The 57394-nt window shown below is 52.7% G+C and carries 54 protein-coding genes, 2 tRNA genes and 3 rRNA genes (2 of these 59 cut by a window edge); 26 read left to right on the top strand and 33 right to left on the bottom strand.

Features of this window, described 5'->3' with window-relative positions:
- The 10 genes from cheA to KF947_RS12140 form a co-directional block, all read right to left on the bottom strand.
- Positions 1-257, bottom strand: the 5' end (the start) of a protein-coding gene (gene cheA / locus KF947_RS12185; RefSeq protein WP_227404071.1) for a chemotaxis protein CheA. 1837 nt of this gene lie to the left of the window's left edge; only the first 257 of its 2094 coding nucleotides appear in the window; the start codon lies at positions 255-257; its stop codon lies beyond the left edge, outside the window.
- Positions 258-299: 42 nt separating this feature from the next.
- Positions 300-1247, bottom strand: coding sequence for a flagellar motor protein MotB (motB, locus tag KF947_RS12180; protein ID WP_133733442.1), 948 nt, complete (start codon positions 1245-1247; stop codon positions 300-302).
- Complete coding sequence (gene motA, locus KF947_RS12175; RefSeq protein ID WP_133733478.1) at positions 1244-2113, bottom strand: flagellar motor stator protein MotA; 870 nt, start codon at positions 2111-2113, stop codon at positions 1244-1246. The genes motB and motA overlap by 4 nt, the downstream gene beginning before the upstream one ends.
- A 254-nt stretch (positions 2114-2367) precedes the next feature.
- The gene (gene flhC, locus KF947_RS12170; protein WP_133733441.1) at positions 2368-2910 is read right to left on the bottom strand and encodes a flagellar transcriptional regulator FlhC; all 543 of its coding nucleotides are present in this window, start codon (positions 2908-2910) and stop codon (positions 2368-2370) included.
- Complete coding sequence (flhD, locus tag KF947_RS12165; protein ID WP_133733440.1) at positions 2907-3239, bottom strand: flagellar transcriptional regulator FlhD; 333 nt, start codon at positions 3237-3239, stop codon at positions 2907-2909. The genes flhC and flhD overlap by 4 nt, the downstream gene beginning before the upstream one ends.
- Before the next feature lie 107 nt (positions 3240-3346).
- Positions 3347-3640 carry an EscU/YscU/HrcU family type III secretion system export apparatus switch protein gene (locus KF947_RS12160; protein ID WP_133733439.1) on the bottom strand — a complete coding sequence of 98 codons (294 nt, stop codon included), beginning with the start codon at positions 3638-3640 and terminating at the stop codon, positions 3347-3349.
- Positions 3624-4988, bottom strand: a complete 1365-nt coding sequence (locus KF947_RS12155) for a flagellar hook-length control protein FliK (RefSeq protein WP_166650431.1) — start codon at positions 4986-4988, stop codon at positions 3624-3626. Before KF947_RS12155 ends, KF947_RS12160 begins: the two co-directional genes overlap by 17 nt.
- Complete coding sequence (gene fliT, locus KF947_RS12150; RefSeq protein ID WP_133733438.1) at positions 4985-5386, bottom strand: flagellar protein FliT; 402 nt, start codon at positions 5384-5386, stop codon at positions 4985-4987. The genes KF947_RS12155 and fliT overlap by 4 nt, the downstream gene beginning before the upstream one ends.
- 7 nt (positions 5387-5393) lie before the next feature.
- Positions 5394-5810 (bottom strand): flagellar export chaperone FliS, encoded by a 417-nt coding sequence (fliS, locus tag KF947_RS12145; protein ID WP_133733437.1) that lies wholly within the window; start codon positions 5808-5810, stop codon positions 5394-5396.
- A 213-nt stretch (positions 5811-6023) separates the two neighbouring features.
- Positions 6024-7712 (bottom strand): HD domain-containing phosphohydrolase, encoded by a 1689-nt coding sequence (locus tag KF947_RS12140; RefSeq protein ID WP_133733436.1) that lies wholly within the window; start codon positions 7710-7712, stop codon positions 6024-6026.
- A gap of 330 nt (positions 7713-8042) precedes the next feature.
- On the opposite strand from KF947_RS12140, the gene KF947_RS12135 reads away from it, so the two are divergent.
- Positions 8043-8408: a flagellar protein FlaG gene (locus KF947_RS12135; RefSeq protein ID WP_133733435.1), complete on the top strand. Its 366-nt coding sequence runs from the start codon at positions 8043-8045 to the stop codon at positions 8406-8408.
- A 17-nt stretch (positions 8409-8425) separates the two neighbouring features.
- Here the strand turns inward: KF947_RS12135 and fliE are convergent, their stop codons facing one another.
- Entirely contained in the window at positions 8426-8758 is a 333-nt protein-coding gene (gene fliE / locus KF947_RS12130; protein ID WP_133733434.1) for a flagellar hook-basal body complex protein FliE, read from the bottom strand.
- 255 nt (positions 8759-9013) lie between these two features.
- On the opposite strand from fliE, the gene fliF reads away from it, so the two are divergent.
- The 13 genes from fliF (at position 9014) to fliR (ending at position 20581) form a co-directional block, all read left to right on the top strand.
- Positions 9014-10804, top strand: a complete 1791-nt coding sequence (gene fliF, locus KF947_RS12125; protein WP_223289163.1) for a flagellar basal-body MS-ring/collar protein FliF — start codon at positions 9014-9016, stop codon at positions 10802-10804.
- Entirely contained in the window at positions 10797-11804 is a 1008-nt protein-coding gene (fliG, locus tag KF947_RS12120; RefSeq protein ID WP_223289162.1) for a flagellar motor switch protein FliG, read from the top strand. Before fliF ends, fliG begins: the two co-directional genes overlap by 8 nt.
- Entirely contained in the window at positions 11797-12570 is a 774-nt protein-coding gene (locus tag KF947_RS12115; RefSeq protein ID WP_133733432.1) for a flagellar assembly protein FliH, read from the top strand. Before fliG ends, KF947_RS12115 begins: the two co-directional genes overlap by 8 nt.
- An 11-nt stretch (positions 12571-12581) precedes the next feature.
- Positions 12582-13976, top strand: a complete 1395-nt coding sequence (fliI, locus tag KF947_RS12110) for a flagellar protein export ATPase FliI (RefSeq protein ID WP_133733431.1) — start codon at positions 12582-12584, stop codon at positions 13974-13976.
- Positions 13973-14425 carry a flagellar export protein FliJ gene (gene fliJ, locus KF947_RS12105; protein WP_133733430.1) on the top strand — a complete coding sequence of 151 codons (453 nt, stop codon included), beginning with the start codon at positions 13973-13975 and terminating at the stop codon, positions 14423-14425. The genes fliI and fliJ overlap by 4 nt, the downstream gene beginning before the upstream one ends.
- Positions 14426-14444: 19 nt before the next feature.
- A complete protein-coding gene (locus tag KF947_RS12100; RefSeq protein ID WP_227404070.1) occupies positions 14445-15923 on the top strand; it encodes a flagellar hook-length control protein FliK in 1479 nt (492 codons plus the stop codon).
- A gap of 173 nt (positions 15924-16096) precedes the next feature.
- The gene (gene fliL / locus KF947_RS12095) at positions 16097-16573 is read left to right on the top strand and encodes a flagellar basal body-associated protein FliL (RefSeq protein WP_133733428.1); all 477 of its coding nucleotides are present in this window, start codon (positions 16097-16099) and stop codon (positions 16571-16573) included.
- Positions 16574-16594: 21 nt separating this feature from the next.
- Positions 16595-17650, top strand: a complete 1056-nt coding sequence (fliM, locus tag KF947_RS12090) for a flagellar motor switch protein FliM (RefSeq protein WP_133733427.1) — start codon at positions 16595-16597, stop codon at positions 17648-17650.
- A complete protein-coding gene (gene fliN, locus KF947_RS12085; RefSeq protein WP_133733426.1) occupies positions 17647-18174 on the top strand; it encodes a flagellar motor switch protein FliN in 528 nt (175 codons plus the stop codon). Before fliM ends, fliN begins: the two co-directional genes overlap by 4 nt.
- Positions 18171-18611 carry a flagellar biosynthetic protein FliO gene (gene fliO, locus KF947_RS12080; protein WP_223289160.1) on the top strand — a complete coding sequence of 147 codons (441 nt, stop codon included), beginning with the start codon at positions 18171-18173 and terminating at the stop codon, positions 18609-18611. Before fliN ends, fliO begins: the two co-directional genes overlap by 4 nt.
- Before the next feature lie 134 nt (positions 18612-18745).
- On the top strand, positions 18746-19447 hold the full coding sequence (fliP, locus tag KF947_RS12075; protein WP_273195367.1) for a flagellar type III secretion system pore protein FliP: 702 nt from the start codon (positions 18746-18748) through the stop codon (positions 19445-19447).
- 68 nt (positions 19448-19515) lie between these two features.
- Positions 19516-19785 carry a flagellar biosynthesis protein FliQ gene (gene fliQ / locus KF947_RS12070; RefSeq protein ID WP_227404069.1) on the top strand — a complete coding sequence of 90 codons (270 nt, stop codon included), beginning with the start codon at positions 19516-19518 and terminating at the stop codon, positions 19783-19785.
- A 4-nt stretch (positions 19786-19789) separates the two neighbouring features.
- Positions 19790-20581: a flagellar biosynthetic protein FliR gene (fliR, locus tag KF947_RS12065; protein ID WP_227404068.1), complete on the top strand. Its 792-nt coding sequence runs from the start codon at positions 19790-19792 to the stop codon at positions 20579-20581.
- Between the two features lie 86 nt (positions 20582-20667).
- Here the strand turns inward: fliR and flgL are convergent, their stop codons facing one another.
- The 11 genes from flgL to flgB form a co-directional block, all read right to left on the bottom strand.
- On the bottom strand, positions 20668-21930 hold the full coding sequence (gene flgL, locus KF947_RS12060; RefSeq protein WP_133733422.1) for a flagellar hook-associated protein FlgL: 1263 nt from the start codon (positions 21928-21930) through the stop codon (positions 20668-20670).
- A 19-nt stretch (positions 21931-21949) separates the two neighbouring features.
- Positions 21950-23863 (bottom strand): flagellar hook-associated protein FlgK, encoded by a 1914-nt coding sequence (flgK, locus tag KF947_RS12055; protein ID WP_133733421.1) that lies wholly within the window; start codon positions 23861-23863, stop codon positions 21950-21952.
- A gap of 62 nt (positions 23864-23925) precedes the next feature.
- Entirely contained in the window at positions 23926-24951 is a 1026-nt protein-coding gene (gene flgJ, locus KF947_RS12050) for a flagellar assembly peptidoglycan hydrolase FlgJ (RefSeq protein WP_133733420.1), read from the bottom strand.
- Positions 24951-26027 carry a flagellar basal body P-ring protein FlgI gene (locus KF947_RS12045; protein WP_413614131.1) on the bottom strand — a complete coding sequence of 359 codons (1077 nt, stop codon included), beginning with the start codon at positions 26025-26027 and terminating at the stop codon, positions 24951-24953. Before KF947_RS12045 ends, flgJ begins: the two co-directional genes overlap by 1 nt.
- A gap of 144 nt (positions 26028-26171) precedes the next feature.
- A complete protein-coding gene (locus tag KF947_RS12040; RefSeq protein ID WP_133733418.1) occupies positions 26172-26861 on the bottom strand; it encodes a flagellar basal body L-ring protein FlgH in 690 nt (229 codons plus the stop codon).
- A 37-nt stretch (positions 26862-26898) separates the two neighbouring features.
- Positions 26899-27681 (bottom strand): flagellar basal-body rod protein FlgG, encoded by a 783-nt coding sequence (gene flgG, locus KF947_RS12035; RefSeq protein WP_133733417.1) that lies wholly within the window; start codon positions 27679-27681, stop codon positions 26899-26901.
- A 52-nt stretch (positions 27682-27733) separates the two neighbouring features.
- Positions 27734-28492, bottom strand: coding sequence for a flagellar basal body rod protein FlgF (locus KF947_RS12030; RefSeq protein ID WP_133733416.1), 759 nt, complete (start codon positions 28490-28492; stop codon positions 27734-27736).
- Positions 28493-28523: 31 nt separating this feature from the next.
- Entirely contained in the window at positions 28524-30023 is a 1500-nt protein-coding gene (gene flgE, locus KF947_RS12025) for a flagellar hook protein FlgE (RefSeq protein ID WP_133733415.1), read from the bottom strand.
- Between the two features lie 33 nt (positions 30024-30056).
- Positions 30057-30746: a flagellar hook assembly protein FlgD gene (locus tag KF947_RS12020; RefSeq protein WP_133733414.1), complete on the bottom strand. Its 690-nt coding sequence runs from the start codon at positions 30744-30746 to the stop codon at positions 30057-30059.
- 6 nt (positions 30747-30752) lie between these two features.
- The gene (flgC, locus tag KF947_RS12015) at positions 30753-31163 is read right to left on the bottom strand and encodes a flagellar basal body rod protein FlgC (RefSeq protein WP_133733413.1); all 411 of its coding nucleotides are present in this window, start codon (positions 31161-31163) and stop codon (positions 30753-30755) included.
- 32 nt (positions 31164-31195) lie between these two features.
- Positions 31196-31630 carry a flagellar basal body rod protein FlgB gene (gene flgB / locus KF947_RS12010; RefSeq protein ID WP_223289159.1) on the bottom strand — a complete coding sequence of 145 codons (435 nt, stop codon included), beginning with the start codon at positions 31628-31630 and terminating at the stop codon, positions 31196-31198.
- A gap of 206 nt (positions 31631-31836) precedes the next feature.
- Between flgB and flgA the strand changes: the two genes are divergently transcribed.
- From flgA to KF947_RS11990, 4 genes are all read left to right on the top strand, one after another.
- Positions 31837-32553: a flagellar basal body P-ring formation chaperone FlgA gene (flgA, locus tag KF947_RS12005; RefSeq protein ID WP_133733411.1), complete on the top strand. Its 717-nt coding sequence runs from the start codon at positions 31837-31839 to the stop codon at positions 32551-32553.
- Between the two features lie 98 nt (positions 32554-32651).
- Positions 32652-32918: a flagellar biosynthesis anti-sigma factor FlgM gene (flgM, locus tag KF947_RS12000; protein WP_227404067.1), complete on the top strand. Its 267-nt coding sequence runs from the start codon at positions 32652-32654 to the stop codon at positions 32916-32918.
- Positions 32919-32931: 13 nt separating this feature from the next.
- A complete protein-coding gene (locus KF947_RS11995; RefSeq protein ID WP_133733409.1) occupies positions 32932-33381 on the top strand; it encodes a flagella synthesis protein FlgN in 450 nt (149 codons plus the stop codon).
- Between the two features lie 70 nt (positions 33382-33451).
- Positions 33452-34192 (top strand): SDR family NAD(P)-dependent oxidoreductase, encoded by a 741-nt coding sequence (locus KF947_RS11990; protein WP_133733408.1) that lies wholly within the window; start codon positions 33452-33454, stop codon positions 34190-34192.
- Positions 34193-34292: 100 nt separating this feature from the next.
- On the opposite strand, the gene rrf is transcribed toward KF947_RS11990, so the two are convergent.
- From rrf to lldD, 6 genes are all read right to left on the bottom strand, one after another.
- Positions 34293-34408, bottom strand: a 5S ribosomal RNA gene (rrf, locus tag KF947_RS11985).
- Between the two features lie 151 nt (positions 34409-34559).
- Positions 34560-37457 (bottom strand): 23S ribosomal RNA (locus tag KF947_RS11980).
- A 251-nt stretch (positions 37458-37708) separates the two neighbouring features.
- Positions 37709-37784, bottom strand: a tRNA-Ala gene (locus KF947_RS11975).
- Positions 37785-37903: 119 nt separating this feature from the next.
- Positions 37904-37980: transfer RNA gene (locus KF947_RS11970), tRNA-Ile, on the bottom strand.
- A gap of 83 nt (positions 37981-38063) precedes the next feature.
- Positions 38064-39596: ribosomal RNA gene (locus KF947_RS11965) — 16S ribosomal RNA — on the bottom strand.
- Together the 16S, 23S and 5S rRNA genes with 2 tRNA genes alongside form the textbook arrangement of a ribosomal RNA operon.
- Positions 39597-40113: 517 nt before the next feature.
- Positions 40114-41268 (bottom strand): FMN-dependent L-lactate dehydrogenase LldD, encoded by a 1155-nt coding sequence (lldD, locus tag KF947_RS11960; protein ID WP_133733598.1) that lies wholly within the window; start codon positions 41266-41268, stop codon positions 40114-40116.
- A gap of 297 nt (positions 41269-41565) precedes the next feature.
- Here lldD and KF947_RS11955 point away from each other — a divergent pair, with 297 nt between their 5' ends.
- Genes KF947_RS11955 through KF947_RS11945 form a run of 3 tightly spaced genes read left to right on the top strand, consistent with a single transcriptional unit; the run spans position 41566 to position 45630 of the window.
- Positions 41566-42339 (top strand): GntR family transcriptional regulator, encoded by a 774-nt coding sequence (locus KF947_RS11955; RefSeq protein WP_041159566.1) that lies wholly within the window; start codon positions 41566-41568, stop codon positions 42337-42339.
- On the top strand, positions 42336-44255 hold the full coding sequence (locus KF947_RS11950) for a sensor histidine kinase (RefSeq protein WP_041159565.1): 1920 nt from the start codon (positions 42336-42338) through the stop codon (positions 44253-44255). Before KF947_RS11955 ends, KF947_RS11950 begins: the two co-directional genes overlap by 4 nt.
- On the top strand, positions 44248-45630 hold the full coding sequence (locus tag KF947_RS11945; RefSeq protein WP_041159564.1) for a sigma-54-dependent transcriptional regulator: 1383 nt from the start codon (positions 44248-44250) through the stop codon (positions 45628-45630). Before KF947_RS11950 ends, KF947_RS11945 begins: the two co-directional genes overlap by 8 nt.
- On the opposite strand, the gene KF947_RS11940 is transcribed toward KF947_RS11945, so the two are convergent.
- From KF947_RS11940 to KF947_RS11930, 3 genes are all read right to left on the bottom strand, one after another.
- Positions 45606-46277 (bottom strand): metal-dependent hydrolase, encoded by a 672-nt coding sequence (locus KF947_RS11940; protein WP_133733597.1) that lies wholly within the window; start codon positions 46275-46277, stop codon positions 45606-45608. The two genes, KF947_RS11945 and KF947_RS11940, sit on opposite strands and share 25 nt — an antisense overlap.
- A gap of 128 nt (positions 46278-46405) precedes the next feature.
- Positions 46406-46951 carry a gamma carbonic anhydrase family protein gene (locus tag KF947_RS11935; RefSeq protein WP_223289209.1) on the bottom strand — a complete coding sequence of 182 codons (546 nt, stop codon included), beginning with the start codon at positions 46949-46951 and terminating at the stop codon, positions 46406-46408.
- Positions 46952-46999: 48 nt separating this feature from the next.
- Positions 47000-48340: a sodium-dependent transporter gene (locus tag KF947_RS11930; RefSeq protein ID WP_223289208.1), complete on the bottom strand. Its 1341-nt coding sequence runs from the start codon at positions 48338-48340 to the stop codon at positions 47000-47002.
- A 238-nt stretch (positions 48341-48578) separates the two neighbouring features.
- On the opposite strand from KF947_RS11930, the gene prlC reads away from it, so the two are divergent.
- The 4 genes from prlC to KF947_RS11910 all read left to right on the top strand — a co-directional run bounded on the left by prlC (position 48579) and on the right by KF947_RS11910 (position 54551).
- The gene (gene prlC, locus KF947_RS11925) at positions 48579-50627 is read left to right on the top strand and encodes an oligopeptidase A (protein ID WP_223289211.1); all 2049 of its coding nucleotides are present in this window, start codon (positions 48579-48581) and stop codon (positions 50625-50627) included.
- 56 nt (positions 50628-50683) lie between these two features.
- Positions 50684-50935, top strand: coding sequence for a YheV family putative zinc ribbon protein (locus KF947_RS11920; protein ID WP_133733594.1), 252 nt, complete (start codon positions 50684-50686; stop codon positions 50933-50935).
- Positions 50936-51256: 321 nt separating this feature from the next.
- Positions 51257-52249 carry a TAXI family TRAP transporter solute-binding subunit gene (locus KF947_RS11915; RefSeq protein WP_133733593.1) on the top strand — a complete coding sequence of 331 codons (993 nt, stop codon included), beginning with the start codon at positions 51257-51259 and terminating at the stop codon, positions 52247-52249.
- A gap of 103 nt (positions 52250-52352) precedes the next feature.
- Positions 52353-54551, top strand: coding sequence for a TRAP transporter permease (locus KF947_RS11910; RefSeq protein ID WP_227404066.1), 2199 nt, complete (start codon positions 52353-52355; stop codon positions 54549-54551).
- A 101-nt stretch (positions 54552-54652) separates the two neighbouring features.
- Here KF947_RS11910 and metF read toward each other — a convergent pair whose 3' ends face one another.
- On the bottom strand, positions 54653-55495 hold the full coding sequence (metF, locus tag KF947_RS11905; RefSeq protein ID WP_133733591.1) for a methylenetetrahydrofolate reductase [NAD(P)H]: 843 nt from the start codon (positions 55493-55495) through the stop codon (positions 54653-54655).
- Between the two features lie 142 nt (positions 55496-55637).
- Between metF and KF947_RS11900 the strand changes: the two genes are divergently transcribed.
- Entirely contained in the window at positions 55638-56573 is a 936-nt protein-coding gene (locus KF947_RS11900) for an AEC family transporter (RefSeq protein WP_223289206.1), read from the top strand.
- A gap of 3 nt (positions 56574-56576) precedes the next feature.
- Here the strand turns inward: KF947_RS11900 and ligB are convergent, their stop codons facing one another.
- Positions 56577-57394: the 3' portion of an NAD-dependent DNA ligase LigB gene (gene ligB, locus KF947_RS11895; RefSeq protein ID WP_413614104.1), read on the bottom strand. Its footprint extends 853 nt past the window's final position; 818 of the gene's 1671 nt are visible here — the last part of the coding sequence; its start codon lies beyond the right edge, outside the window; it ends in the stop codon at positions 56577-56579.

Genomic DNA, 57394 nt, shown 5'->3' with positions numbered 1-57394 from the left:
ACGAGGTCGGCTCGCAGCGTCAGTTCGCCTTTACGTGCGTAATCGAGGAGGTTTTCCAAAATATGCGTGGTTTTCTGTAGCACGGTAAAACCAAAGGTACCCGCTCCCCCCTTGATCGAGTGGGCGGCACGGAAAATAGCATTGAGCTGCTCACTGTCTGGATCATCAACATCCAGTTCCAATAAATGCTGTTCCATATCCGACAGCAGCTCTTCAGCCTCTTCAAAAAAGGTGTCAAAAAAATCCGCTATATCCATACACCGCTCCACCTTAACGTCGTATTTTATGACAGGCTCAGGTCACTCTTGCGGTTGCACCTGAGGCTCGTCTTGTTGTGTTGATTCAATTGGCGCTTCGGTTGAAGCTTCCAGCGCCTCGATTGAAGCTTCGGGCGATGCAGCTCCCGATTCCATTACAGTAGGGTTGCGAATCGCATCAGCAATCTCAGGAAAGAGCACCACCAGCTCTATGCGTCGGTTGATAGGGTCAGTAGGTTCAGTCTCAGGTAACAACACCCGATCCGCAAAGCCCGAGACGCGTAGCAATTGACCTGGGTCAAAGCCACCCGCAATAAGCTCGCGACGCGACGCGTTAGCGCGGTCATTGGAAAGCTCCCAGTTACTATAGCCGCGATAGCCGCCCGCATAGGGAACGCTATCGGTATGCCCACTGATACTTAGCTCATTGGGAAGCTCGTTTAACAGCGGTGCAATAGTGCGTAACAGGCTACGCATATAAGGAGCGACTTGGTCGCTGCCTAACTCAAACATGGGTCGCTGGTCGGTATCGAGTAGCTGTATACGCAGACCTTCGCGAGTTAGGTCAAAACGCATCTGATTACGCAACTGGCGTAGCTCAGGATCTCGTTCAATAGCCCGCTCAATACGCTCTTGCAAGTCTCTGAAAAAGTTTCGCTCCTGCATGCTTGGACGAGTGCGCTGTAAGCTATCAATACGCGCCCGCTCCCCCTCGCTATGGGTGGGGTCTGGTCCGCCGCCAGGAATCGCGCTGGTGCTGCCAGAACGATCACCACCGGTTATCGCCGTTAACAGGGGAGTGCTAAAGTACTCTGCTACCCCCCTGCGCGTCTCTTCGCTGGAAACGCTCAAAAGCCATAGCACCAAAAAAAAGGCCATCAGAGCAGTCATAAAATCCGCTAGGGCAATTTTCCAGGCGCCACCGTGATGGGCATGGACGACCTTTTTGCGCCGAATGACAATCGGACGCTTGTCACCACCCTTACTCATGCGCTACCGGCCTTTTTTGCATCCCTTACATAGTCTTCAAGCTCCGTAAAACTGGGGCGCTCGGCGGCAAACAGTGCTTTGCGACCAAATTCAACGGCCAACTGCGGCGCATAACCGTGCAAGCTAGCGAGAAGCGTAATACGAATACACTGGAGCATCTTTTCGGCTTCTTTAGCCTGCCGCTCGATGTAACTTGCCAGCGGACTGACAAAGCCATAGCCAAGCAAGATACCCAGGAAGGTTCCCACCAGCGCTTGCCCGATCATAACGCCCATCTGGGCTGGCGTGGCGTCAGCATAGGTGAGTGTTTTAACAACCCCCATCACTGCCGCCACAATACCGAAGGCGGGCATGGCATCGCCGACTTTGGCAATGGCATCAATGGGCACATGGGCCTCCTGCTCAAAGACCTCAATTTCATGTAACATCAGCTCATCAATTTCCATTGGCTCCATACCGCCGCTTACCATTAAGCGCAGATAATCTGTTAGGAAATTCATGATATGCGGATCGACCAGCACCGTAGGGTGCTCTTGGAACAGTGGGCTTTCTTGCGGATTATCAATATCCCGCTCAATGCCTAACATCCCCTCACGGCGAATTTTTGACAGCAGCTTGAACTGTAGTGCCATTAACTCCATGTAAAGTGCTTTGTCATATTTTTTGGCACGCTTGAGCCGGGGCAGAATTTTAAATGTCGCTTTAATCGCCTTGCCGTTGTTCGCTGCGACAAACGCACCAACACCAGCGCCACCAATGATAAGCAGTTCAAGGGGTTGATACAGAGGACCTAATTTGCCACCTGCAAGAACATAGCCACCAAACACAGACAGCAATACGATTACATAGCCTAGAGGTATCAGCACAAGCAGAGTCCTTGCGGTATTCAGTATTAATGTAAGGGAACCAAGACTTATCCATCTATTTTGATGTTTAAGAGATGTTCCATCCCAAGCAAAGCTTACGCCCAATCGTAATCGGGCTTAGCTGTTGTCTAATTAAAAAGCATCGCTGACTTTTGCTGCTATCTACGCCGATACGCTCATATTTTATGACTTAAGCACTCATCAATACGTTTATACCCTAATTCTTACTATTGGTGGCGAGATCGACGAGGTTGTTACATTTTTTCACTATTCTCTTGCTGTGACTTGCGTGTTTTACCCGCCCGTGAAGGTGGTTGACATATGCCACACACGTAGCTCTGGGCAGGGCTATGGGCATGCGCCACAAATTGCCCTTTGCAACGCGTACACTGATTAAGTTGAAGCAAATCGCTTTCGAAAAAGCGTATCAGTGTCCACGCACGGGTTAACCCGAGAACCGGCTCCACCTTTTCCAGCGACATTTGCTCGCCATAGAGCCGATATGCTTTTACAAAGGCATCGATTCGATCACAGCCTGCCGCCTCCTTCAGGCTTAAATAAATGTTGTAAAACAGCGACGAATGAACATTGGGAAGCCAAGTAATAAACCAGTCGGTGGAAAAAGGAAGCATCCCCTTAGGCGGCGACATTCCACGCACTTCCTTATACAGCTTGATCAAACGCGTGCGGCTTAACTCCGTTTCTGTTTCCAGCACCTGAAGGCGCGCACCAAGTTCAATCAATTCGATTGCCAACTGCACTTGGTGCATTTCATCGACCAAGCTCTTCTGGCTCACTTATCGCCTCCTGATGGCATTGGCTCGAATGTATCGCTTGCCAACAGCAGTGATGCATGAAGCCCTGCCAACCCCTGATCGCGAGGATTGTCCGTAAGCTGCCGAAGCCGCTCGGCACTCGTTTGGCTGAACCGGCACAACAATTGGCTGGTTCGCGCCAACTTTGTGAGTTGGCGAGCATTGAGCGTTACGATCAGCTCAGCAACATCGCTATCTATTTTTAAGCGAAACATAGCAGCCTCACGATCCTCATCAAGCAAGCGCTGCGCCAGAAGCAAATAAGCTAAATTAATTTCCTGAATTTCATCGAGAAAGTTGGTTTGACTCATGATGTCCCATTAAACGACTCAGGCGCGATAGTTGTGACCATTATACTGACGCCATTAATGACTTTTTATTACCTACCCTCATGGTTGCATACAACGTCTGTAAATGGCTACTCAGGCATTTCACGATGAGTTAGCCCTTCCTCTGACAGCTCGAACACCCACACCAGCAGTTCTGCGACAATTTGATAGAGACTTGCCGGAATTTCCGCATCCAGATCTAGCTGCATTAAAAGCGCTACCAGCTCGGGGGCATCGTGTACATAAATACCTTGGCGCTGAGCTTCCGCCATAATACGTTCGGCCAATTCACCATAGCCTTTCGCCACTACCTTCGGAGCACGGTCATTATCCTGGTAAGCCAGGGCAACAGCTTGACGGCGTCGTTCACCCGGCGTGGCCATGAGGCGCCTCCGCTTCGACATAACGCGCGCGCAGCTGCACTTTTTGTAAATCCAAGGCGCTCAGACGCTTCTCTAACGCTGGCAGTCCAGCGTCAATACGCTGATAAACGTGCGTGCTCTCGGTAGTAAAATCGATGCTTAACACATTTCTATACAGCCAAAGGGATGCATTAAACGCACCCAAGTTGGGAACCTCTAGCTGCATATCAGACCGCCAGCCGCCCTCCGGCTCGCCCTCTTGCTGCTTACCCTCAGCCCCTTCTTCACGAGTAGGCAGGTTAATGACCAAGGCCATAAATATCCCAGCCCATACATCGCCTTCCCAGCGAATCGTCGGCATCACCAGCATTTCAAGCTGCTGGCGCACCAGACTCTGCAAGCTTTCGTGAACGACCTCGCGAGTAGGCCGATTACCCATTAGCTCAGTGATTTCCCTCGCATGGCTTAACTCTCCCCTCACCTGTTGGCTATCACGCACCTCGCCAAGCGCCGGGGAAGTCTGGCCGGGGTTGGTCGACATCTGCGAAGCAGGGGGGGAGGCAACCGCCTGAACGGCGCTACCCGTCGAGCCAGTGGGTAGAAAATAGCCCGCGCCCGCCCCTCGAGCAGCTAGACCTTGTTCATGGCTAACAGGTATTAGCGGCATATTAGGCAGAATAGCCATCCCCCCTCGACCCAAGGGCGGCAATGCTAAAGGAGGTAGAACCATCCCTAATTGTGCAGGCGCCTGTGCGACTGGCGGCGCAGAAGACGATGTTGTTACAGCCAAAGGCGACGAAGCGGAGGGCGCCACGCCCAACCCTGTAGACAAAAGCGATCCAAGGGGGCGTGAACCCGACTGCATTTGCGGTTGATTCATTAGCTGCTGGCGAGTGCCTTCACCTTGAAACCAGCGCTTTAGATGCGACTCATAAAACAAACCACTATCTCGAATACTTGCCTCTAAGCGTGTTGCTACTGTACTTGCTGCTGGCGTTTCCTGACTGGTGATAAGAGGTGCTTCGGGCCGCATTACCGAGGGAGGGGCTGGAAAGCGCAGTAGCACGTCGGCGATGGTTCGTGCTGCAGGACTAAAATGGGTCTGTGTTGAACCTGTTGGCGAAGGCTGCGCCTCACCTCGTGGCAACGTTCGCCCCCCATCGAGAGGATGCGGTAAACGCTTCAGGTCGCCTAGCGGCGATGTCGATGCACGCCCATCAAGATTAGCATCTCCCATTACCGCACGAGGCCCCTCGCCCGGGGAAACGGGCTTCACAGGCTGACTCAATGCCCGCTGCAGCGACACCTCGCCTTGCCGCCCAAGCACTTGGTGCAAGAGCGTATCAATAAGAGGGGTAATACCACTCACGATGACCTCGTTGAATCAGCATCATCGGCTACCGGAGCCCCTTGCTGTGGTGCGTAGGCCCTATGCAAATCCCGTTGACGCTGGGATACCCCTATAAGCTTACCCAGTTCATCGCGACGCGCCACCAAACGACGCCTTATTTCCACATCGTGTTCAAGGATGCGCTCCAACAGCTCTGCCTTACGTTGCTGAGCGGCGGCATCAAGCACAACAGTGGTATCTAGCTCACGCAACTGATCCACCAGCATTACATAGCTGGTTCGCTGATCGATTAGCTCTGCCCACTGTTCGCCATTAGCCAGTTCGTGCATGTGCTCGACACGGCTCAATAGCGTTTCATAGTTAGTGAGCAGCGTGTATTGAGCATTTTTATCACGAGCGGATATAGGAGCTGACATTATTGCCTCACGCGCTCTGCTGTTGACCAATATCACGCCAGGCTGAGGCGATATCTTCGAGCAGGCGTTCGGCCTGATTTAAGCTCTCTTCATCGTTACGCAAATTTGCTGCCAACAACAGGCGAGCAATATAGTCATAAAGCGATGCTAAGCGCTCGGCGATCTCGCCGCCCTGCTCTTGATCAAGAGCGGCTACCAGACCGTTATTTACAATATCCAGCGCTTTCGATATTGACTTGCCTTTCTCGGCCGTATTACCTGCCTGGATATGAATACGTGCCGCACGGATAGCGGCCTGGGCGCCGTCAAATAGCATCACAATCAGCTGATGGGGGTCTGCCGACATCACTCCGCTTTCTACGCCAACACGCGCATAAGCATTAGCCCCCTGCCCATAAGCGGCGCCACCGCGAGAGTAAGTCATAAGCGGAACTCCTGTGCGTGGATTCTTGTTCGCCCTGAGATGGGAGAAACCACGAATATTAAAAGTTAAAAATAAACAACATCCGGTACTACTAGTACCTATCGGCGTGAGCTTGGGAGACTTTAACAATTGACAGCGCTTTTTTTAGACTATCAAATGATAACAAGAGGCGGCTTAACCTTTGCCAATACCTTAATTTAAGTGGGCGCACCTTCACGTAGACACGGCGATCTCACCGACGGCTCTTCCAAGCCGCTCAGAAATATTGTTGCGCACCACCGCGCCTATATTATCGCGCATGGGCGACTCTACCTTTGGTGCAAGCAACACCTCCGTAGGGTTCCCATTAGCATCGATACGCAACACCCAGCCTTGCTGTTGACTGGAAAAACGCGCCAGGGAGCCCACAGGCAGGCCTTTAAAGTGCTCGATGTAGCGCTTAATCCAGCGCATATCAAATTGGTGAGGGTGCTGTAATAAATGCCGATAAATTTGCTGTACGGTTTTAGCAGGTCGATCAGCGCGATCACGTCGCATCGCTTCGACAACATCGACAATAGCACTGGCCTTAGCCAATTCATTTAGATCGCTCCCACTCAAGCCGCCCGGATAACCACTACCATCCATACGCTCGTTTATGCCACCAACCACCGCTTGAACAACGCCCGGGGACAACCACTGGCAGCTTCGTAGGCGATCAAGCAGCAATTGAACATGCTCACTGATCGCCTTTCGATGACTCGCCTCAAAGTGCGGCGCCTTGAACAGCACCTGAGGCACTAACGCCTTACCTAAGTCGTGAATAAGGCCGCTGGCCACTATCGCCTTACGCAGCTCGCGGGGCATACTGGCACCCACAAAATCGAGCAAGTGAATGGCGACAGCAATTCCGTGGCGCACGATCAGCGGCTCAGGAGATAAGCAGCGAGAGGCGAATAACAGTGCTTCTCGATCTTCTTCGTGAAGATCCAATATGCGATCAGCATAGCGGGAGAGCTGGCGTCCATCGATATCGCTACCTTGCTGTAACGACAGCAGCTGCGCATCCAGATAGGCGGCCACTTTTACCAGCCGACGGGCCATGGGAGTAGCGTAGCGCTTGACATCACGTCGCCCAAGCAGCTCTCCCGCCCCTGATCGCTTGCTGGGCAGCGCAAACAGGGGCGAGGGCTGGCGCTCGCCCTGCTCCTCTTTTTTATAACGAGCCGCTTCACGCTCTATTTCACACACAAAATACCAAATTTGCCGCTCTTGCTCCGCACTACACTCAACGAAGCTGAAACCGACACGCAGCAGGTGGCGCCCAGCGTCGGTTTTTTGATGACGAGCCGCTCCAAGCACTTCAAAGTAGGTGCCATCAGGGAAGGTAAACGTTAACTTCAGAGGATTTGCCGCCTCCGCCAATAGGCCGCTAGCAGCCAATGGCAATTCAAGCTGGCAGCCATCCTGGGATAAATCCCGCAACTCACCCTCTACCTCGGCATCACCATCATGCAATCCTGCCTGCACCACCATCCCCATACGCAGCTCAGCGCGGAAGGATTCACGGCGCTGCAACACTTCCAGCGATGCAGGATAATCACTGCAACACAAAAAGCGCCCCCCAGTCTGGCGAGTCTCTGTCAATTGTAATAGCGGCGTTTGCACCACCTTCCCCTGCGCCTGCCCACGCAAGTAAAACTCAGCACCGCCCTGCAAGCGGTGAAGCAAATAATCAATAGAGGAAAGATCCATCACCAATGTTTGGCCTTGGTGCTGCTCCATCAATACAATCGGCTCTGGGCGTGCATTATCTGCGGCAAGGCAGAGCGAAACGCCGCCAGTTTCGATCAAGGTATTCAGCAGAGACTCGATCACTGTTGTACTTACTATTGTTTCAAACTCATCCTGCTGCGCCACCATTCTCGCCTCGCTTACTCTTATGCGTTAATTAGCTCACCGCAAAGTAGAGAAGCATATCAGATGCCAACCGCGTGTCGCATGCACAAAAAGACACCATTTTCATACTTATTAGGCAAGTCATAGCAAACAGAGTGATAAGGTCATATAGCCGATACTCCCAAGAACCAGAAAACACAACGTCACGCTGGCAAGCGTAAAGTTTTTTAGCTAACTGCCGATATTGGAATAGAAACGTTTATTGATAAGTAAAATTCCGAGCTATGGCTGCCGCTCCTGCTGTTGCACCACTAATTGGCCGCCAGAGCTGATCCTAGAGGAGGAACGTGCCCCATGAGTTCACTACCCACCGAAGCGACAACGCTACAGTCATCAGGCCTAGCCCACTTAAACCCTAGCCAACGACTCGAAAACACCCTAGCTCAGCTAGCAACAGCTAACACTCAAATTAAAAAAACAGACACTAATGAACAGGAAATATCAGCCGAAGAACTCGTCAAGCCCATTCAGAGAATTAACGAGACAATGCGGCCACGAGGCTTAGAGTTCGAGTTAAGCGAGGAAACGTCACGCGTGATTACGCGAGTCGTTGACAGAGAATCTGGCGACGTGATACGCCAGATCCCAGCAGAAGAAGTGCTCAAAATTGCCGAGCGACTTGAAGAAATGCAGGGTCGAATCATCTCAATTGAAGCTTAATGCGTGATATAGAAACCCTAAACTTGCATATTCATAACATCACGATATGCAGAAACCAGACGGTTGCGAACCTGAAGCCCCATTTGAAACGCAACGCTGGATTTCTGCATGTCAGCCATCACGTCATTAAGCTGCAAATTAGGATCCCCCGCCTGAAATGCCATTGCCTGACTGTTAGCCGTCTGCTGAAGCCGGTTAATGCGCTGAATCGAAGCCTGCAACTCACCGCCAAAACCACCGTGCCCAACAACAGCTGACGCCTGAGCACTGCTGAAGGACTGCGTGGAAGACGCCTGAGTCGCCATGCCTTGCATCTGCTGTAGCGCAGCCTGTATTGCGGGGGCACTCATATATTCACCTCAATTCGCAAAAAATATCTAATGAAAAAAGCCTAACACCAAAGCGCCACTCCTCATACGGACAATTGCGCATAAAAAACGAAGCTTATCGTTCCTTTATGCTCGACTAGTCACCGGATAATGGCTGTCATCACAATTCCGCCTCATCTTTTTGGCGGATAACCGCGATTGACGGATATAGCCTATGCCTTCTTTGGTGATGCGCCTGGGCCGACACCAGTTTTGCCTGCCCCTCTGGAGGGTCGCATGAGCGAAACCGGTGCAACGGCAGGCCGTCAAAATAGTACGAATCAAGCCGCTCCCCGCAGTGGAAATATCAATAGTGGAAGCACAGGTAGTGAAAACACCGAACGTAACACCAGCGGCTCAGCTGTTGAGCGTACGCTGAAACAGCTGCGTGGCAATCCGCTAGTTGCACTGCTTATCGCAGGTGCCGCCTCAATTGCTATTGTGGCGGCTCTCTTTATGTGGGCCAGCAGTCCTGAGTACCGCGTGCTTTACAGCAACTTAAGCGAAGCTGATGGTGGTAGCATCATTAGTGAGCTTGATACCCGCGGTGTCCCTTACCAGTTCAGCCAAAACGGCCAAGCGCTAATGGTGCCTAGCGACCAAGTCCACACGCTACGTTTACAGCTTGCTGAACAGGGCCTGCCCCGCGGTGGCAATCTTGGCCTGGAGCTGATGGATAGCCAAGCATTTGGAATTAGCCAGTTCGCTGAGCAGATTAATTATCAGCGGGGGCTGGAAGGCGAGCTTGCGCGTTCCATTGAATCGCTTGGGCCGGTTGAAAGTGTGAGGGTTCACCTATCCATGGCCAAGCCATCGGTATTTATTCGGGATCGCGAGCCCGCTAAGGCATCCGTTGTGCTGACCCTTTTACCTGGCCGCATTTTGGGCGAAGGTCAAGTCAGCGCGATCGTACATATGGTCTCGGGTAGCGTGCCTGAGCTAGCCGCTGAAGATGTCACGGTGGTTAATCAGGATGGCCGACTACTGTCTGCCGAAACGAGCAACGGCAATGACCTTGATGGTTCACAGCTTGAATATATTGTCGAAGTCGAACGCTCTTACCAGCAGCGAATTGAGCATATTCTAACGCCCATTCTGGGTCGCGATAACGTGCGCGCCCAGGTTGCAGCGCAAATCGACTTCTCTCGGCGCGAGCAGACCTCTGAACGCTACGGACCCAATCAGCCTCCCAACGAAGCAGCCGTTCGTAGCCGTCAGTTGAGCCTCACCTTTGACGGTGAAGACCCATTGGCCACCGGTATTCCAGGCGCGCTGAGCAACACGCCGCCGGGCACACTACCCTCCCCCATCAACCAGCCAGAAGGCGAGGAAGAGGAAGCCAACCAGCAAGAGGATCTGCCCCCTGAAGCGTTGCGCAACTTGCGTCAAGATGACGTGATCAACTATGAAGTTGATCGCAGTATTGAGCATGTCCAGCACCGCCTTGGCCAGATAGAGCGGCTATCCGCCGCAGTGGTTGTAAACTACCGCTCGGAAATGAACGATGAAGGCGAGTGGGTCGACGTTGCGCTTACCGATGAAGAAGTTGCTCAGATCGAGCGCCTGGTTCGTCAAGCCATGGGCTTCTCACAACTGCGCGGCGATGAAGTTGAAGTCGTTAACTCTCCCTTCGCGCGTAGTACTGAGGAAACCGCAGAGGTCGAGTGGTGGAAAGACCCCAGCGTTCTTTCACTTGCTGGCAAAGTGGGTCGCTACCTACTGGTGGCGCTAGCGATTCTATTGCTCTACTTGCTAATTTTACGCCCCTTAATTAAGCGCTATACCCAAACACCGGTTATGGCGACATCGGCGCCTGGCGGCACGCTGGCCGCCAGCGTAGGCGGCGAAGATGACGACGAAGAGAACGAAGAGTCAATAGGCGAGAGCGATGAGACCTACGCCAAACCGAAGCGTCGGCGTAAGACCTCACTCTATGAGCATAACCTCAATGACCTGCGTGAAATGGCTCAAGAAGACCCCCGCATGGTCGCGATGATCATTCGTAGCTGGATGCATGCCAATGAGTAGTTCAATTGCTGGAATGAGCGGGGCTCGCAAGAGCGCCATCTTATTGCTTGCACTCGATGAAGACAGTGCCGCCGAGGTGTTTAAGTACCTCGGAGCTAATGAAGTGCAAGAAATTAGTATGGAGATGGCTCGACTGAACCAGGTCTCCCATGACGACATGAAGGCCGTGCTCGAAGCATTCCATAAAGAGACCGAAGAGTTTGTAGCGCTTAACCTTAACTCCAGCGAGCACATTCGCTCAGTGCTGACCAAAGCGCTGGGCAGCGAACGCGCGTCGAGTCTAATTGAAGATATACTAGAGACCACTGGCAATAATTCAGGCATTGACGCGCTTAACCTCATGGAAGCCTCCATGGTGGCCGAACTCATTCGCGACGAGCATCCGCAAATTATCGCTACGATTCTAGTGCATCTGGATCGCCATCAAGCCTCCGATATCCTGGAGCTATTCGAGGAAAAACTGCGCAATGACGTAGTTCTTCGTATCGCTACTTTCAGCGGTGTTCAGCCCGCCGCACTGCAAGAGCTAACCGAAGTGCTCACCAGCATGCTGGACGGCCAGAACCTCAAGCGCAGCAAAATGGGCGGCGTAAGAACGGCTGCTGAGATCCTCAACCTGATGAACTCCTCCCAAGAGGAGACCGCTATCGAGACCGTGCGTGCGCACAGCGAAGATTTGGCTCAGAAAATTATCGATGAAATGTTCCTGTTCGAGAATCTGCTGGATCTCGACAACCGCGCTATTCAAATGGTTCTGCAAGAAGTCGATACCAACTCGTTGGTGGTAGCACTCAAAGGGGCTCAGGACGCCTTGGTGGACAAATTCCTGCGCAATATGTCACAGCGCGCTGCCGACTTGGTTCGCGAAGACATGGAAGCCCGCGGCCCAATCCGCGTCTCTCAGGTGGAAACCGAGCAAAAAGCCATTTTGCAGGTCGTAAGGCGTTTAGCTGATTCGGGTGAAATCGTCCTGGCAGGTGGAGACGACGAGTATGTCTAATACTCATTCGCCGAAATTTGATCGCCACGGGGATTGGCGTCGCTGGCAAATGGATGAGCTGGCAACCACGCAGAGTAACCACGCCCCTGAGGGCGAGGTGCCAACGGCTCACCAGCGTAAAGTACAGGCAGCACAAAAAGCGGCCGAGCTGGCACGCCAGCGTGAAGAGAGTGAACGCCAGGCACTTTATGAGCGTATTCGCCAGCAAGCCGAGAAAGAGGGCTATGACGCTGGCTTTGATCAGGGTCACAAAGAGGGGCTTGAAAAGGGTTTAGAGGAAGCTGCCGAACAGGCAAAAACTGAGTTAGAAGCACAAATCCGCAAGACGTTGGCGCCACTGGAAACTCTAGCCAAACAGTTTTCGGACGCGCTTGAACGCCTTGATGACACCATCGCCTACGACTTGGTCGAGTTAGCACTAGCCACTGGCAAACAGCTGGCTAGTGATGCCCTGCAGGAGGCACCTGAACAAATTTTGGCCATCGTCCGCGAGCTACTGCACACCGAGCCACCCTTGGTAGGCCAGCAGCGGCTTTGGCTCAACCCCGATGATCACGCTCTCGTAGAAGAGCACTTAGGCAATGAACTCAGGGCCGCCAACTGGAAGCTGCAGCCAGATGACCAGCTTGCCCGTGGCGGCTGCCGGGTAACCAGTGCCCAGGGTGAAATTGACGCTACCTTTGAAAGCCGTTGGCATGCCATCCAAACCCAATCGCGCAAACGTAGCCTCAACTCCCCACCTTCTTCTAATGCTCCTTCATCCTAGGCGGATACGCTATGGCAGATACCACCTGTCCCCATCAACATCGCTGGAATAAGGCATTGCGACGTACACAGCAACGTGTCAGTCACTTGCCTCGCTACCGCAATAGCGGCCGCGTTATTCGCGCGACTGGGATGGTAATTGAGGTGGTAGGGCTGCGCGTAGCCGTGGGAAGTGCCTGTCGGATTGAATTGCCGGGCAGCGACGGTCGCTTGACCGACAGTGATCGGCATGCCGAAGCGGAAGTCGTCGGCTTTTCTGGTGACAAGCTCTTCCTAATGCCTTTGGAAGAGGTCATTGGGCTAATGCCTGGCGCTCGCGTTGCCCCTCTGGATGAAAGCGGCAACAACAGTGCCCGCCGCTTCCCTATGGGCGAGAGCCTGTTGGGCCGGGTACTGGATGGCAACGGCAATCCGCTTGATGATCGAGAGGGCGTCGATGAGGTACCCCGAACAACGCTTAGCTCACCGCCTCTCAATCCGCTTTCTCGCGCGCCAATTGATGCGCAAATTGACGTCGGCATTCGCGCTATTAATGCACTGCTCTGCGTAGGGCGAGGTCAGCGAATGGGGCTCTTTGCAGGTTCGGGGGTAGGTAAATCAGTACTGCTAGGCATGATGGCCCGCTACACCAAAGCTGACGTAATTGTGGTTGGCTTGATTGGCGAGCGGGGCCGGGAAGTACAGGACTTTATCGATAACATTTTGGGCCCTGAGGGTCGACGGCGCGCTGTCGTCGTCGCCGCTCCTGCTGACACATCTCCACTGCAGCGTCTGCAAGGTGCCGCTTATGCGACGCGCTTGGCAGAAGGTTTTCGCGACGAAGGTCGCGATGTTTTGCTGATTATGGACTCACTAACACGCTATGCCATGGCGCAGCGGGAAATTGCTCTGGCAATTGGTGAGCCACCCGCTACCAAAGGTTATCCACCCTCAGTTTTTGCCAAGCTACCCGGATTAGTAGAGCGTGCAGGCAATGCTGAACGTGGCGGCGGCTCCATTACGGCATTTTATACCGTTCTAACGGAGGGCGATGACCAGCAGGATCCTATTGCCGATTCAGCTCGCGCCATTCTAGACGGGCACATCGTGCTGTCGAGAACCTTAGCGGAAGCCGGTCACTATCCGGCCATTGATATTGAAGCCTCAATTAGTCGTGCCATGACCTCCATTGCTTCACCCGACCAGTTGCAAGAAGCGCGAGTTTTCAAGCAACTGTTCTCACGCTACCAGCGTAACCGGGATCTTATTAGCGTGGGGGCCTACAGCCCTGGTCATGACCCACAGCTCGACGAGGCAGTGAAACGCTTTCCATCGTTAGAAAACTTCCTTCAACAAAATATTGATGAGTGTGCAACGCTTGCGGAGGCTCGCCAAGCGCTGCACGCACTGGTAGGAGGGCGCACATGAGCACATCACAGCTCGAAATGTTGACCGACCTAGCCAGAGGCGCCCGAGATCAAGCGGGCAAGATACTGGCACAAGAGCGTCAAACAGAACAGCAAACGATCGCTCAGCTTCAGTCGCTGCTGAGTTATCGAGCGGAGTACGCTGAACGCTTGCAAAAAGCAATGCGCGACGGCATTGACCCTGCCACTATGTATAACTATCAACAGTTCCTAGCCTCATTGGATGCGGCCCTAAGCCGCGCTCGACAAGCGTTAGCCTCTCAGCAGGCAAGCGTTGAGCGGAGTAAAAAGAACTGGCAACAAGAGCAGCGAAAGCTCTCGTCCTACGATACACTGGCGTCACGTCGGCTATTAGAAGAGCATCGCCGTAGTGAGCGTCAGGAACAAAAAACTAATGATGATTTGGTGACAAGCCGCGCGGCTCGTCAACATAACGACACTCCGCATTAGCGGTGCCAGGGAACTGAATATGAACATTCACCAGTTGCTTTCGGTCAGCCAGGGTTCACCTCAGACACAGTCTCCAGGTGCTTTTAACCGACAAGACCCAGTCAACGGCCTATTTCACCAGGCGCTGTTACAAGCGTCTGATACTTCGCGCTTATCTGCTTCCAGGTTTAGTGAAATTAGCGCCTCTCAGGCACCACAGGAGCAAACGACGCTCAATGCACTCAGTTCTCTTGCATCAGCAGGATTAGAAGTCGACATTGAAAATTTAAGCGCAGCTCTGGAAACTCTACGGCTTGATATCAATGAGAGCGATTTTTCTGAGCTTCTTGCTCAGCTTCAACTGCCGAATTCAGACATCAGCACGGGCACGCTAGGGCTAAATGATGGGCAAGCCTCGACTCCTCTTAACGAGATTGCTGGCCGCCTTGCACTTATGGCTTCTTTTACCGAAAGTAGTCCTGTAGCGCAGTTGGAATCGCCAGTTGCCCCAGCAACAGTGGAAGCAATCGCCAAACAGTTAAATATCGGTCAAACGGAAGCGGCTCAGTTGGCCGATATACCTGCACTAAAAACACTCCTCCAGTCTCTAAGTATGGATAAGAGTAGACCTGTGCAGTCTATCGCTCCAGCAGCGCTGGAAATCATCGCTGATCAGTTAGATATTAATCAAACGGAAGCAGCGCAGCTTGTCTCAGCACTAAATGTCTTAGTAGGGCAGCAAAATAGCGCTCCCTCCCGACCGGTTGAGACGGCTCAGCTAACCAATATCCGCTCACCTGTCACCGATATGCAAAGAGATCCAAGGGCACAGCCTGATACTTTCTTTTCTCAAATAAACACAGGTAGTTCAGCTCAGCAGATTAACTCCCACACTGCAGCTCCCCAGATCAGTAGCGAAGCCCTGATGGCCGCTCTATTAACAACAGACGGGGCTTCGAAGACAAGCCCTAGTAGTGAGCATTCACTTACCGGGATGTTGTTAAATAGTGGTAGCAGCCCGTTAGCCACATCGCAATCTACTCAAGGTTTTTCGCCCACCGTCACGCCGACACCGACTACTTTAGCGACACCTCTCACCAGTCCCGCTTGGCCACAGCAGTTAAGCCAGCAGCTAGTGCAGATTTCACAGCGCGGTGGCGAGCAGCACGTTCAGATGCAATTGAACCCTGCAGAACTAGGGCCACTGTCTATCTCCCTGAAGTTTGGTGAACAGGGAGCTCAAGCACACTTTTTGTCAGCCCACGCCCAGGTTAGACAAGTACTCGAACAGGCGATTCCCCAGCTAAGGGAAGCGCTGGCGGAGCAAGGTATATCACTAGGTGAGACGTCGGTCGGCGAACAGCGCGACCCCAATGATCAAGCTTTTGCCCAATCAAGCGGCAAACACGGCGCTACAGCAGGCAGTGACAACGGCGAGATGGGTTCGGATGAAGCACCTATCCAAAACGCCGGAAGTGGCTCGCTGACACTGGATGGGCGTGTAGACCTTTACGCTTAAGTAGCGGCGCCAGAACTGGAATGATCTTTCTAGTACTACGCGCTTAGGTACTCAAATGAAATAGCTAAACCAAAAGATAGGCTTGCCAAGTGAGCCTGTTCATTTCATCACTAGCATGAGCTTTTGGCATAATACTTTGCTAGTGATACGCATGGAGTTCACAGGAATCGCAAATGGCAGAAAAAAGCGGCGGGTCAAAAAAACTGCTCTGGATAATGATTATCCTGGTCTTGCTGTCTTCAGCAGGAGCAGCAGCGGCTATTTATATGGTTATGGATCAACGTGATGACGGTTCAGAAGACGCAGAGATGCAGCAGGCGATGGAGCGCCAGACGCCTATTTTTATGCAGATTGAACCTTTTACCGTCAATCTTGCCGATGACAGCTATGGCTCACGCTTACTCTATACAGGCGTGACACTGCGCGTGGGTAATGAAGAGAGTAAAGCCATTCTAGAAGAGCATATGCCCCAAGTGCGTAGTCGTTTGTTGATGCTGCTATCTGGCAAGCAAGCTGATGAACTGACCTCTTCGGAAGGCAAGCAGCAACTTGCGCAAGCGATTGTTGATCGACTGAACGTACCGCTGACGGAAAATCAGCCGCCGCTTGATTTGCGCGAAGTTTTATTCACCGAATTTATTGTGCAATAACCTCGGGAACTGGAGCCGTTCATGTCACAGGACGATCTACTGTCCCAGGAAGAAATTGATGCCCTACTGAAGGGCGTTAGCGGAGACGATGAGCCATCTGCTTCATCCTCCCAAGCGCAAGATGAAATACGCACTCGACCGTATGACCCGTCAACTCAGCATCGCGTTATTCGTGAGCGTTTGCATGCGCTTGATTTTATCAACGAGCGTTTTGCGCGCTATTTTCGTACTGGCTTGTTCAACCTATTACGGCGTAGCGCAGACATTACCGTTGAATCAGTGCGTTATCAGAGTTTTAGCGAGTTCTCACGCAATGTTCCCGTACCTACAAACCTGAACATTGTATCTATGAAGCCGCTACGTGGTTCAGCCCTGGTGGTATTTCCCCCTAACCTCGTTTTCATGGTGGTCGATAACCTGTTCGGTGGTGATGGTCGCTTCGTTACCAAATCGGACGGCCGGGAATTCACAAACACTGAGCAGCGTATTATACAGCGCTTGCTCAATCTCGCCATTGATGCATACCAAGAGGGTTGGAAAGTCGTTTACCCGCTTGACGTCAGTTTTTTACGTTCAGAAGTACAGTCGAAGTTTGCCAACATCACTAATTCACCCAATGAAATTGTGGTGAATACCAAGTTCAATATTGAAGTTGGCAATCTTTCGAGCAATTTTCAGATATGTATGCCATACGCCATGATCGAGCCATTGCGAGATTTGCTGGCCAACCCGATCAATGATAGCAACCACGACCAAGACGGCAGCTGGTCCCGCCGCATGGCAAGTGAAATCCGTCAATCAGAAGTAGAGTTGGTCGCTGAATTTGCTCAAATCCCCAGCCGTATTGCCCATGTAATGGGGTTGAAAAAAGGCGACGTGCTACCGTTAGATATTCCGAGCTCTATCACCGCAAGCGTTGACGGAGTTCCCGTCATGGAGTGTGAGTACGGTAGTCAACGTCAGCAGCATGCGCTGCGGGTTCTACATATGATTGACCATGCCGCTATGAATAACGCATCGTCCAAGGACTTTATTAAAGGGTCTACGCGACAGAAAGCCAAGGAATCCAAAGCATGACTGATCCCAATAAGCCTGATCAGAACGTCTCTGACGACGATTGGGCAGATGCCATGTCCGAACAAGAAGAGCCCACATCTAGCGCTGATGCTGCTAGCGAAGAGGAAGATCCTTGGGCAGCCGCAATGGCAGAGCAAGAGTCTGCTGAAGAGAACGAAGAAGCAGCTGCTGCACCAGAACCCGCGGCACCTGCAGCGAAAGCAAAAGCAGCGAGTGACGATATTTTCCGGCCGCTAAGCCCAGACAGCGGCTCCTCCCAGGCGCGTGAGCTTGAGATGATTATGGATATCCCGGTGAAACTCACCGTGGAATTGGGCCGCACGAAATTAACCATTAAGCAATTGCTAGAGCTAGCACAAGGGTCTGTCATTGAGCTTGAGGGCCTGGCCGGTGAGCCGATGGATATCTTGATTAATGGCTACTTGATTGCTCAGGGCGAAGTCGTTGTAATCGAAGATAAGTATGGTATTCGTATTACTGAAATCATCACGCCGTCTGAACGTATTCATAAATTGAACCGATGAGCGTTGCAACTCCCTCGACGCAGAACGGTTCGCTTGATGCACTGGGTAACGGTGGCGAGGCATTGATCGGCATGGCTGTTCTAGGCAAGACAGCAGCGGCTCTAGCTCTCGTCATAGCGATCATTTTAATCTGCACCGCACTTTTAAAGCGCTGGAGCAAGCATACCACTCGCCATGGCGCTCATCTGCGAATTGTGGGTAGCACTGCCGTGGGCAATCGTGAGCGTATTGTGATTGTTGAAGTGGAAGATACCTGGTTAGTCGTTGGTGTGGGCGGCGGTCGTATCACTAAGCTGCACGAGCGACCAGCCCCAGAAGAGCGCTCGCCAACCGCATCGGCTCCACCCTCACGCTTTTCGCTTCGCCTATCAAAAGCGTTAGATGCCGGTCGCCGCCCCGATCCATCCTCGCCCACCGATCCACATCAGACGCCATGAGGCATTGGATGCATCTTTCTTGGCCCTGTGCTTTTAAGAGCTGTGTTTTTACAACCGATGCTTTTACAAGCATGGTTTTGAAGAGCAAAATGGCTAAGCTCTCGCTATGGCTAGTTATTATTGCCGCGTGTTTTATGGCGAGCCCTGTGCATGCGCAACAGATTCCCGGCATTATTTCACAACCGCTAGAAGACGGCGGACAGCAGTGGTCGCTTTCACTACAAACGCTGCTCTTTTTAAGCTCGCTAGCGTTTTTACCTTCCATGCTGCTAATGATGACAAGCTTCACTCGTATCATCATTGTGCTTAGCCTATTGCGTACGGCAATGGGCACCCAGGCAACGCCGCCTAACCAAGTACTTTTAGGGATAGCGCTATTTTTAACTTTTTTTATCATGTCACCTGTATTGGCTCAGGTATACGATAACGCTTGGGTACCACTGACTAATGAAACGATTAATTTTGAAGAATTTTTGCTGCTAGCTCAGGACCCGTTCCGTGAATTCATGCTTGCCCAGACGCGCGAGCCCGATTTGGCCTTGTTCGTTCGCTTAGCGGATGTAGGGCCGATGCAAGGCCCAGAAGAGTTGCCTATGCGCGTATTATTACCCGCTTACGTCACTAGCGAACTTAAAACAGCATTTCAAATTGGCTTTACTATTTTTATCCCGTTTTTAATCATCGACCTCGTAGTCGCCAGTACCCTGATGGCGCTGGGTATGATGATGGTTCCACCTATTACGATCTCATTACCCTTTAAACTGATGCTGTTCATTTTAGTCGATGGGTGGCAGCTTATTATTGGCTCAATGGCAGAAAGCTTTTACATGATATAGCGCTTCGTTGAGTTTTTTTGTACATACGATAGGCCACGTCGTTTTATTCGGCACACAGGACTACAGCTATGACCCCTGAAATGGTGATGAGCATTGCTTACCAAGGTATGCGCGTAACGCTTCTCCTGGCTGGCCCCATGCTGCTGGCGGCACTTTTAACTGGTCTTATTATCAGTTTGTTCCAGGCTGCAACGCAAATTAATGAAATGACGCTGACGTTTATTCCTAAAATTCTGGCTGTGTTCGCGGTGCTCGTTTTTGCTGGCCCATGGTTGCTTGGATTAATTACTGATTTTACCCATCGACTATTTACCAACATCCCCAGCATGGTGATGTAACACAATGGTAGAAGTCACTTTCGCGCAGCTGCAAGGGTGGCTAGTGGCTTTTTTATGGCCGTTTGCGCGCATCACGGCCTTTATGGCCGCCTCACCTTTGTGGGGCCACTCTAGCGTTCCCAATCAAGCCAAAGTGGGCCTTGCTGCCCTTATTGCTATTGTGATTGCGCCGATTTTACCTGCCATGCCAGATATAGCGGTAATGTCCTGGGCAGGGGTGGGCATTATGATAGAACAGATTCTAATTGGCCTGGCGATGGGGCTCGTCATGCATATCATGTTCGCTGTTGTTCAAGCCGCAGGGGATTTTATCGGTCTGCAAATGGGCCTAGCGTTTGCGAGCTTTTTTGATACCTCCAGTGGTACCAACATTATGGTGCTCTCGCGCATACTCTACATGATCACCCTGCTCATGTTTTTGGCCATGAACGGCCATTTAATGGTGCTTGAAACCCTGATTATGAGCTTTCAAACATTGCCTATTGGCATTGGGACATTCAACCCGGGTGCTTTTGAGTTACTCGCCCGGTATGCGGGCACAATTTTTGCCTCAGGCATGCTACTGGCGTTACCACTGGTGGGCTCCTTGCTTACCATCAACTTGGCATTGGGTATACTGAACCGTTCCGCCCCACAGTTAACCGTCTTCAATATTGGCTTTCCCACCTCTCTTATTGTGGGGCTGATTCTGATGATGGTGTTGATGACCGATATGGGAAGCTTTTTAGAACGTTTATTTTCCCAAGGAATAGGATTCATGCAGGCACTTATTGAAGAATTGGCGCCGCTAAACTGACATGCCAGAAAAAACCATCCTTGCACGATAAATAACGTATAAGGATGGAGGGGAGTTAAGCAAGCAGCTTGTAACTTATTCTTAGCTTACATATAGTTAAACAGTGACAAACCTTTAATATCCACAAAAGCCTTTTGGGCTGCCTGCATACCGACCTGACGTAAGCTATATTCAGAAATAGCGTCAGCGTAATCAAGGTCTACCAAGTCGGACAGCGTCTGCGTGTAGTTCAGCATTCTATTGCTTCCCACGGCGTCAACCACATCAAGCTCGTTGAGGCGTGCCCCTGCGGATGCACGAACCGTTAACACATTATCAAGCGCATTATCCAAATCACGCATGGAGGTATTTAAGGTATTACGCAGATCTGCTTTCTTGGCCGGATTGTCAGCAGGATTTTCCAGTACGCGGATCGCCTGCTCCATTGTACGGAAAAGGTTGGGCTCGCGCTGCTCCCCACCGGCTTGCGCAACAAGTATAGAATCACCATTCACACCACCCACAGGCGTGCCTTCTAATTCAATCGTGACACCGGCAAAGCTTACTTGCTGGGCAGAGTCGCCGATATTACCTGTATAAGCCACGCTTGTTTGAGCAGGCACAGCAGTCCAGTTAGTACCATCAAACGTTTCTACATTGAATGTGTCATCGCTGGTGAATGTAATACGGAAGTCGGTTCCATAATCGGCATCATTAACATCTGTTACTTGTGGACCACGAAATGTCACATTACCACTATTGGGACTACCATCATCTTTCGTTGCTTCCGCAACATAGCCAGCACTACTAGGTACGCTCTTAAAAATGGTGATGCCATTATCGTTAACCGGCATCAACCGGGAAGCATCGACACGCTGCTCACGTACGTTATTATCTCCCTGATACTGCACTGTGCCATCGGCAGCTTTCACAAATGGCGGGGCATTGTCTTTATAGCCACCAAACAGATAACGGCCATTACCGTCGGTAGCATTTGCCTGGCCGATCAACGATTCATAAAGGCCCTTAAGCTCACTGGCAATTGACTCGCGGTCAACATCGCTTAAGGTGTCGCTTGATGCCTGTACCAGCAGTGTTTTCGCGCTAATCACTGCATCAGTGACACTGTTCATAATACTTTCTGACTGAGAGAGGGAATTACGTGCCGAAACGCGCGAATCTCTAAACTGCTCAGTAACAGCTTTAGCCTGGTCAACACCCACCGCCCGAGAAGCCGACTGAGGATCGTCCGAAGGATTAACCACCCGACGACCACTAGCAATTTGCTGACTAATCTTTAAGAAGTCGCTTTGTTGGCGGTTCAAAGAAGCCGTACTGGTCTCGAACATCGTCACACTGCTAATGCGCATAAATAATGACTCCTACAGGTTAGCTACGCAAACCTAAAATCGTATCGAAGATAGTTGAAGCCGTATCAATAACCCGCGCATTTGCTTGATAGTACTGCTGGAAGCGGATTAAATTCGCAGCCTCTTCATCTAAATTGACGCCTGATTCAGATTGCTGGACGGCATTAAGCTGATCCGTTAAACCTTGTCGCGCATCGAGATTAACTTGAACAATATTGGTACGGTTACCGACATCGCTCACGATAGCAGCGTAAGCACCACTAACTGAAGCGCGGCCTCCAACAACGTCTTGGCTCTGAAGATTCTGCAAGGCTAACGCGTTACGGTTGTCCCCTGCACTAGCATCACTACGACTAACCGTAAGACTGGCTGAGCCGGTGCTGGGCAGCGCATCCAGAGTAAAACCCAAACCATCAATACTGATTTTGTCTCCCGCTTCAAGCGCAGTACCAGTAGCAAGTACGGTATCGCCCCGCGTGACGGTTACAGTCGTTGCAGGTAGAACGGTAAGATTGCCAGCACCATCGACGTCTAACTTATATTCGTCACTGCTAGCGAACGCACCACTTGCAGCAGTCAACTTGCTAATATCCAGATCACCTTCGCGCTCAATCAAACGAGCAGCGGCAATCTTATCAAGATCAACAATCGCGGAATCCATACCGCCAGCAACACGACGAACCGGCTGCACCTCAAACTGATCACCGGTCTGTGCGGTGTTCAGATCGACAAACTCAACATTCACACCCCCGAAACTGAGAGTATTTGAGGCAGCATCAAAGCTTGTTTCAACCTCTGAGCCATTATCTTTACGGATTACTTCGAAGGTAGGAGGAGTTGATACCGCATCGGTCACTTTAATTGAATAGTCTGTTGCTCTCAACGCATCAATATTGTCAGGGTCAATAGCTACTTTAACGCTCGCATTACCATCATTATTAGCATTAAAGTAACCGTTTGACTGCCCCAGATTAAAAAAAGCCTTACCCTGATCGCCGTTTAAATCGACTCCTTGCTGGTGTTGGTTATTAAAAGCCACCGCTAAAGAGGCAGACAGCTGCCCGATCTGGTTTTGTGTTTTATCAAGTGTTTCGGAACGGAAACTCATTAGCCCACCTAATGCGCCTCCGCGAATCAAACCTTCGTCCAAAGCGATTAAGTTACCGTTACCGCGTGCGCCTTCTTTATAGCCGACAATAACCCGCTGGGGGTCATTGGGGGACTCAATAGCCTCGAGTTTATAAGCTGTATCACCCGTGACCAACGGCTGGCCATTCGGCAGTGTTAGATTATAAGTCTTTCCATCCTGGATATTCAGACGAATATCCATTCTTTCGTTGAGCTGTGAGATTAGATGATCCCGCTGATTCAACAAACTGTTAGGTGCTTCGCCTAACTGCGCGCGAGCCAGTGAAATTTCACGATTAATGGAGCCAATCTGTGCCGTCGTATTATTAATCTGCGTTATTTCGTCTTTAATCTGACCATTAACGCCGGATTGCAAATCCTGAAGATACCCGTCAAATGAACGGAATTGTGCTGACAGCGTATTCGCTGATCCCAAAACGCCCTGCCGCGAGGCGGGATCAGAAGGCGCGCTCGCCAAGTCTTCAAGTGAAGAGAAAAACTCTTGCATCAATGGCGCAAGCCCAGCCGCACGATCAGCTAGCAAATTATCAATTTGCGTTACTTGATTACTATAGACGTTCAGAGCACTCGACTGGGATTTGGCGTTGTTCAACTGCGCAGCAACAAAGGTATTGAACTGACGCTGGATATCCTCAACACGAACCCCCGAATTATTACTCTCGTTCAGGATAGTAATTTCCCGGTTGTAGCCAGGCGTATACACATTACTGATATTGTTGCTGGTAGTATTGAGGGCATTCTGCGCCGCATTAAGACCGCTTAATCCAATCGTAAACATGCTCATTGTTGAATTCCTTATGCCGATACCTAACTATCGACCCTGCGCAGAAAAACTTGAGGAAAAGGCTAGCGGGAATCGGCTAGGAAATTGCCGCCTGGGTTAAGTGGGCCCATAGTGTTCATTACCGCTACCAGTTTGTCCGCATAGCGGGGATCCGTGGCATAGCCACCACGCTGAAGCTCGCGCGCTGCGTGCTCGGCAGTCGGCGCTTGTACCACACCGGCATAGCGGGGATTATTGCCGATCAGGCTGGCGTAGTCAGTAAAAGCATGCTCGAACGAATCGTAAACGCGGAAAGTATCGACCACCTGCGTCCGTCGGCCATTGATATATTCGTGAGTCACGATATCAGTCGTTTCGCCCTGCCAATGACTACCCGCTTTGATACCAAACAGATTGTGGCTATTGCTACCATTGCGGGTAGGAATTTCGTGCCGCCCCCAGCCTGTTTCCAACGCTGCCTGGGCTAGAATTAATTCAGCAGGCACTCCGGTAGTCGCACTGGCCGCCTGGGCAGGGGCTGTTAGCGTTTGCATAAATTGACCGACATACCCTGATCCATGTTGCTCTAGCGGCGTTAACGCGGGCTCATCTAATGCCCCCCTCTCCACGCCCTGGCGAATGGCCTCTAGCTCGGCTAAGAATTGACCGTTGCCCTGCGCATTTGTGGTTCCACTCGTGTCAGCGTTAGCCACGTATGAATCGTCAAGCACACGAGGAGTACCACGAGGTATACCAGCTATCAATGCTTGTAACTCTTGATCGGCATTGGGCTGCGCTTTTGAGATGGCGCCTTGGCGCTCCAGCTGTTCAACAAGGACATCAGCAAGGCCCATTCCACGCGATGCCATCACCTGTGACCACTGCTGATCCAGCATCGATTGATAGGTATCCGTCGCACTGCTGTTCATCAACTGTGAACTGGGTGTCGCGTCGCGCATACTTTTCATCATCATTTGAATAAAAAGTGCCTCAAACTGCTGGGCGGCACCATTTACACCAGCCTCAGGGTCGACGCGAGCGGTGTGTTGAAGTCGCTGAAAACCATTCATATCCAGAGCGAACTGGCTGGTCATATCACTTGCACTCATTAAATAACCTCCAGCTCAGCACGCAGTGAACCCGACGCTTTCAATGCTTCCAGAATTGACATCAAGTCTTGAGGGGTAGCACCTAACGCATTCAGTGCATTGACCACTTCGTTGAGCTGCGCACCCTCTACGATTTGTAGATAAGCCTCTTGTTGTTCAATATCGATATCCGCGTCGGGTACTACAACCGTCTCACCCTCTCCAAAAGGGTTAGGCTGGCTAACACCAAACTGGGTATCAATCATGATCGACAGGCTGCCGTGGGCTACTGCGGCCTCTCTTAACGTGACGGCACTGTTCATCACTACTGAGCCGGTACGTGAATTCAGTACAACCCGGGCCGGCGCTTGAGTCGGCGTTACCTGGACATTCTCAACACGGGCCATAAAATTGACCCTGGCATTATCATCTGTAGGGCCATCTAGGGCGATTACACGGCCGTTGCGCGCATAGGCGACTGACTGGCCAAACTCGTTATTGATCGCCGTCACCATGCGCTGAACGGTGCCAAAATCTGAATCGTTCAGCTGTAACTCCAGCATGCCACCGTTGCCGCCCAGGTTAAGGGGCACTTCCCTTTCAACCATCGCGCCATTGGGAATACGCCCTGATGCCTGCTGATTGATCTGCACGCTGCTGCCTCCCGCTTGGGCGCCCGCCCCACCGACCAACATGTTGCCCTGGGCAATGGCATAGGTATCACCATCGGCACCTTTTAAAGGTGTCATTAACAGCGTTCCACCTCGCAAGCTGCGGGCGTTGGCAATCGATGAAACGACGATATCTAAGCGCTGTCCTGGCCTTGAGAATGGCGGGAGATCAGCCGTTACCATCACGGCAGCCACGTTACGCAGTTGCAAGTTCGTGCCGGCAGGTACAGTCACCCCTAGCTGAGATAGCATATTGGTCAGGCTTTGACTGGTAAATGGTGCCTGCGTCGTTTGGTCACCGGTGCTATCAAGACCCACCACCAGGCCGTAGCCTACCAGTTGGTTATCGCGGACACCGGCAAAGCTTGACAATTCACGAACGCTTTCCGCCTGGGCAGGCAACGACAATAGAGCCATCAGCACCATGGCCCCAAGTTGAACAGCCCAAGCATTCATTGTTCGACGGCTATTTATCCACAAACTACTTAGCCGCATCGCTCTAGCACGCTGTCGCTCTTTCATTGGGTGACCTGTCATTGGCAGCTCTGCCATTAGTAGCTTCCCATAACGTTAGAAGGGTGAGACGTTTAAGAAGAAACGCTGTAGCCAGCCCATGTGCTGAGCTTCGTTAATGTAACCGTCACCCACATACTCAATTCGCGCATCCGCCACCTGAGTGGAAGGAACAGTATTTTGCGCTGTAATAGTGCGTGGATTAACCACACCTGAAAAACGAATAAATTCCGTGCCTTGATTGATGGCAATTTGCTTTTCACCACGCACGCGTAAATTACCGTTATTCATTACTTCTAATACTGATACCGTGATAGTACCGGTAAAGGAGTTATTGGCCTGCGACCCACCACTACCGGCAAAGTCATTCTCACCTGAAATATCAAAGCCGTATTCCGCAAGCGTATCAAGAACATCAGGCAACTGTGCAAGCTCCAGGCTAGCGCTACCGCTGCGCCCTGCATTGGATTGAGAATTTTTGCTCGCACTGACTTCCTCATCCAACACAATGGTCAAAATATCGCCCATGGCACGGGGGCGACGATCCTCAAAGAGTGGTTGATACCCTTGCCTGGCCTGATAAATAGAGCCATTGGGGATGGGTGGAGGGCGATCAACAATGCTGATCTGCTCTTGCTCACCCACCACTGATGCTCTTGGAACTTGAGCGCAGCCGGCTACAACCAATAAAAAAAGCACCAGTCCTGCTAGCGCAATACGACGTGACATGTGGTGCAACTCCAGCATAACGCAACCTATAAGTAAGCCCGATGAGTAACGCTTGTTACAGCTGGCTTAAGCGTGCCAACATTTCATCGCTGGTGGACACCGCTTTACTATTGATTTCATAGGCGCGCTGGGTCTGGATCATATTGACCATCTCTTCAACGACATTGACGTTAGACGTTTCGACATATCCTTGGAACAGCCGTCCAGCACCATTAATACCCGGTATATTCTCATTGGGAGCACCGGATGCACCGGTTTCCAGGTAGAGGTTGCCACCGAGGCTCTCAAGGCCAGCTGGATTGATAAAGGTACTGACGGTAATTTGCCCCACCTCATTATCCTGGGCAACGCCTGGCTGACGGACGCTGACAGTGCCGTCCTCACCAACGCTTACTGAAAGCGCATTTGCTGGCAGGAAGATAGCAGGCTCAACCGGATATCCATTCGCCGTTACCATCTGGCCATTCTGGTTTAGCTGAAAACTGCCATCGCGGGTGTATGCTGTTGTGCCGTCAGGCATGAGTACCTGAAAAAATCCCTGACCATCGATCGCAAGGTCGCGGGAGTTGTCGGTCTGCTCCAGGCTTCCCTGGGTATGTAGGCGTTCTGTAGCTACAGCGCGCACACCGGTACCGATCTGCATACCCGAAGGCAAGCGATCCTGTATGTTGTTTTGAGCCCCGGGCTGACGCATATTTTGATATAGCAAATCCTCAAACACTGGACGTGAGCGCTTGAAGCCATTAGTACTCACGTTGGCTAGGTTATTTGAAATCACGTCCAACTTGGTTTGTTGCGACTCCAAGCCGGTTTTAGCAGTCCACAAAGACTTAATCATAACTATGCTCCGTAAGCCGAGTGACGAACTTCAGCTTGAATAATGACCAACATCAACCTTGAATAGACAAAATACCATTGGCGCGCTGAGCATTTTCATCAGCGGTGCTCAGCACTTTCATTTGCATATCGTAGCGCCGTGCCACATCTATCATTGAAACCATAGCATCCACAGCACTAACGTTACTGCCTTCAAGGGCACCGCTAATCAGCTTGGCATTTTCGTCTGCGGGCAAAGCGCCAGGCAACCCTTCTTCATTCGGTAAAGCTCGAAACAGTCCGTCTTCACCGCGCGTTAAAGCGCCATTTTCAGGTGTCACCAGCTTGATGCGCCCAACCTCGACAAGTGCTTCGGGACCTACGCCCTGTGGAATGGCACTAATTGTTCCATCGGCACCCATTGAGACTTGTGCCCCTTGAGGGATCGCAATTGGGCCACCATCACCCAGCACAGGGCGGCCAACGCTTAGCAACACACCATCACTATCGATCTGCAGGTCACCACGGCGTGTGTAGGTTTCCGTGCCATCATCGGCCTGCACCGCCATCCAGGCATCCCCCTGCATTGCGACATCAAGGGTGCGGCCCGTATATTCAACGGGCCCCTGAGCAAAATCGCTGCCCGGCGTAGTGGTTACCGCCGAGGTACGTGTGGCGAGCAGAGCGTCCCCTTGCACGGGAACCGAACGAGCGACCTGTAGCTGGGCACGAAAGCCGGTAGTGGTCACATTCGATAGGTTATTACTCACCACCGACTGCTGATCCATTGCGTTCTTCGCACCACTCATGGCGGTATAGAGCATTCGATCCACGTTGCTGACTCCTTACCTCAATAAGCCACTATTAAAGATTAATAATGGTCTGCAGGAGCTCGTCCTGGGTGCTAATTGATGTTGAATTAGCCTGATAGGCACGCTGCGCGACGATGGTATCCACCAGCTGTTTTGCTAAGTCCACGTTTGAGTTTTCGAGTACGCCAGACTCAATCGTTCCAAAAACGCCCGTACCACCGGTACCAATAATGCCAATACCCGATGCATTGGTTTCACGCCATGCGTTATCACCAATCGACTGCAAGCCCTCTTCATTGGCAAAATTGGCCAATACAATTTGTCCAGCATCGCGGCGTTCTTCGTTAGTATAAATACGAATAACACGGCCATCGCGGGTAATTTCCAAGCCTGACAAACTGCCAGATGTATAGCCATTCTGGGTCAGCGTGTTCTGCACTGAGTTATTGTTGAACTGCGTCGTTCCTGTCAGCGTCAGGTTGTAACTCAGTTCCTCAGCACCATCGCCAACAATAAAGTCTAGGTCTGCAAAAGCTTTGGTAAGAGCTGCACTATCAACTGCTGGCTGGTCAAATGCGAGAGCGGCCGTTTCACCATTGGCTGTAGTCGCTTCAGCGAGGGGATTTCCTGCGGCAAAAGAGAGCTGGTAACCAGCATCAGCGACGCCCACTATCGCGTCTTCGTCTCGGACACCATTCCCCGCTGCATCAAGGTCGCTATATTTAGCAAGCTGTCCGTTGCCATTAAATTTTAAAAAGAAGGCGTTATCTAGGTCTGTTGCAGCGCCAGCTGCACCGCTAAATGAGAGTTTCCCATCGACGGCTTGAAAAGCCTTCCAGGTATTATCACCTATCTTTTCATAGTACATGGTGACATTGCGTTCATTACCCAGGGAGTCGAAGGTCGTGAAGCTATTGGAGTAGTGGTACGCAACCTCGATTTCTAGTGGATCACCACCAGCAGCATAGGCACCCGTATTATCCACCGTAATTAAATTGCCAGCCTCATCCTGGGCACGAACAAGTGATGTCTGTGTGCCCTGTCCCGGCACTGTACTGGCATCCAGGTTGTATGTCGCCGTCGCCTGCGCCGTCGCCTTGGCGGGAATGTCAGCAGCCGGAATTTTTAGCGCCTCAGGCGCGCCGCCTGGCACGACAGCCGAAAACGGGTCATTCGGATCAGAAAGGCCATAGCCGGTTAAACGTTGACCGGCGGCGTTGACCAAGTAGCCTTGATTATCCTGACTAAATTGACCGTTGCGGGTATACGCGGCCTCCCCACTGGTTTGCTCAACACGGTAAAAGCCGTCACCCGCCACAGCTAGATCTAACGTACGTCCGCTGGTCTCTAAATCACCGGCGGTAAAGTCCTGGCGCACATCTGAGATTTTCACGCCAAGGCCCACTTGGCTACTTGCACCCGCGAATACATCAGCAAATATCGCACCTGAGCTTTTAAAGCCTACGGTTTGAGAGTTGGCAATATTATTACCTAAGATTTTTAGGTTTTCCGACTGGGCGTTGAGACCACTTAATGCTTGAGAAAAGCTCATTTCTCTCTCCTAGAAACAGTTAATACTTTGCAGTCAAAGAATTTGTTTGACGTCATTAAGGCTGATTTGACCATAAATCGCGCCAAGATCCAGTCGGATACCGCCGTTGCCATCATTAGGCGTGACACTATTGACGATGGCATAGTTAAGCGCGGTTGATTCGATTACCTCGCCTTCACCGTTGGTTGCTTCTAACTGAATGGTATAGCGATTACTGGCGACCACTTCACCTTGATCATTTTCACCATCCCACTGAAACGATTGCACGCCCGCATCAACAGCCCCTAAGTCATAGCGACGAATAACTTGGCCGCCCTGACCCAAAATGGTCGCCTGAACATTAGCGGCAGGCTTGGCGAGTTCAATACCGAATGGTGTTGAGTAGGGCTTACCTTCACTATCTTGTTCCAGCATAATCTGACGCCCGGGCACCATTACGCCTTGACCGATCAAGCCGCTCGCCTGCAATGCCTGGTTAGCATCCATCTGGCTGGTAATACTCTGTAGCGTGCTATTCAGCTGCTCAATACCGCTCACGGTATTGATCTGAGCAATCTGCGACGTCATCTCCGCGTTTTCCATCGGCTTGAGCGGATCTTGATTCTGTAGTTGGGTAATCAATAGCGTCATGAAGCTATTACGCAGTTCGTCTGATTGGCTCTGCTTTAACTGGCTGCCGCCCCCATTGATGGCTGCCAATGTGCTCGGGTTGATTGTGTTCATTTTTTATTACCCCTCACCCAGCGACAGCGTCTGCATCAGCATCTGCTTACTGGTATTAAATACTTCAACGTTGGCTTGATAAGAGCGCGATGCAGAAATCATATTGACCATTTCATGCACCGGCTCGACATTAGGCTTTGCCACATAGCCTTCTTCATCCGCCGCAGGATGACTAGGCATATACTCCATACGCAGGGGCGAATCGTCTTCCACTACTTCGGTGACGCGCACACCACCAACGCCATAGCGGTTGCTTTGCGCCTGGGTCTCAAACATCACCTGTTTCGCTCGATAGGTTTCACCATCAGGCCCAGCGACACTGTCGGCATTGGCCATATTGCTAGCGGTAACATTCATTCGCTGGGACTGGGCGCTCATTGCCGAGCTGGCAATATCAAACGCGGAGAACATTGACATCGTTGGTTAACTCCTCACTAATTTGGCCTGGATTATTCGGGCTGCATGGCATTTTTCAGCCCTTGAATACGGCTATTGAGCATCGTGAGTCCGACTTGATAACGAACGGCGTTATCAGCAAACTGCGTGCGCTCACGATCCATATCAACCGTATTTCCATCCAAACTAGGCTGGTCGGGAATGCGGTAAAGTAAATCGGCGTTGCCCGCTCCGCGCCATGCGGGGCCTTCTCCAGCAATATGACTACCAGAGGTACGCGCTAAAGTCAGACCGCCGCCGGCATTGCTAGATGCACTCTGAGTACCGTCTACTGCTTTTTTAAGCTCACTAGCAAAATCTATGTCACGCGCTTTATAGTTAGGCGTATCGGCATTGGCAATATTAGCTGCCAATATTTCGTGGCGTGCCTGGCGTAGACTCACTGCTTGCTGATGAAAATTAAAGGCAGATTCCAGTTGATCAATCATGCCGACCCTCGCTTGAGGCATAAAATAAAATGGATTTTGTTGATGATGCAGAATACGACTTGAACCGTCAGCCTAAAGCATGGAACAGCTGGTGTTTCTGCCAGCATTTCACGTTATACGGCTGCTACCTTTTCGCTACACTGGGCAATGAGTCCTCTACTTTGCTCTCCTCTCTCTAACTAAGCTCCCAAGCAAGCGACCCCCCTATGCTACGATCGCGCTTTACTAAGCCAAGCACGCTTCGCTACTGGCAAGTTATTCTCTTTTTGACAATCCTATGCGCTACTGCTTTTACCAAAGCGCAGGCTGACGACGACGAACTACTTCAACAAGTGCATCAGTTTTTGTACGAAGAGACACGCGCTTTAGGTGAAGAAGTGGTCATTGACCTACGGCCACCGTCGCCACATTTACCGGAATGCGTCCAACCGGAGCCTTTCTTACCTAACGCAAATCAAGCCCCCTTGGGCCGCGTTTCCGTTGGTGTACGCTGCGGTGAAGACAGCCGCCAAGTCCGCTACTTGCAGGCCCAAGTAGATGTCATCGGTAATTACGTGGTGGCGGCAAGAGATATTGAGCGGGGTACACTGATCACTTCAAGCATGCTCAGCGAACGCGGTGGCAACCTTGGCGACCTGTCGGCTCAGGCGCTGACCGCTGAAGAAGATATTGTGGGCAAAATAGCTCAACGCCCCATTCGCAGTGGTAGCGCCTTTTTGGCCCATTATTTACAAGCGCCTCATTTAGTTGAACGCGGGCAGCGCGTTACTGTCGTAGCTGAAGGTTCGGCTTTTCGCGTTTCACGCGAAGGCGAAGCGCTTGAAAATGGTGCTCTTGGTGATCGGATTAGAGTTCGTTTTGGTTCACGGGAAATTATGACGGCCCGCGTCACGGATCGAGGCATTTTGGTGGTAGATTTTTAAGCCGCCACCTAAAGTTATACCCAGCCCTGCCGATAGTTACCTTTATACAAGCTATACTAAACGCAAAGCGCATCGACGCTGACGATGAGGCAGACGACGTGAATATTGATAACATTAATTCGCTGTTACGCTCTAACCAAGCCCAGCAGCGTGATGAAACGCAAAAAGCTAGCAGCGTAAAACCAGCTGCACCGGGTGGTGCTACGCGCGAATCGACTCAGTTGAGCCAGACAAGTACTGATGAATCTCAGGATATCGATAGCGCCAAAGTTGAAGAAATTCGTGACGCTATCCGCGAGGGCCGCCTTGAAATGAATGCTGATCGCATCGCAGATGGCCTAATTGCAAATCTTAAAGATTTTTAAGGGGGCGCTTTAAATGAGCCTTGCATCCTTGCTTACCGATCAACAACAACGGATTGATGAATTAATTTCGTTGTTGTCCAGCGAGCAAAATTTATTGACGCAGGGTGACATTGACGGTGAGGCACTATCTAAAGTCGCGCTAGATAAGCAGTCATTAATGAATGAATTAGAGCGCATAGAGACTGTGCGCCGCAACGTACAAAAACGTCTTGGATATGCCGACGGTGCTGACGGTGCCAAAACGGCAGCTCATGATGCAGGCTGCCAGACAGCCTGGAAAAGCTTGCTCGAAAAGAGTGAGCGCGCTTCGCGCATGAATGAGTTAACGGGACAGATGCTTTCAGTTCGGATGAAGCATAATCAGGCAATGCTTGATTACATTCGCCAAATCGCAGAAAAAACACTCTATAGGCCTGATGGTCGCAATAGCGCCCAACCGGGCAGAATCAACGCTTCCGCCTGATCTCTCTCGACAAGCCTTCTGCATAGCGTTTCAATGAAAGCCTTCACTAGCAGGATTGCAAAGGCTTCCCATGTTAAGTTTACTGCCTCATCACTATACAGCGCTGGTTGTAGGCGCATCGGGAGGAATAGGTGCTGCCATCATTGAGCAGTTACTCTCTTCCTCTCAGGTCGGCCACATTATTGCGGTAAGCCGGCAGCCACCACGAATTGACAACCCCCGTCTTACACACCTAATGCTTGATGTTTCTCAAGAGCAGGGACGGCAGGCACTTAAAACAGAACTAGCCTCGCAGCCAATCCACTTCTTTTTTAATGCCATCGGCATCCTTCATGATGAGGCGCAACGACTGTTGCCCGAGAAGCGCCTTGATCAGCTTAGTGTCGAAAGCCTTGCGCAAACAATGAACATCAATGCCTTTGTGCCAATTTTATTGCTAACGGCACTGAAAGACTCTTTCAAAGGGTCACACCCTTCAGTGATTGCCAGCCTTTCGGCTCGTGTTGGCTCAATAGAAGATAATCAGCTAGGAGGCTGGTACAGCTATCGTGCCAGCAAAGCAGCGCATAACATGTTGTTTAAGACAGCCTCCATTGAGCTCAAGCGGCTTAATAAGCAGTCGTTAGTGCTTTGTCTTCACCCTGGCACCACTGACACAGCCCTCTCTAAACCTTTTCAAAACCGAGTACCTAGCGAAAAGCTATTTACACCCGCATTTGTAGCAGAGAAGCTGCTGGCAGTCATCGCTCAGCGTACGCCTGAAGATAGTGGTACTTTTTGGGCTTGGGATGGCAAATCTATCGACTGGTGAGGTGTTGATGTTTACCCCTCACTCCTCACTATTTACCCCTCACGCTCATGCAAAAAAAATCCCCCAAGGCACCAGCCCTGGGGGATTTTTCATAATAAGTGCCTGACGATGACCTACTCTCGCATGGGGAGACCCCACACTACCATCGGCGCTAAGCGGTTTCACTTCTGAGTTCGGCAAGGGATCAGGTGGTTCACGCATGCTATGGTCGTCAGGCGTAACTGTTAATGTACATCATGCTGACTGTTTTTAACTAAATTGTGAGCGTCTTATCGCCTGCCGCCCTGGCAGTCTGTTGCCTGGGCCACACGCTGCGTATCCGGCATTCATTCACGTCATCATCACGACCAGACCCCTTGGGTGTTATAGGGTCAAGCCTCACGGGCCATTAGTACACGTTAGCTCAACGCCTTGCAGCGCTTCCACACCGTGCCTATCAACCAGCTGGTCTCGCTGGGCCCTTCAGGAGGCTCTAGGCCTCAGGGATGTCTCATCTTGAAGGGGGCTTCCCGCTTAGATGCTTTCAGCGGTTATCCCGTCCGACCATAGCTACCCGGCAATGCCACTGGCGTGACAACCGGAACACCAGAGGGTCGTCCACTCCGGTCCTCTCGTACTAGGAGCAGCCCTTCTCAAACATCCAACGCCCACGGCAGATAGGGACCGAACTGTCTCACGACGTTCTAAACCCAGCTCGCGTACCACTTTAAATGGCGAACAGCCATACCCTTGGGACCGACTTCAGCCCCAGGATGTGATGAGCCGACATCGAGGTGCCAAACACCGCCGTCGATGTGAACTCTTGGGCGGTATCAGCCTGTTATCCCCGGAGTACCTTTTATCCGTTGAGCGATGGCCCTTCCATACAGAACCACCGGATCACTAGAACCTGCTTTCGCACCTGCTCGACGTGTCTGTCTCGCAGTCAAGCACCCTTATGCTCTTGCACTCAATGCACGATGTCCGACCGTGCTGAGGGTACCTTCGTGCTCCTCCGTTACTCTTTAGGAGGAGACCGCCCCAGTCAAACTACCCACCACACACTGTCCTCGATCCGGATAACGGACCTGAGTGAGAACGCCAATGATGCCAGGCTGGTATTTCAAGGTTGGCTCCGCCCGAACTGGCGTCCGAGTTTCAAAGCCTCCCAGCTATCCTACACAGGCAACATCAGCGTCCAGTGTGAAGCTATAGTAAAGGTTCACGGGGTCTTTCCGTCTAGCCGCGGGTACACCGCATCTTCACGGCGATTTCAATTTCACTGAGTCTCGGGTGGAGACAGCGTGGCCATCATTACGCCATTCGTGCAGGTCGGAACTTACCCGACAAGGAATTTCGCTACCTTAGGACCGTTATAGTTACGGCCGCCGTTTACCGGGGCTTCAATCAAGAGCTTCGCCTTGCGGCTAACACCATCATTTAACCTTCCGGCACCGGGCAGGCGTCACACCCTATACGTCCGCTTGCGCGTTAGCAGAGTGCTGTGTTTTTAATAAACAGTTGCAGCCACCTGGTATCTTCGACCGGTTCGGGCTTAGAGAGCAAGTCTCATCACCCTACGCCGGCGTGCCTTCTCCCGAAGTTACGGCACCATTTTGCCTAGTTCCTTCACCCGAGTTCTCTCAAGCGCCTTGGGATTCTCACCCTGACCACCTGTGTCGGTTTGGGGTACGGTCGCACATGATCTGAAGCTTAGAGGCTTTTCCTGGAAGCGTGGCATCAGTGACTTCCTGACCGTGGTCAGTTCATCTCGTGTCTCGGCCTTAAAGGATCCCGGATTTACCTAAGATCCAAGCCTACTCACTTTCACCAGGACAACCAACGCCTGGCTCACCTAGCCTTCTTCGTCCCCCCATCGCAACCATGTCCGGTACGGGAATATTGACCCGTTTCCCATCGACTACGCCTTTCGGCCTCGCCTTAGGGGCCGACTCACTCTGCTCCGATTAGCGTCGAACAGAAACCCTTGGTCTTCCGGCGAGGGAGTTTTTCACTCCCTTTATCGTTACTCATGTCAGCATTCGCACTCGTGATACCTCCAGCGAACTTCTCAATTCACCTTCATTGGCTTACACGACGCTCCTCTACCGCGAATCCATATCGAAATATGAACTCACCCGTAGCTTCGGTACCTGGTTTAGCCCCGTTACATCTTCCGCGCAGGCCGACTCGACTAGTGAGCTATTACGCTTTCTTTAAAGGATGGCTGCTTCTAAGCCAACCTCCTAGCTGTCTGAGCCTTCCCACATCGTTTCCCACTTAACCAGGATTTCGGAATCTTAGCTGACGGTCTGGGTTGTTTCCTTTTCACGACGGACGTTAGCACCCGCCGTGTGTCTCCCACGCTCTACTCACCGGTATTCGGAGTTTGCCTCGGGTTGGTAAGTCGGGATGACCCCTAGCCGAAACAGTGCTCTACCCCCGGCGGTAATACGTGAGGCGCTACCTAAATAGCTTTCGAGGAGAACCAGCTATCTCCGAGCTTGATTAGCCTTTCACTCCGATCCACAAGTCATCCAAATCTTTTTCAACAGATCCTGGTTCGGGCCTCCAGTTGATGTTACTCAACCTTCACCCTGCTCATGGATAGATCGCTCGGTTTCGGGTCTATATCCAGCGACTGTGTCGCCCAGTTAAGACTCGGTTTCCCTACGGCTCCCCTATACGGTTAACCTCGCCACTGAATATAAGTCGCTGACCCATTATACAAAAGGTACGCAGTCACAGAACAAGTCTGCTCCTACTGCTTGTACGCACACGGTTTCAGGATCTATTTCACTCCCCTCTCCGGGGTTCTTTTCGCCTTTCCCTCACGGTACTGGTTCACTATCGGTCAGTCAGGAGTATTTAGCCTTGGAGGATGGTCCCCCCGTCTTCAGTCAAGGTTTCTCGTGCCCCGACCTACTCGATTTCACATGATCAGATTTTCGACTACGGGGCTATCACCCGCTACGGCCAGACTTCCCAATCTGTTCGCCTAATCATTCACATGCTTAAGGGCTGGTCCCCGTTCGCTCGCCGCTACTAGGGGAATCTCGGTTGATTTCTTTTCCTCAGGGTACTTAGATGTTTCAGTTCCCCTGGTTCGCCTCTTACACCTATGTATTCAGTGTAAGATACTGACCTTATGGCCAGTGGGTTTCCCCATTCAGAAATGTCCGGGTCACAGGTTGTTGCCACCTCACCGAACCTTATCGCAGGCTACCACGTCTTTCATCGCCTCTGACTGCCTAGGCATCCACCGTGTGCGCTTAATTGCTTGACCCTATAACCCGAAGGAGTCTGGGGTTCGCAATAATCACGTTTCATTTTGCCGGATACGCTGACGCGTATCACAATTTAAGAAGCACTTCTTGCGAAGTGTTCTTGTCAGCATGATATACATTGTTAAAGAGCAGCTGTTCAATGAACAGTGATAAAGCAGTGTGCGATAACTAAAACAACAGCACAGTGACTTATCAGTGGTCACGAAACATTCACAAACGGTATTGAAGGTTAAACAGGCTAGTAATGTAATGGTGGAGCCAAGCGGGATCGAACCGCTGACCTCCTGCGTGCAAGGCAGGCGCTCTCCCAGCTGAGCTATGGCCCCATCTAGTAGTCACTCTTCGTCACAGTCACCTCTGGCCAATTTTATTTAGCGCAAGGCATTTTATGACGACGCATAGCCTGCTATGCGAGTTATAAAATAACGCAGCGATAGATAAAATTTGGTGGGTCTGGGCAGACTTGAACTGCCGACCTCACCCTTATCAGGGGTGCGCTCTAACCAACTGAGCTACAGACCCAAGAGGGGATCGTGCTTTTACCGTTTGCTCTATATCTGATCAGGTAATTCATTGTGGACGCTTACCGACTGTGACGCATCGGTTAAGGAGGTGATCCAGCCGCAGGTTCCCCTACGGCTACCTTGTTACGACTTCACCCCAGTCATGAACCACACCGTGGTGATCGCCCTCTTGCGTTAGGCTAACCACTTCTGGTGCAGTCCACTCCCATGGTGTGACGGGCGGTGTGTACAAGGCCCGGGAACGTATTCACCGTGACATTCTGATTCACGATTACTAGCGATTCCGACTTCACGGAGTCGAGTTGCAGACTCCGATCCGGACTGAGACCGGCTTTAAGGGATTCGCTGACTCTCGCGAGCTCGCAGCCCTTTGTACCGGCCATTGTAGCACGTGTGTAGCCCTACCCGTAAGGGCCATGATGACTTGACGTCGTCCCCACCTTCCTCCGGTTTGTCACCGGCAGTCTCCTTAGAGTTCCCGACATTACTCGCTGGCAAATAAGGACAAGGGTTGCGCTCGTTACGGGACTTAACCCAACATTTCACAACACGAGCTGACGACAGCCATGCAGCACCTGTCTTACAGTTCCCGAAGGCACACCAGAATCTCTTCCGGCTTCTGTAGATGTCAAGGGTAGGTAAGGTTCTTCGCGTTGCATCGAATTAAACCACATGCTCCACCGCTTGTGCGGGCCCCCGTCAATTCATTTGAGTTTTAACCTTGCGGCCGTACTCCCCAGGCGGTCGACTTATCGCGTTAACTTCGCCACAAAGTGCTCTAGGCACCCAACGGCTGGTCGACATCGTTTACGGCGTGGACTACCAGGGTATCTAATCCTGTTTGCTACCCACGCTTTCGCACCTCAGTGTCAGTGTCAGTCCAGAAGGCCGCCTTCGCCACTGGTATTCCTCCCGATCTCTACGCATTTCACCGCTACACCGGGAATTCTACCTTCCTCTCCTGCACTCTAGCCTGACAGTTCCGGATGCCGTTCCCAGGTTGAGCCCGGGGCTTTCACAACCGGCTTATCAAGCCACCTACGCGCGCTTTACGCCCAGTAATTCCGATTAACGCTTGCACCCTCCGTATTACCGCGGCTGCTGGCACGGAGTTAGCCGGTGCTTCTTCTGCGAGTGATGTCTTTCCTAATGGGTATTAACCACTAGGCGTTCTTCCTCGCTGAAAGTGCTTTACAACCCGAGGGCCTTCTTCACACACGCGGCATGGCTGGATCAGGGTTCCCCCCATTGTCCAATATTCCCCACTGCTGCCTCCCGTAGGAGTTCGGGCCGTGTCTCAGTCCCGATGTGGCTGATCATCCTCTCAGACCAGCTACGGATCGTTGCCTTGGTGAGCCATTACCTCACCAACTAGCTAATCCGACATAGGCTCATCCAATAGCGGGAGCCGGAGCCCCCTTTCTCCCGTAGGACGTATGCGGTATTAGCCTGGGTTTCCCCAGGTTATCCCCCACTACCGGGCAGATTCCTATGCATTACTCACCCGTCCGCCGCTCGTCAGCATCTAGCAAGCTAGATCTGTTACCGCTCGACTTGCATGTGTTAGGCCTGCCGCCAGCGTTCAATCTGAGCCATGATCAAACTCTTCAGTTTAAGATCTATGTGATCCTTACATGTCACCCAAAGGCAACAAAAGCGGATCAAACTTGGCTCAAGGTTCAAACGAATTCATTCAAAACAGATCCCAAAGGACGAATCCTTTAAAACCCTATTGCTTGAGTCGCTTGCCTTGATATTGGGTGATTTGTCACCAACATCAGCAAGCGCCCACATGAATTACCTGATCAAATTGTTAAAGAGCTGTTTCGCTGCGGCGGCTAACTTACTGAGCCACTTGACTTACCGTTGAACTGGCTTGCCTCAGCGAGGAAGGCGTATTCTACGCATTTCCTGGTGTTTGTCAAGGGCGTTGTTTTCGATGCGAACCTGACCACATCCAAAACCGCTGGCTTTCGCAAAAGCACTAACTACCTGACAAACCGAAGCTTTTACACTTCATTCACCGCTGGAAACGCTTGGCGTCCCCGGCAGCGGATGCGTACTTTACGGATTCGCTGACGGGTTGGCAAGCGGTTTTTTAACGAGATTTAGATAAAGGTGCAGGTAATGCTCACTGGATGCCACGGATTGAATCTGGCACCAGCGAATCCGACCCAAGATCGGCTATGGTATGCGCCCCGGTGAGCGTCATTGCAACACGCATCTCCTTTTCAAATAGCTCAAGCAAATGGGAAACGCCGGACTCTCCAGCCGTGGCAAGTGCATAAATGAAGGCACGCCCTATTAATGCAGTATCCGCACCCAAGGCAATCATCCGCACAACATCGAGGCCATTACGCACGCCTGAGTCAGCCAGAATGGCCAAGTCTCCTTTGACCGCATCAGCGATAGCAGGCAAAGCACGTGCAGTGGAGGGAACCCCATCGAGCTGACGACCACCATGATTGGAAACAACGATACCATCGGCACCGAAGCGAACCGCATCACGGGCATCTTCGGGGTCAAGAATCCCCTTGATGATCATTGGGCCATCCCAGAGCTCACGAATCCACTCTAGATCCTTCCATGAAATAGCCGGGTCAAAGTTGTCACCCAGCCAAGCAATATAGTCCTCAAGCTCCGTTGGCTTGCCGCGATAATCAGATACGTTACCCAGGTCATGGGGGCGACCATTAATACCGACATCCCAGGCCCAGAAAGGGTGCATTGCGGCCTGAGCCATTCGCCGCATCGATCCATACTTACCACTCATACCTGAGTGAGCATCACGATAGCGCGCACCCGGCACCGGCATATCAACCGTAAAGATCAGCGTCTTGACGCCAGCAGCTTTGGCTCGCTCCAGAACATGCTTCATAAAACCCCGGTCTTTCAGTACATAAAGCTGAAACCAGATGGGCCGATCGACTGCTGCAGCCACTTCGGCAATGGGACACACCGATACCGTCGAGAGTGTAAACGGTATACCTTTATTAGCAGCCGCCCGCGCCGCTTGAACTTCGCCACGCCTAGCGTACATACCTGTCAACCCCACAGGTGCCAGAGCAATAGGCATAGCAAGCTTTTCACCGAACAGCTCAGTCTCTAATGATAACGAAGACATATCCTTAAGCACGCGCTGACGCAGCGCTACACCAGCCAGATCCTCGACATTGCGCCGCAGCGTATGCTCAGCGTAGGAACCACCATCGGCATAATGGAAAAGAAAAGGGGGAATACGACGCTTGGCCGCTTGGCGATAGTCAGTGGAAGCTGAAATGATCATGGATAGTCCTGTGCAATAGCCCTATACAATGGATGCGCTATACACCGGCACCCCAAAGTGGAAAATTGGTTTTACCAATTGACAAAAAACTAGCACCAACAGTAGTGAGCCGCCCTAAGCGTGTCAAACAGTGATATCACCCTTTAAGGCCCAAACCCCTTAAACTTTAGTTTAAAATCTCTATTAATGCGTTTTATTAGCGTTAAAACCTACTTCATAGGCGCTTGAGATCATACTTCAAAGATCTTAATATTGGTCTTACCAATTGCGGACGCTAATCGACATGAGCTATTCACTATGAGCTACCCCCCGCTCCGCCAGCAGCGCTTGGCCGATGTAATTACTGAACGCCTTGAAGCTATGATGCTGGAAGGCAGCCTGAAACCAGGTCAGCGCTTACCCCCCGAACGTGAATTAGCCGAACGATTTGGCGTTTCGCGCCCCTCTTTACGGGAAGCTATCCAGAAACTGGCCGCTCGTGGCTTACTTACCAGCCGCCAAGGCGGCGGCACTTTTGTTAACGACGACCTCAGCAATGGTTATACCGATCCCCTACTGGAGATGCTCTCCCGACATGGCGAGTTTAACCTAGACTTACTTGAATTCCGCGACGCCATGGAAGGCATATCCGCCTACTACGCTGCGCTGCGTTCAACACCCGCCGATAAAGCCGTACTTATTCAACGTTTTGAAGAACTCGACGGCGGTTTTGCCGGTGCCGATCCTATCCAAGAAGCGAAGCTAGATGCGGCATTTCACCTGGCAATTGCCGAAGCTGCTCACAATGTTCTACTGCTGCATACCATTCGCGGCATTTTTCACCTGCTGGAAAAGAGCATTGTAAATAACCTGGCCCATTTATTTGCCAAGGAAGGTTCACGCAGCCAGTTAATGCAACAACACCGCGCCCTACTCAATGCCATTTTGGAGGGACGCGCTGAGGATGCCCGTGCTCGCGCCCATGAGCACTTAGTGTTTGTTGAAGAAGGGTTACTGGAGATGGCGCGTGCAGAAACGCGCGCTCAGCGCGCCCTTCGTCGCGCTCAAGGCAGTAGCAAGACATCAGCATGAACAGTGCTGGCATCAATAACCAGGCGCCCCCACCTTTGCCACCACGCTGGCGGCGTCTGTGGCTGCTGGTTATTTCACTCGGCTTGCTGTTGTGCATGTGGCAGGCCGCCCAACTGGCGCGTGAACAAGCACTTTCCAACTTACAGGACGATGCAGAGAATGAGTTGCGGCTGTCTGCCGCCAACTTAAACGGCTATTTACTGCGCTACGACTACCTTCCGCAAATGCTTGCCACTCGGGAGGGCGTTCAGCGCTTTTTGGCCTCTCCCGATAGCCAAGACCCGATGCCACTCAATATGCTGCTGGATCGCTTCCGCTTTACTGCGGGAGTTTCAGACGTCTATTTACTCAATCGCGATGGCGACACGATCGCCGCCAGTAATTGGCACCGCCCTAACACCTTTATTGGCCAGAACTATGCTTTCCGCTCCTACTACACCGATGCCATTGCCGGAGGCCAGGGACGTTTTTTTGGTTTGGGCATCAAATCCCTTGAAAGGGGTTACTACTTTTCATCGCCCGTATGGCTAGACGACACCTCGCCAGACGCACAGCCAGACGGCGTGCTAGTGGTTAAAGTGCTGTTAGATGACGTTGAAGATAGCTGGGCAGAGCAGGATGCCGAACTCTTTGTTACTGATAGTGACGACATCATTTTCATGGCCAGCCACCCCGAGCTGCGCATGAATGCGCTCTACCCACTCACCGATGAGCAGCGCCAAGCCCTAAGAGAAACGCGTCGCTATGCCATGGAGCCGTTGTCACCCTCGGGTATTGAAGTCGATGCGCCTTACCGGCAGGGAAGCCAGCTGGTCAGTTTCTCCCAAGGCCCATTGAGCAGCAGCGACTATCTTAGTCTGACCCGACATATTCCTGAGTTTGGCTGGCAAATGCATATTTTAAAGCCGCTAACACCGGTGATTAGCGCTCAGTGGATAGCTGCCCTGATGGCAGGCGGCCTCTACGGCGTGGTTACTCTTGGCGCTGGCATTGGCTGGCAGCGCTTGAGGCTACGCCGTGAGCGTGAAGCGTTTGCCGAACGGGAGCGCAACACCTTGGCACGCGTGCGTGACGAACTAGAAGTTAGCGTAGAACGCCGCACCCGCGATCTGGTAGCCAGCAACCAACGTCTTTCGGATGAAATTGAAGAGCGCCGCCGCGCTGAAGCCAACTTACGCCAAACCCAGGATGAGCTTATTCAAGCCGCCAAACTCGCTGTTTTGGGGCAGCTCGCCGCGGGCATCAACCATGAGCTTAATCAACCCCTGGCGGCTATTCGTGCTTACGCAGAAAACGCCCGTCGCTTTATGACATTAGCTCGCCACGAAAAAGCGGATGCTAACCTGGAACAAATTGTTGAACTGACCGAACGTATGGCGGACATCAGCGCGCAGTTGCGCCAGTTTTCGCGTAAGAGCAGCGAGCGCCAGGAAACTATTTCGGTACAAGCCTGCATCGACTACGCTCTACGCCTGTTTCAAAGCCGCCTGCGTGAAGGCAATATCACTATTGTTCAGGATTGGCCTGCTGAAACTTTATGGGTTAAAGGTGACCTGGTGCGCCTGGAACAGGTGCTGGTTAATTTAATCGGCAATGCGCTGCAGGCCATGAAAGGCGTACCTGCGCCACAACTTACTCTCGGCGCCCATATCCACCAGCAGCAGGTCATTATTAGCGTTAGCGATAATGGCCCAGGCATTCCCGAGGAGCACTTAGGACATATTTTTGAACCCTTTTTTACCACCAAGGCGCCGGGGAGTGGCTTAGGCTTGGGCCTCTCGATCTCGTCACGGATCATGGACGATTTAGGCGGCAAGCTGCAGGCAACTAATCAACCCGAAGGTGGCGCTCGCTTCACCATTACCCTGCCCCACTCACCGTTAGCCCACACCCAGGAGAACTCCTCTTATGCATGAGCCGTCGACGCTGCCGGTCATGGTGATCGACGACGAACCGCATCTGCGGATCACCGCCAGCCAAACCCTAGAACTTGCGGGCTATACGCCCTACTGCTTTGAGTCAGCAGAACAAGCCCTGGCGGCACTAACGCCAAACTTTCCGGGTGTTATTGTCAGTGATATCCGCATGCCGGGAATGGATGGCATGGCGCTACTCCATGAGTTACACAGCCGAGACGCCACTCTGCCGATTATTTTAATTACTGGGCACGGCGATATTTCTACGGCCGTAGAAGCCATGCGCGCAGGGGCCTGGGATTTTCTTGAGAAGCCCTTTGCCGGTGATCAACTGCTGGATGTGGTGCGTCGGGGCATAGAGAAGCGCCAGCTCAGCTTGGAAAACCACCGCCTTAAAGCCGAACTGGAAGTGCAGCAAGCCGCGCTTGGGCCACGCTTAGTTGGCCGCACAGCGGTCATTTCGCGGCTGGCCGCAATGATTCAGCGCATTAGCCAAGTAGAGGCCGATGTACTGCTATTTGGGGAGACCGGCACCGGCAAAGACCTCGTGGCCCGTGCGATTCACGAACGCAGCGCCCGGCGTAATAGCCCCTTTATGGCAATCAACTGTGGTGCAGTGCCCGAAAACACCATCGAGTCCGAGCTGTTCGGCCATGAAAAAGGCGCCTTCACGGGTGCCGTTGAGCGGCGGATCGGCAAGTTTGAACACGCTAACGGCGGCACGGTGTTTTTGGATGAGATCGAATCGATGCCCATGGCGCTGCAAGTCAAACTGCTGCGGGTACTGCAAGAGCGCAGCGTAGAACGACTGGGCGCCAATGAAACGGTTCCACTCGATATTCGGGTAATAGCAGCCACCAAGGTGGATCTCAAAGCCGCCTCCGAAGAGGGGAGTTTTCGCGAAGACCTTTACTACCGGCTAAACGTGGTCACCCTGCCGCTGCCTGCGCTGCGCGAGCGGCGTGAGGATATCCCCTTGCTGTTTCAGCACTTTGCCGTGGTCGCTGCCAACCGCAGCGGCCTGGAGGCACCGACCCTCGATAGCCCCGCCATTGCCGCCCTACTGGCCCATGATTGGCCCGGCAACGTGCGCGAGCTGCGCAACCTTGCCGAGCGCTACGTGCTACTGGGCGCCGCCTTTGACTATCGCCTGGATGCACTGCTGGAAGGGGTCAATGCCGACACCGAAGAGCCTACTTTACCGCGCCAGGTAGAGTTGTTTGAAAAGAGCCTGATCAGCCAATCATTGGCGCGTTACCATGGACGGGTAACCGACGTATGTCGCCACTTGGGCATTCCGCGCAAAACCTTTTACGACAAACTTAAAAAACACGGCCTCAATGCCGACGACTATCGCCACAGCAGCGAGCCGTGATGCAGTAAATCACCCAATACCGACCAAGGCGGCGCCCAAGGTATCAGCGTTAATGTAGCAATCAACATTAGTAGGTTGGACATGGGCCGCCGACTGTCGCCTAGCTTGAGCGCCGTACCAAACGAGCGCTTAAGCCTCGCGCCTTCAAGGTCAACGCTGTATATCTCATCCAAGCTCAAGTGGATCAAAAACCCTACCAAGGTGGCAGCACCGTGAGACCACGCTAGCCACGCTGGCTGGTTGAGTAAATTAAAACTTAGCGCGGCGGTGAGCAGGCTACATAGCCCGCCCGCTAGCAGTGAATGCCAAATACCGCGGTGCACGGTAAAGCGCGAGAACAGCACTCCCGCCAAATAGCGTACACAGAAGTAGATCCCACCGCAGGCAATCAACAATGCCCCCGGCGTCAGCCATGGCTGCAGCAGCAGAGCACCCAACACCAGAGCAGGCACTGAAAGCAGGTTGAATATCAAGCGGATAGAGTGGGATCGGTCAGCATCAATGTCGGGCAAAATGCCCCCGAATGTGACCAGCGCAATTATCATCACCGCTTGGGTAGGCGGCCACCATTGCCCTTTCCAGCCTGCGTAAGCTATCAGCATGCCGCCCGCCGCTGCTACCGTAATATGCGTGCGAAAATTAGCCATGACGCGGCATCCCAGAGTATGCAAAACAGAAAGCTGTATAAATTAACAGATTTCCGGCATCCGCGACATGACTTATTCAGAAAAAAGGTTGGCTTAGCAATCGCTTAGGGAAGGCCTAGAAAAAGTCTCTAGCGGGTGACTTCGGCCAGAAAGCGGTCTTTCAATTTAACGTAGTTACCAGCAGTGTACGGAAAGAACGCACGCTCTTTCTCTTTAAGTGGCCGCAGCGCTTTAGCCGGATTACCGGCATACACATAGCCACTTTCCAAATGCTTACCCGGCGTTACCACAGCGCCAGCGGCGATAATGACTTCGTCCTCAACGACCGCGCCATCCATCACAATCGCACCCATACCAACGAGTATGCGGCTTCCCAAGGTGCAGCCATGCAAAATCGCTTTATGGCCGATGGTCACATCATCGCCAATGGTGAGCGGAAACCCCTCCGGGCTGAAGTCGCTGGCGTGAGTAATATGTAGCACGCTGCCGTCCTGCACGCTGGTACGCGCTCCGATACGAATACGGTGCATATCGCCACGGATAACCGTCATCGGCCAGACAGAGCAGTCATCCCCCATCACCACATCACCGATAACCACACTGGCCGGATCAATGTAAACGCGCTCGCCCAGTTGGGGCTCCATACCTTGATACGCTCGTAAGGCACTGCTCATAACTCGCTCCTAGGGTTCTAATCGACAGTTAGAGGATTATTTACCTCACTATAGCAATCCGGCCAGCAGAACAATAAAGGTCAGCGGAATGGACACCCAGCGGATGATATTGCGCCACACCAAGTAGCAACTTTCACCAACGCCTAATGCGCTCACCACTCTATCGCGAGGCATTACCCAAGCCGCAAAAATAGCTATCAATAGGCCGCCCAAAGGCAAAAAAACATCCGGCGGTATACTGCTGACAAGCTCGAAGACATTGCGGCCAAATAGCGGCCGAAACTCCGCCAGAGTTGAAAAAGAGAAGGCCGATAACAGCCCAATCAACCAGACGCTAATAGCCACAATCGCTGTCGAGATACTACGGCGCAGCCCCAAGCCCTGCAGCGTGGCGACCATCGGCTCTGCGAGATTAATGGCCGATGTCCAGGTAGCCAGTAACAGCAGTAAAAAGAACACGCTTAGCCATACAGAGCCCCAAGGCAGCTCAGAAAACGCAATGGGCAGGGTGACAAACATTAACCCTGGGCCATCAGTGGGATCCATGCCTTGAGCAAACACCACCGAGAAAATAGCGATCCCCGCCAGTAACGCCACACTAATATCGAGTACGGCGACTGCCACAGCGGCTTTAGGCAGGCTTTGCTCTTCCGGCATATAGGCGCCATACGCCATCAACGCACAGGCACCCACCGCCAGAGTAAAGAACGCGTGCCCCATGGCATGGACGACCACCGCCGGGGTTAGCGCCTCGAAAGAGGGTAAAAACAGCCACGCCAAGGCAGGGGCAAAGCCGTCAGTGGTCGCAGCATAGCCCGCTAATAGCAGCAATAGCAGGTATAACAGCGGCATCAGCAGGTTATTGAGCCGCTCTAACCCCTTGGCAACGCCCGCCGCTACAACCGTCATGGTCATAAACAGAAACAGTGAGTGATTGAAGATCAGCAGCCCTGGGTTGGCCAAGAAGGCATCAAAACCAGCGCCAATCTCAGCGGCACTCGCGCCATTGAAATTGCCGTTAACAGAGGCCACCAAAAACTCGATCGACCAGCCGGACACCACCGAGTAGAACGATAAAATGCAGAATACGGTGAACGCCCCGAATAGCCCCAGCCAGCGCCAGCGAGGCGAAGCCCCCGCCTCGGCCGCCAAGGCACTCAACGCCTGCATCGGCCCACGCCGCCCGGCACGACCAATCAGAATCTCCGCCATCATCACCGGAATACCCAGAAGCAGCACAAACGCCACGTAAATCAGTAAAAACGCCGCACCGCCGTTCTCTCCCGCCACGTAAGGAAAGCGCCAGATGTTGCCTAACCCCACCGCAGCACCTGTTACCGCCAAGATAAAGGCCCGCTTCGACCCCCAGCGCTCCAGCGTTTCACTCATCACATGCTCCTGCCATTGGTGGCATTAAAAGGCGGCAAGACTAGCAGGCACTTGCGTGCAGGCCAAACCCTGTTATTGAACCTAGCATTGAAACACGGCCCCACCGCCCGCACTGTGTCATTATTATTGCGCTCTTTTTGCGCGTTCCTGACGTTTTAATACTTATGTTTTTAGAACTAGGTTTTTAGAATCAGGTTTTAAAAGCATGCCACCCGAGGTGTCTATGTCCTCCAACTCTGTGTCCAACAATCCGCTACTTGAAACCCACGAGCTGCCTCCCTTTGGCGAGATTCGCGCAGAGCACGTGGAACCTGCCGTGGAAACGTTACTAAGCGAAAGTCGTGAGGCCATTGATCGCCTGGCTGAACAGGCAGCCACCACCCCACCTACCTGGGGCAATTTTGCGGCACCGCTTGAAGCAGTTAATGACCGGCTTACCAAGGCGTGGTCACCGGTCTCTCACCTCAATGGCACCATGAACTCCCCAGAAATGCGCGAAGCGTACCAGGCATGCCTCGAAAAGCTCTCTGACTTCGGCACCTGGGTAGGCCAACACGAAGGGTTATTTCATGGCTGGCAAGCGTTGAAAGATGGCCCGGCCTGGGAACATCTGAATGCCGCCCAGCGGCGAACCGTGGAGAACGCCCTACGTGATTTCCGCCTAGCCGGTGTTGCTCTGCCTGCTGACCAGAAAGCCCGGTACGGCGAGATTCAGTCGCGACTCTCACTGCTGTCAAACCAGTTCTCTAATAACGTGCTGGATGCCACTCAGGCGTGGCACAAAGACATCGATAGCCAAGAAGCGTTAGCGGGGGTGCCGGAAAGTGCGCTCGACACCTTAAAAGCCACCGCCGAGGCGAAAGGCGTTGCGGGCTACCGTATTACCCTGGATTTCCCCAGCTTCTTCCCGGTGGTTAGCTATGCCGATAACCGCGAGCTGCGCCGGGAGGTGTATACCGCCTTCGTTACCCGTGCATCTGACGAAGGCCCAGATGCGGGCAAATTCGATAACGCGGCGATCATGGAAGAGATCCTGGCACTGCGCAATGAAATGGCCCAGTTGCTCGGTTTTGCCACCTACGCTGATTACTCTCTCACCACCAAGATGGCGGAATCTCCCGAGCAGGTGCTCGATTTTCTCAACGATTTAGCCCGACGTGCGTTGCCTCAAGCGAAGGAGGAGTTTGCAGAACTCAGTGCCTATGCCCGTGAGGAACTCGGCCTGGAAACGCTGGAGCCGTGGGATGTTGCCTATGCCAGTGAAAAGTTGCGCGAAGCGCGCCACTCGATCTCTCAGGAGCAGTTACGCCCCTACTTTCCCGCACCCCAGGTGGTGGATGGCTTGTTTCAGGTAGTTGAACGCCTTTACGGCGTGCGCTTTGAAGAAGATACTCAAGCGCCTCGCTATCACGACGACGTGCGCTATTTCCGCATCACCGAAAACGGTCAGCCGATGGCCGGTTTCTATCTGGATCTTTACGCCAGAGAAGGCAAGCGTGGCGGCGCGTGGATGGCTGACTGCCGGGTACGGCGTCAAACCGAGCAGGGTCTGCAACTGCCTGTCGCCTTCCTGACCTGCAACTTTACCGCTCCGGTAAACGGCCGCCCGGCACTGCTCACCCACGACGAAGTCACCACACTGTTTCATGAGTTTGGCCACGGCCTCCACCATATGCTGACCCAGCAGCATATTGCCGATATTTCCGGCATTAATGGCGTCGCCTGGGATGCCGTCGAGCTGCCTAGCCAATTTATGGAGAACTACTGCTGGGAGCGTGAAGGCTTAGATCTTCTCGCCAAACATGTGGATAGCGGCGAACCGCTGCCAGCAGAGCTACTTGAGCGCCTTCAGGCGGCCAAGAATTTTCAGTCGGCGATGGGCATGATGCGCCAAATCGAGTTCTCGCTGTTTGATCTGCGTCTGCACCATGAACTTAGCGCCCCCAGCGCCAGCGATGTGCAAGCCTTGTTAGATGAGGTGCGCGAAGCAGTGTCGGTGCTGCCAAAAGTGTCGTTCAACCGCTTCCAAAATAGCTTTGGCCATGTGTTTGCCGGTGGCTACGCTGCCGGTTACTACAGTTACAAGTGGGCTGAAGTACTCTCAGCAGATGCCTGGAGCGCCTTTGAAGAGGCCGGTATCTTTGATCCGGAAACGGGTCAGCGCTTTCGTCGCGAAATTCTTGAGCAGGGCGGTGCCCGCGATGCCGCCGACCTGTTTGTCGCCTTTCGAGGCCGAGAACCAAGCGTTGAACCACTGCTGCGCCATAGTGGCATTCGCGCTGCTTAAATTTGTAAAGCCTATGCGCGCCCCCGCTTTAGGGGGCGTGCTCTTGGAGTCTAATGATGTCAAGTGTGAAACGCTTTATCGCCGGTGTTACTTGCCCGCGCTGCGCTGCGATGGATCGTATCCGCGCCTGGGAGCAAAACGGCATTCGCTACCGGGAGTGCGTCAGCTGCGATTTCTTCGAGCAACTGCCTATAGAGGAGGACGCGCTTAACGAAATGACCACCCGGGTGAATCAAGTGCGCGACGATCAGAAACAGCAGGATGTGCAGCCCGTACGTATTTTGGATCCAGGTAAACCCTCGCGTTAAATCCCCTCCTCGCCAAGGATGGCGTGTTCACTCTCGCCTTACTCCCTCACAACCAATAGTGCGCGAGCAACATCATTTATGTGTGGTTATCCGCACATTTAATAATCGCCGACGTGTGAACAACCGGACACTCTGGCAAAAAGCCCTTTCCACCAAAGTCGCATAAAAAATATATAAATATTTGTTTTTAAAAACATAAATTTTAAATGGCACAACTATCGCTGGTATATACCCTGGATACCCTGCTTAACGCAGTATCGACTGGTAGCAACTTTTGACGCTGCCAGTATATAACCCCAATAACAGCTAGGAATTTTCGCCATGCGCAAACATATGCCTAAAACGTTCACTCTTCTCGCCAGCAGCGCTCTGCTAGTAGCCGCTGCCAGCAGTGCCCAAGCGCAAGCAGACCGCTCCGATTGGCCCGATAACTTTACCGTGGGCACTGCTAGCCAAGGCGGCACTTACTTCGTTTACGGTTCAGGCTGGGCGAACTTTATTGCCGATGAGTTAGGCGTATCTGGCGGCGGTGAAGTCACCGGCGGCCCGACGCAAAACCTGGCGCTCGTGCACACAGGCGACATGGCATTTGGCTTAACCACCATGGGCCCCGCTTCTGATGCCGTTAAAGGCGAAAGCCCGTTGGCGCCGGGCATGAAGATGGATAACGTTTGCGCCATGTTCCCCATGTACGAAACGCCGTTCTCGATTACCGCGCTTTCTGACAGCGGCATCGAGTCGATTTCCGACATTCCTGATGGCGCGCGCATCGGTTTTGGCCCGGCCGCCTCAACCTCGGATACCTACTTCCCGGCCATTTTAGAAACCCTGGGCGTTAACTTCGAGCGCCGTAATGGTGGCTGGTCAGACCTGGGCGGTCAGTTGCAGGATGGCCTGCTTGACGTTGTTGCCTTCGCGGCCGGTATTCCCATCCCCGCCGTTAGCCAGTTAGAAGTACAAACAGATGTGAACATCATTGAGTTCACTGAAGAAGAAATGGAAACCGTGCTGGAAAACTTCCCCGTTGCTGAGTTTATGATTCCAGCCAACACTTATACGACGCTGGAAGAGGACGCTCGCGCTGTCTCCATGTGGAACTTCGCTATCGCTGGCTGCGACCTGCCGGAAGATTTCGTTTATGAAGTCACCAAGGCCACCATGGAAAACAACGACCGCATGCGCTCTGTTCACCGCAGTGCTGAAACCACCATTCCTGAAAACATCAAGCACAACACCGTGCTGCCGTTTCACCCCGGCGCTGCACGCTGGTACGAAGAGAACGGCTATGAAATTGCTGATGACATGATCAACTAAGCAACGTTTTCCGTTCTGGCTGCCCCGTTTCCGGCCCCGCCGGGCGGGGCAGCTTTCGCTGCTGCTACCCCTTTGTCTGCTTTTGCTGTGAGGGTGAACTCTAATGAGTCACAAAACCGACCAAGAACCCAATGATCTCAAGGATGATGCCCACGCGGCGTCAGTGATACCAGAGTCCATTGCCGATGGTGTCGATGAAGACGTTGTTGAACCCAATCGCCGCCTGTTTACGGGCTGGCAGTTCCTACTGTTTGCGGCATTAGCGATCGCTTACTCAAGTTTCCATCTGATTTCACTTAACGTATATCCGATGGAAACCTGGTCGTTCCGTATCGTGCATATTGCCGGTGCGCTTATTCTCGGTTACGGGCTCTTTGCCGGTGCCCGTTTTGCCGACGACGACCAGGCGTCAGGTGACTGGATCAAATGGCTTAGCTACGCACTACTGATTCCCGCTGCCTATACCCTGGCACAAGTCTTTTTAATGCATCAGACGCTCAGCGGCGAAGCGATGCGCATAGACCCGAACGTTGAAAACTGGCACTACGGCTATCCGCTCATGGCCACGACGGCGGGTGCCATTGTGTTGTCATGGTTTTATCGTCAGGCACGGCACCGCTTCAACCCTGCCGATTTGGTACTCATGGTCTGCGCGCTGGCCAGCGCTGGCTATTTATTAGTGGCTTATAACACCAATATCCGTATGTCGACGGGTACCTCTTTTGCGCCATCAGGCATTTCCTGGGCGGCGATCGCAGGCTCTCTATTAATTCTAGAGCTGACTCGCCGTGTAGCGGGCTTGGCCCTGGTGGTCATTTCGGCGGTTTTCCTAACCTACGTATTCGCTGGCCCTTATTTACCAGGCTTTTTAGGCTATCCGGGGCTGTCACTTCAGCGCTTCTTTAGCCAGGTGTATACCGACGCAGGCATTCTCGGCCCCACTACTGCGGTATCATCGACCTATATCATTCTGTTCATTATCTTTGCCGCTTTCCTACAGGCCTCTAAAGTTGGCGACTACTTCGTTAACTTTGCTTTTGCAGCCGCTGGCCGTGCTCGTGGCGGCCCCGCCAAGGTGGCCATTTTTGCCTCTGGCTTGATGGGTATGATTAACGGCACGTCCGCGGGTAACGTGGTTTCCACCGGCTCATTGACCATTCCCCTGATGAAGAAAGTCGGCTACCCCGCCCGTAGCGCAGGCGCCATTGAAGCAGCCGCCTCAACCGGTGGGCAAATCATGCCGCCGATTATGGGCGCAGGTGCGTTCATCATGGCCGAAGTGACCGGTATCCCCTATACCGAAATCGCCCTTGCCGCGGTCATTCCAGCGATCCTCTATTTTGCCTCAATCTACTTTATGGTCGACTTTGAAGCCGCCCGTAAAGGCATGCGTGGCATGCGCAAAGATGAGATCCCGCTGTTCTCGAAGCTGGTAAAACAGGTCTATCTGTTCGCGCCGATTATTATCCTGATTGTCGCCCTGTTTATGGGCTACTCGGTCATTCGCGCGGGCACCTTGGCAACCGCTTCAGCCGCGGTGGTTAGCTGGCTCTCACCCAATAAAATGGGCTTTCGTGCGATTCTTAAAGCGCTGCAAATAGCGGGCACTATGTCGATTCAGATTATCGCCGTGTGTGCCTGCGCGGGTTTAATCGTCGGGGTGATCTCGTTGACCGGTGTGGGCGCGCGTTTCTCGTCGCTGCTACTTGGCTTAGCGGGCGTGAGCCAACTACTGGCACTAGTGTTCGCCATGCTGATCAGTATTCTACTCGGCATGGGTATGCCTACCACCGCCGCCTATGCGGTGGCCGCCTCCGTGGTCGCTCCCGGCTTGATCAACATCGGCATTGAACCGCTGATTGCCCACTTCTTCGTGTTCTACTTTGCGGTCGTCTCCGCGATTACCCCCCCTGTTGCCTTGGCCTCCTATGCCGCGGCCGGTATCTCCGGCGACAATCCCATGGGCACCTCGGTGGCCTCGTTCAAGATTGGCTTGGCCGCATTCATTGTGCCGTTCATGTTCTTCTACAGCCCGGCCATGCTGATGGAAGGCTCACCGATGCAGATCCTGCGCGTTGGGTTAACCGCGACGCTAGGTATTGTGCTGCTTTCTGGTATGGTTCAAGCGTGGTTCTTTGGCCCCGTTAACCTAGTGCAGCGTGTCGTCATGCTGGTGGGCGCGCTGTTTTTAATCTACGGCGGTATCTATACCGACATTGCCGGCCTTGCGATTGGTATCGTGCTATTCATGATGCAGCGTAAGATGCACGGTGGTGGTAGCAAAACGGCGCAAGCTGGCTGATTGATTTAAGCCGCTAAACGCTAAACGTAAAAAAACCCCGCTCAACAATTGTTGAGCGGGGTTTTTAATGGCCGCAAGGTAGGCAAAGAAAAGAGGCTTGGTTAATCGGTCAGGTTGTCGACGATTTTCAGCACCGGCGCCGCCTGGTTAAGCGTGTAGAAGTGCAGGCCTGGCGCGCCGCCCTCCAGCAATCGCTGGCAAAGACGGCTCACTACATCGGTGCCAAAGGCAGCAATCGCTTCGCTGTCGTCGCCATAGGACTCCAGCTGCTTGCGAATCCAGCGCGGGATCTCGGCTCCACAAGCGTCAGAGAAACGCGCCAGCTTGGTGTAGTTGGTAATCGGCATAATGCCGGGAATAATCGGCTGTTTAACGCCCAGTGCGCGGGCTTTATCGACGAAGTTGAAATAGGCGTCAGCGGTGAAGAAGTACTGGGTGATGGCCATATTGGCACCCGCCTTCATTTTACGCGCAAAGTTTTCTACATCCTTATCAAGATTAGGCGCCTGTGGATGAGATTCAGGATAAGCAGCCACCGCAATATCAAAATGGTCGCCCGTTTCTGCACGAATAAACTCAACCAGTTCGTTGGCATAACGTAGCTCGCCAATGCTTCCCATGCCAGAAGGCATGTCACCACGCAGCGCGACGAGGCTCTCGACCCCTTCCTCGCGGTACTGCACCAGCAGATCACGCAACTGCGCTTTTTCACTGCCGATACAGGAGAGATGCGGAGCGGTATTAATGCCACTTTCACCAACCGCACGCACCACCTCACGGGTACGCGCTTGGGTAGATCCGCCGGCACCGTAAGTCACCGAGAAAAACCGTGGGTTCCGGGCGGCCAGCTCATCGCGAACGTGGATCAGCTTGTCGCGCCCAGCATCGGTATTGGGCGGAAAGAATTCAAAGCTGATACCTAGCGGATGCTCATGGCTGCTCATGGGATTTCCTTATTAGTGATCAAAAGTAGTGATATTTTGAGGTATTCTCGCTGTTCCAGCGCGCCGGGGCTAATGAAAGATTCCACGCTTGGCCTTTAATTCGGCTCATGTTAGCGAGCCACCACATATGACGGGAGGATAAATGGATCTTGCACCTGGGGCGCTCGTTGGGCCGTTACTTATGCTACTCAGCTACGTGGGACTAGGCTGGCTCGCCGCCCAACGACTCAAGCTAGATCCTCGCCCGATTGCGACCCTACTGGTTTACCTGATCGCGCCTTTTACGATTTTTCGCGCGCTGATGAATGGCGGCCCAACACCTGACTACCTCTTTCTCACATTAGCGCTGTTCATTCTGGCCAGCCTGATGGCACTGGTGGTACAGCGTATTACTCGCCACCGTTTTGGCGAGCAGGAAGCGGCCTTGCTGGCGTTCTCCTCAGGAACGGGGAATACCGGCTATTTTGGCCTACCGATTGCGCTGATTTTACTGCCCCCTGAAGGCGTTACTCTTTACCTGTTCTGTATGTTGGGGATTAATATTTACGAATTTACCGTGGGCTTTTACCTTAGCGCACGTGGACGTTTTTCAGTACGTGAGAGCATGATCAAAATTTCTCGCTTACCGCTGATCTATGCGTTCCTATTCGCGTTACTGCTTAGCGCCCTTGAAATCACTATACCCGCTGCAGTCATGAGTTCGCTGCAAGTCTTCCCAGCCACATACACACTACTCGGCATGATGATTATTGGTATGACGCTCAGCCAGGTAACGCTTTCCGCCTGGGATACGCGCTTTGTAGTCGCCTGTTTAGGCCTGCGCTACCTGCTATGGCCGCTCGTCATGTTAGTGGCCGTTTTAGTATTACAGTGGTTCGCTCCACTCTCCACTGAGCTTGCCATGGCACTGCTACTGCTGGGCGTGGTGCCTATGGCGGCTAACGTGGTAGTGGTCGCTATGGAGCTGGGCATTCAGCCGCAAAAAGGCGCATTAGCGGTGCTGGTGACGACACTGCTCGCGCCGCTGCTGATTCCGCTTTATCTGGGTTTGATGCTGCGACTCACCGGGCTGGGTTAGTGATTAAAAACCGGCAACACCCGCCTCGTTAAGCTGTTGAGCCATATGCTGTATCGCGGGGTGGCGAAAAAACGCTACCAGCGCCTCAGCGCGAACCGGGCCAACGCCGGGAACGGCTTGCCACTCTTCGCGCTGGTAGCCCGCTAACTCATCCCAATTCCCGCGAACCGACTCGCTACCCGGCGGCGCCCCCAGCGCACTCAGCCAAGCCGCAAACGGCTGGCCCTGGGCGACTTGAAACTGTTCCAGCAACGCATCAGCGGTGGCCTCCCCAATGCCGTAGGCCTGTTGCAGCTGGCCTGGTTCAACGTTCAGCCAGCCCAATAAATGAGTGACTACGCCCGCATCCATCAGCGCTTGCCAGGTACCTTCACCGATACCTTGCATACCAAGCTGCTCGCCAAGGTAGGTGAGCCGCGCCAGCAATTGGTTTTCACAGCCAGCAGTTAATTCAAAGCAGCTCAGCAGGTGGTAGCGCTGGGGTGACGGAGGAGTCAGCGGCGAGCGCTCTTGGGTATGCCACACCACCTCGGTCAACTGGGGAATCGTTAATCCCGCTAGCGAAATCGCTACTTGGTCACCGGGACGGACATCCAGTGTCTCCCAGCGCTCCAGTGAGCTTAACGAGACGCGGCTAATACGCCGCCCCTCCAGCAGCACCGGATTAAGCCATACCAGCGGCGTCACACGCCCAGTGCGCCCAACGCGAAACTCGATGCCGCGCACTTCCGCTAGCGCCTGCTGAGCGGGATATTTCCAGGCAATGGCCCATTCAGGCGGCGAAGATGACCAGCGACGCACGCCGGGTCGCTCAGCTTGCT

The organism is Halomonas sp. FeN2 (assembly GCF_020595105.1).
Taxonomy (GTDB): domain Bacteria; phylum Pseudomonadota; class Gammaproteobacteria; order Pseudomonadales; family Halomonadaceae; genus Vreelandella; species Vreelandella neptunia.
Note: the sequence above shows the minus strand (reverse complement) of the source record. Positions and strands in the feature narration are given on the sequence as shown.

Excerpts from the sequence above, each read along its gene's own strand:
- motB (WP_133733442.1), bottom strand. The coding sequence starts at position 1,247 with ATGAGTAAGGGTGGTGACAAGCGTCCGATTGTCATTCGGCGCAAAAAG.
- flhD (WP_133733440.1), bottom strand. The coding sequence starts at position 3,239 with ATGAGTCAAACCAACTTTCTCGATGAAATTCAGGAAATTAATTTAGCT.
- KF947_RS12160 (WP_133733439.1), bottom strand. The coding sequence starts at position 3,640 with ATGGCCACGCCGGGTGAACGACGCCGTCAAGCTGTTGCCCTGGCTTAC.
- fliT (WP_133733438.1), bottom strand. The coding sequence starts at position 5,386 with ATGTCAGCTCCTATATCCGCTCGTGATAAAAATGCTCAATACACGCTG.
- fliS (WP_133733437.1), bottom strand. The coding sequence starts at position 5,810 with ATGACTTACTCTCGCGGTGGCGCCGCTTATGGGCAGGGGGCTAATGCT.
- KF947_RS12140 (WP_133733436.1), bottom strand. The coding sequence starts at position 7,712 with ATGGTGGCGCAGCAGGATGAGTTTGAAACAATAGTAAGTACAACAGTG.
- KF947_RS12135 (WP_133733435.1), top strand. The coding sequence starts at position 8,043 with ATGAGTTCACTACCCACCGAAGCGACAACGCTACAGTCATCAGGCCTA.
- fliE (WP_133733434.1), bottom strand. The coding sequence starts at position 8,758 with ATGAGTGCCCCCGCAATACAGGCTGCGCTACAGCAGATGCAAGGCATG.
- fliF (WP_223289163.1), top strand. The coding sequence starts at position 9,014 with ATGAGCGAAACCGGTGCAACGGCAGGCCGTCAAAATAGTACGAATCAA.
- fliG (WP_223289162.1), top strand. The coding sequence starts at position 10,797 with ATGAGTAGTTCAATTGCTGGAATGAGCGGGGCTCGCAAGAGCGCCATC.
- KF947_RS12115 (WP_133733432.1), top strand. The coding sequence starts at position 11,797 with ATGTCTAATACTCATTCGCCGAAATTTGATCGCCACGGGGATTGGCGT.
- fliI (WP_133733431.1), top strand. The coding sequence starts at position 12,582 with ATGGCAGATACCACCTGTCCCCATCAACATCGCTGGAATAAGGCATTG.
- fliJ (WP_133733430.1), top strand. The coding sequence starts at position 13,973 with ATGAGCACATCACAGCTCGAAATGTTGACCGACCTAGCCAGAGGCGCC.
- KF947_RS12100 (WP_227404070.1), top strand. The coding sequence starts at position 14,445 with ATGAACATTCACCAGTTGCTTTCGGTCAGCCAGGGTTCACCTCAGACA.
- fliL (WP_133733428.1), top strand. The coding sequence starts at position 16,097 with ATGGCAGAAAAAAGCGGCGGGTCAAAAAAACTGCTCTGGATAATGATT.
- fliM (WP_133733427.1), top strand. The coding sequence starts at position 16,595 with ATGTCACAGGACGATCTACTGTCCCAGGAAGAAATTGATGCCCTACTG.
- fliN (WP_133733426.1), top strand. The coding sequence starts at position 17,647 with ATGACTGATCCCAATAAGCCTGATCAGAACGTCTCTGACGACGATTGG.
- fliO (WP_223289160.1), top strand. The coding sequence starts at position 18,171 with ATGAGCGTTGCAACTCCCTCGACGCAGAACGGTTCGCTTGATGCACTG.
- fliP (WP_273195367.1), top strand. The coding sequence starts at position 18,746 with ATGGCGAGCCCTGTGCATGCGCAACAGATTCCCGGCATTATTTCACAA.
- fliQ (WP_227404069.1), top strand. The coding sequence starts at position 19,516 with ATGACCCCTGAAATGGTGATGAGCATTGCTTACCAAGGTATGCGCGTA.
- fliR (WP_227404068.1), top strand. The coding sequence starts at position 19,790 with ATGGTAGAAGTCACTTTCGCGCAGCTGCAAGGGTGGCTAGTGGCTTTT.
- flgL (WP_133733422.1), bottom strand. The coding sequence starts at position 21,930 with ATGCGCATTAGCAGTGTGACGATGTTCGAGACCAGTACGGCTTCTTTG.
- flgK (WP_133733421.1), bottom strand. The coding sequence starts at position 23,863 with ATGAGCATGTTTACGATTGGATTAAGCGGTCTTAATGCGGCGCAGAAT.
- flgJ (WP_133733420.1), bottom strand. The coding sequence starts at position 24,951 with ATGAGTGCAAGTGATATGACCAGCCAGTTCGCTCTGGATATGAATGGT.
- KF947_RS12045 (WP_413614131.1), bottom strand. The coding sequence starts at position 26,027 with ATGGTGCTGATGGCTCTATTGTCGTTGCCTGCCCAGGCGGAAAGCGTT.
- KF947_RS12040 (WP_133733418.1), bottom strand. The coding sequence starts at position 26,861 with ATGCTGGAGTTGCACCACATGTCACGTCGTATTGCGCTAGCAGGACTG.
- flgG (WP_133733417.1), bottom strand. The coding sequence starts at position 27,681 with ATGATTAAGTCTTTGTGGACTGCTAAAACCGGCTTGGAGTCGCAACAA.
- flgE (WP_133733415.1), bottom strand. The coding sequence starts at position 30,023 with ATGAGCTTTTCTCAAGCATTAAGTGGTCTCAACGCCCAGTCGGAAAAC.
- KF947_RS12020 (WP_133733414.1), bottom strand. The coding sequence starts at position 30,746 with ATGAACACAATCAACCCGAGCACATTGGCAGCCATCAATGGGGGCGGC.
- flgC (WP_133733413.1), bottom strand. The coding sequence starts at position 31,163 with ATGTCAATGTTCTCCGCGTTTGATATTGCCAGCTCGGCAATGAGCGCC.
- flgB (WP_223289159.1), bottom strand. The coding sequence starts at position 31,630 with ATGATTGATCAACTGGAATCTGCCTTTAATTTTCATCAGCAAGCAGTG.
- flgA (WP_133733411.1), top strand. The coding sequence starts at position 31,837 with ATGCTACGATCGCGCTTTACTAAGCCAAGCACGCTTCGCTACTGGCAA.
- KF947_RS11995 (WP_133733409.1), top strand. The coding sequence starts at position 32,932 with ATGAGCCTTGCATCCTTGCTTACCGATCAACAACAACGGATTGATGAA.
- KF947_RS11990 (WP_133733408.1), top strand. The coding sequence starts at position 33,452 with ATGTTAAGTTTACTGCCTCATCACTATACAGCGCTGGTTGTAGGCGCA.
- lldD (WP_133733598.1), bottom strand. The coding sequence starts at position 41,268 with ATGATCATTTCAGCTTCCACTGACTATCGCCAAGCGGCCAAGCGTCGT.
- KF947_RS11955 (WP_041159566.1), top strand. The coding sequence starts at position 41,566 with ATGAGCTACCCCCCGCTCCGCCAGCAGCGCTTGGCCGATGTAATTACT.
- KF947_RS11950 (WP_041159565.1), top strand. The coding sequence starts at position 42,336 with ATGAACAGTGCTGGCATCAATAACCAGGCGCCCCCACCTTTGCCACCA.
- KF947_RS11945 (WP_041159564.1), top strand. The coding sequence starts at position 44,248 with ATGCATGAGCCGTCGACGCTGCCGGTCATGGTGATCGACGACGAACCG.
- KF947_RS11940 (WP_133733597.1), bottom strand. The coding sequence starts at position 46,277 with ATGGCTAATTTTCGCACGCATATTACGGTAGCAGCGGCGGGCGGCATG.
- KF947_RS11935 (WP_223289209.1), bottom strand. The coding sequence starts at position 46,951 with ATGAGCAGTGCCTTACGAGCGTATCAAGGTATGGAGCCCCAACTGGGC.
- KF947_RS11930 (WP_223289208.1), bottom strand. The coding sequence starts at position 48,340 with ATGAGTGAAACGCTGGAGCGCTGGGGGTCGAAGCGGGCCTTTATCTTG.
- KF947_RS11920 (WP_133733594.1), top strand. The coding sequence starts at position 50,684 with ATGTCAAGTGTGAAACGCTTTATCGCCGGTGTTACTTGCCCGCGCTGC.
- KF947_RS11915 (WP_133733593.1), top strand. The coding sequence starts at position 51,257 with ATGCGCAAACATATGCCTAAAACGTTCACTCTTCTCGCCAGCAGCGCT.
- KF947_RS11910 (WP_227404066.1), top strand. The coding sequence starts at position 52,353 with ATGAGTCACAAAACCGACCAAGAACCCAATGATCTCAAGGATGATGCC.
- metF (WP_133733591.1), bottom strand. The coding sequence starts at position 55,495 with ATGAGCAGCCATGAGCATCCGCTAGGTATCAGCTTTGAATTCTTTCCG.
- KF947_RS11900 (WP_223289206.1), top strand. The coding sequence starts at position 55,638 with ATGGATCTTGCACCTGGGGCGCTCGTTGGGCCGTTACTTATGCTACTC.